Origin of the sequence: Aminobacter sp. SR38, assembly GCF_014843375.1 — a bacterium.
Lineage (GTDB): Bacteria > Pseudomonadota > Alphaproteobacteria > Rhizobiales > Rhizobiaceae > Aminobacter > Aminobacter ciceronei.
The window spans coordinates 395,864-451,826 of record NZ_CP062112.1; the positions used below are offsets into that span (position 1 = coordinate 395,864).

The window sequence follows — 55,963 nt, forward strand, 5'->3', positions numbered from 1 at the left end:
TCCATTCCTCGGAGGCATCCTGGCTGCGGGTCAGCGCGATGCGCAGGCCGGCATCGATCAGCCTCGCCATGTTCTCGGTCCGCTCGATATAGCGGTTCATCCAGTAGAGGCCGTTGGCGGTGCGTCCCAGAAGCATGAAAAATCAACGTCCCCCTAGTCGTCCAGAACCCAGGTATCCTTGGTCCCGCCACCTTGCGATGAATTCACCACCAACGACCCCTCCTTGAGGGCCACACGCGTCAACCCGCCCGGCACAATGCGGATACGGTCGGAGACCAGCACGAACGGCCTGAGGTCGACATGCCTGGGGGCAAGCCCCTTCTCGGTCAGGATCGGGCAGGTCGATAGCGACAGCGTCGGTTGGGCGATGTAGTTCGACGGCCGGGCCGCGAGCTTCTTGGAAAACTCCTCGCGCTCCTTCCTGGTAGCGGCAGGGCCGACCAGCATGCCGTAGCCGCCCGAGCCGTGCACTTCCTTGACCACCAGCTCGGCCAGATGCTCCTGGACATATTTCAGGCTGTCTGCTTCCGAGCAGCGCCACGTCGGGATGTTGCCGAGGATCGGCTTGCGGCCGGTGTAGAACTCGATGATTTCGGGCATGTAGGAATAGATCGCCTTGTCGTCGGCGATACCGGTGCCTGGCGCATTGGCAATCGTGATGTTGCCGGCGCGGTAGACGTCCATGATGCCGGGCACGCCGAGTGCCGAATCCGGCTTGAAGGTCAGCGGGTCGAGATAGGCGTCGTCGACGCGGCGGTAGAGCACGTCGATCTGCTTGTAGCCTTCGGTCGTGCGCATCGCGACATGGCCGTCGACGACGCGCAGATCCTGTCCCTCGACAAGCTGCACGCCCATCTGGTCGGCCAAAAACGCATGCTCGAAATAGGCCGAGTTGAAGCTGCCCGGCGTCAGCACGGCAATTGTCGGCGCACCGTTCACACCGTTCGGCTTCACCGCCGCCAGCGACTGCCTGAGCAGTTGCGGATAGTTCTCGACCGGATGCACCTTGATGCGCTGGAACAGCTCGGGAAAGAGCTGCAGCATCGTCTCGCGGTTCTCCAGCATGTAGGAGACGCCCGAGGGCGTGCGCGCATTGTCCTCGAGCACGTAGAACTCGTTTTCGGCGATGCGTACAATGTCGACGCCGATGATGTGGGTGTAGACGCCCGCCGGCGGCCGAACCCCGATCATCTCCGGCAGGAAGGCCTCATTGGTGGCGATCAGCTCGCGTGGCACGCGCCCTGCCCGGAGGATCTCCTGGCGATGATAGATGTCGTCGAGAAAAGCGTTGAGCGCCTGAACGCGCTGCTCGATGCCCTGCGTCAGCCGGCGCCATTCATTGCCTGAAATGATGCGGGGGACGATGTCGAACGGGATCAGCCGTTCCGATGCTTCCTGCTCGCCATAGACGGCAAAGGTGATGCCGGTCTTGCGAAAAACGCGCTCGGCATCGCGCATCTTTTCAGTAAGTCGGGCGGGGTCCTGGTTTTTCAGCCAGCCGTCATAGGCCTCATAGGGTCTTCTCAAACCGGCTTCTGCCGGCAGCATTTCGTCGAACGCAACCAATGGCAAACTCCCCTCTTGGCCAGTGAAATGACCTCGGGAGAGAAAATCAAGCGCAATCGCCGGTTTTGGCGACAGCCGGCTTATTTATCGGAAAATTGCCCGCATTTTCGGCAGCATGCAGGCGATATGAGCAGATCCCTGCCCTTGTCCCGCTCAGAACGCGCGGAACGTCACTGTGGTGAAGGTATCCTTGATGTTGCCGATGGCATGGACTCGTTCGTTGACGAAGTGGCCGATGTCCTCTTCGTCATCGACGTAGAATTTGACCAGCAGGTCGTAGTTGCCGGCAGTCGAATAGATCTCCGAGGCGATTTCGGCGTCCGCCAATGCGCTCGCCACCTCATAGGCCTTGCCGAGCTCACATTTGATCTGCACGAAAAAGGTCTTCATCGCTTCGTCCATTCCATCGTTGCCCGTCTTGTCGCAGAACGGACCATGCCTTTCAAGCGACAGCTGCGTTGTGACCACGGCAAAGAGATTTGATTACGGATGCAACGACTGTCACGAACCTGCGAACGGAGCTGCAGCCTGTCCTCCCGACAGCACCGGAATGCCTGATGCGCAACCGGCTGATCTGATAAACTCCTTGCCGATGCAACCATTTTGCGCGGTCCAGCGTGTCTGCTGGCATCGCCCATGGTTGGCGACCGGAGAACCTCATGCGCCGCGCCGCCCTTTTTGCCTGCCTGCTCATGTCCGTCCCGGCCTATGCCGGTGAGGCCGAAATCAAGGCAGCACAAGACAGCATTTCGGGCCAGCTCCATGCCTTCCGCTCGGGCAACGACGCCACTGCCTACAGCTACGCCGCCCCCAATGTGAAGCGCATTTTCCCGACCCTCGACACTTTCATGAGCATGGTCACGGGCGCGTACAAGCCAGTGCACAAGCCGCAGAGCTTCTCCTTTGGAAAATTCCAGGAAACGAGCCCGACATCGATCGTCCAGCAGGTGATCATCGTCGGTGCCGACGGAAAGGACTACGAAGCCGTCTACACGCTCGAACTCCAGCCCGACGGCGTCTGGCGCATCACCGGCGTCAGCCTGCGTGCCTCAAACTCGCTCAGCACCTGATCAGAGCCGCGACCGACGATCGCCCGAACGCATCCGGCTCCTGTCAGCCAAGTTCGACCCGCCTGGTGATCCCGATCGCCTCGAGGAATGCCTGGTCGTGGCTGACCACCAGCAGTGCCCCGTCATAGGCACGCAATCCGGCCTCCACTGCCTCGATGGCGTCGATATCAAGATGATTGGTCGGCTCGTCGAGGATCAGCAACGCTGGCGGCGCCTTGCCGCCGAGTACGCAGGCGAGCCCGGCCCGCAGCAACTGGCCGCCGCTCAGGCTGCTCGCGACCTGCAACGCCGCATCGGCACGGAACATGAAGCGGGCCAGCGCCGCACGGCAGGCATTTTCGTCCGCCTCGGGATTGATGCGGCGGAAATTGTCGCGGATCGAAGCCTTGGCGTCGAGCAGGCCGACCTGCTGGTCGAGCATGGCATAGGCGGTCAGTATTGAGACACTGCCCGCCCATGGCTCGAGTTCGCCCGAGATCGCCTTGAGCAGCGTTGTCTTGCCGCTGCCGTTGCCGCCCACCAGCGCGACACGCTCCGGCCCGGTCATATCGAGGGAAAAGTCCGAAATGACCGGCCTTCCCGGCTCGTAGCCAGCCGTCAGCCGATCAACGCGCAGCACCGACTTCGTGGGCGGCAGGCCCGTCGACGGCAATTTCAGCGAGATGGGCTGCAGCACCTCGATCCGCTCGCGGGCGGTGGCGGCATCTGCTTCCGCCTGGGCGCGCCGGCGCTCGGCCAGGCGGATGTTTTCGCCTGATGTGTTCTCGGCGCGGTTCTTCAGCCCGTTCATCAGGATGCGTGGCATGTCACCCTTGGCCGCTTTGCGTTTGCCGACACCGTCCTTGTGTGCCTTGCGCTCGGCCGTCGCCTGGCCTTTCACGGCAACCTCCGACACACGCCGTTCAGCGTCGAGCAGATCGTGCTCGGCCGCGGCCAGTTCGATCGCCTTGCGCTCGCGATAATGGCTCCAGTTGCCGCCATGGCGCGTCGCCCCCAGCGACGTCAGCTCGACTATGGCGTCCATGGTGTCGAGCAGCTCGCGGTCGTGGCTGACGACGATAGCCCCGGTGCGCCAGCCGGCCAGCAGGTCGATCACCGCCTTCCGGCCGTCACGATCGAGATTGTTGGTCGGCTCGTCGAGCAGGATGAAGTCGGGCTCGCCAAAGACCAGCGCGGCGAGCCCCGCACGCGTACGCTGGCCGCCCGACAGGGCATCGAGCGCCGTGGCAGGCTCCGCGCTCAACCCGACGCGGGCGAGTGCAGCCTCGATGCGTGCCTCCAGCGTCCAGTCGGCATTGGCCAATTCCTCGACACTGGCAAGTCCGGCCCCAGCACGCCGCAGCAGGTCGAGCCCCTCAGATGCCCCGAACAGGTCGGCCACGGTTTCGCCTGGCGAGATCTGCGCCGGCTGGCGCAGCAGCCCTAGCGTACCAGCGACGGATACATTGCCGGTCTCCGGTAGCAAGGAGCGCGATATCAGATGCAGAAGCGTCGACTTGCCAACGCCATTGCGTCCGACAAGCCCCGAACGGCCTGCTTCGAAGTTCAGCGATAGATTGGAAAAGAGCGTCCGGCCGTCAGGCGTGGACCAGGCAATATTCGACAGAGAGATTGATGCAGGCATGGAATTCCCCAATGGCAATGCGGTTCGGCGTTGCTGTCGGGCAAAAATCCATTGAGGCACACATCCTGTTGAAATTACTGATGGCTGCTAGATAGTCGAGCTGCCGCCTTGGTTCAAGCCATTGATTTCATTCCGGCCGGCGCGCCTCGACGCTGATCGTCTCGCAGCCAGTGGCCGGCGCCTGGCCGTAACGATAGTCACCAGAGGCGACGACGTCGACGAAACCCGTTTCACGCAGCGCCATGGCAAATTCCTCGACGCCCCACCAACGCAGGCTGAACAGCTCCAGTTCGGAGTCGACGAGCTTGGTGTCCTTCCACAGTTCGTAGCGCAGATGCGTCACGGTGGTCTGCGCGACATAGTCGGTTGAAACGCGCGAGTCGGTCAGCGTCATCAGATCGCCGTCCCAGGTGGTCCAACTCCGCACCCGGCCGCCCTCACCCAGGAAGCCGCCGATGGCGTCCAGGTCGATCATCAGCCGCCCGCCCGGCGCCAGATGATCGAAGAACCGCCGCAGAACGGCCTTCGCCACAGCCATGTCGGTGATCAGCTGGAACGAGCCAAGCGGCACGACGATTGCCGCAAAGCGACGATCGTAGGCAAAGGTCTCGAACGTCCCATGGCTGATCCGCCCCTCGTCGAGCGAGCGCTCCGCACAGGCCCTGCGACAATAGCCAAGCATCTCGTTCGAGGGGTCGAAGCCGCTGATGTCGAAACCGGCTTCCAACATCGGCACGAAAAAGCGACCATTGCCGACAGCAGGCTCCAGGATGCAGCCGGCACAATCCGCAAGACGCCCACGATAATATTCGATGTCTCCGAAAGAGCGCCCAACCGGCTTGTCGAGATTGTAGACCCAGGAGGCGAGCGTTCCGTATCTGTTGTTCATGCGCGCCTGCCCCGTCTGATCTACATCACTTTCCGCTGACCTTCGCGCGGCCAAGCATGTCCGCGCCATACGACGGACTTGCTTGCCACGTCCAGCCACCAAATCTTCGGGAACGAGCGTTGCGTGGTCGCTGTGGCGCGGACACAACGCCTTCAGGCGGAGAGTGCGCGCCACAGGCTCAGGTCAGACGTCAGGCGTCGGCGAAGAACCCACTCAATGCCTTCAGGTCGACATTGCCGCCGCTGAGCACGATACCGACGCGTTTGCCCGCACAGTCGACGACGCCGTTGAGCGCTGCCGCCGCCGCCAGACAGCCGGTCGGTTCGACAATCAGCTTCATGCGTTCGGCAAAGAAGCGCATCGTCGACACCAGTTGCGCATCGCTGACCGTGACGATGCCGTCGACCTTGGCCTGCAGGATCGGAAAATTGTGGTCGCCGACATAGGTGGTCAGCGCCCCATCGGCGATCGACTTCGGCGGCGCTATGCGAACCACCTCACCCTTCTGCAGCGACTGCTGCCCGTCATTGCCGGCCTCCGGCTCAACGCCGATGACGCGACAGCCAGGCGCCAGTGCCTTGGCGCTCAGCGCACAGCCGGCAAGCAGGCCGCCGCCTCCGAGCGGCGCGATGAGGATGTCGAGCTGTCCAACCTCGTCGATCAGTTCAAGTGCCGCCGTGCCCTGGCCGGCAATGATGTCGGGGTGATCAAAGGGCGGGATGACGGTCATGCCGCGTTCCTCGGAAATCCCGCGCGCCATCGCCTCGCGATCATCCTTGTAGCGGTCGAAGAACACCACCTCAGCGCCATAGCTCCGGGTCGCCGCAACTTTGATCTCGGGGGCGTCCTTGGGCATCACGATGACAGACGGCGCGTCGAGCAGTGTCGCCGCATAGGCGAGCGCCTGAGCGTGGTTGCCAGAGGAAAAGGCGACGACGCCCTTCTGCCTGGCTTCCGGCGACAGCGCCGAAACGGCGTTGTAGGCACCGCGGAACTTGAAAGCACCGGCGCGCTGCAAATTCTCGGCCTTGAAGAACAGCTCGCCGCCAATCTTGGCATTGGCAGCGCGCGAGGTCAGCACCGGGGTCCGATGCGCCTCGCCATCGATGCGCGAAGCCGCAACCCTGACGTCTTCAAATGTTGGAACGCGCAGCGAAACAGTCATGGGATTCTCCTTGGATTGCGGCACCATAGTCGACGCCAGCGATTTCCATAAGCCCGCACCGGACGCCACCGCTTGCGCCAGCGCGCTTGACTTTTCGCATGTATGTTCCCCTTATGTTCCGAACACTCTCGACAGATCGCCTCTATGGAAAGCGCAGCCACCATCCTGCATGCCGACCTCGACGCCTTCTATGCGTCGGCCGAACAGTTGCTCGACCCGAGCCTGCGCGGGCAGCCCATCGCCGTCGGCGGCGGGGTGGTGCTCGCCGCGTCCTACGAAGCCAAGGCGTTCGGCGTCCATGGCGGCATGCCGGGCCGGCGCGCCCGCGAACTGTGCCCCGGCCTCATCTTCGTCGGCGGCAATTTCAGGGAGTACCAGCGTCTGGGAGACGCAGCGATCGCGGTGCTCGGCGATTTCACGCCGCTGGTCGAGCGCATCTCCATCGATGAGGCCTTCGCCGACGTCGCCGGCTGCACCCACCTGTTCGGTTCGCCCGAGGAGATCGCGCAGAAGATCAGGAACAGGGTCCGGACCGAACTCGGCCTGCCGATATCAGTCGGCGTCGCCCGCACCAAGCACCTCGCCAAGATCGCCTCGCAGGTCGCCAAGCCCGACGGCATCGTCGTGGTCGATGGCAGTGCGGAAATCGCATTCCTGCACGGCTTGCCTGTCGGCCTGATGTGGGGTGTAGGCCCAGCGACCGAAACGCGCCTGGCGGACGCCGGCATCACCACCATCGGCCAACTGGCCAACGCCAACCGGCATTTGCTCGAACGCCTGCTCGGTCACGCATCAGGCGAAAAGCTGGCGGCACTTGCCTGGAACCGCGATCCACGCCGCCTCCAGCCGCATCGCCGCGCCCATTCCGCCGGCGCACAGTCGGCGCTCGGTATGAAACCGGCGCGGCCCGATATCTACGTGCCTGCCCTGCGCCACCTCGCCGACCGCGTCGCTTCGCGCCTCCGGGCCAAATCACGCCCCGGTCGCACCATCACCGCCCGCGTCCGCTTTGCCGACCTGCGTTCGGTGACGCGGTCAATCACGCTCGACGCGCCGATCTCGGCCACCGCAATGATCACGGAAGTCGCCGAAGAACTGGTGCGCGGCGTGCTCGCCCAGTACCCGAGCGAACGCGCCATATCGCTTCTGGCAATCTCTGTCTCGCATCTCGAGGAACATTCCGGCCTGCAGCTCGAACTGCCGCTTGGGCTCGCCGACGAAAAACACCGACCAGGCACGCGAAAAGGCCAGGCGCGCTGGGGCGCTGACCGTGCCATGGACGCGATCCGCGAACGTTTCGGCTGGGAAGCGGTCGGCTACGCCTCGGTCGCGCTCGGGCACGCGGGGTCCGTGCCCGATGCCTTCCGCGAACTGGCCGAGAAAGAGCTGTGAGCGGCTGACCTCAGCCCTTGTGCAGCGGGATGTCGCCGCGCGCCCATCCTTCGCTGATCTCCGTGGTACGGTCGGCAAAACGCCCGGCCTCGATCGAGGCACGGATCTCGCTCATCAGGTGCTGGTAATAGGACAGGTTGTTCCAGGTCAGCAGCATCGCGCCCAGTGCCTCGCCCGACCGCACCAGATGATGCAGGTAGGCGCGCGAATAGTCGCGCGCCGCCGGGCAATCGCTTTCCTCGTCCAGCGGCCGCGGATCGTCAGCGTGGCGCGCATTGCGCAGGTTCACCTTGCCGCGGCGTGTATAGGCAAGGCCGTGGCGGCCAGCCCGCGTCGGCATCACGCAATCGAACATGTCGATGCCACGCGCCACCGACTTGATGATGTCGTCGGGCGTACCGACGCCCATCAGATAGCGCGGCTTCTCCTGCGGCAGTTCCGGACAGGTGATGTCGAGCATGTCGAGCATCACCTCCTGCGGCTCACCGACGGCGAGGCCGCCGACGGCATAACCCTTGAGCTCCAGCCCCGTCAGCGCCTGCGCCGAGCGCACGCGCATGTCAGGGATATCGCCGCCCTGCACGATGCCGAACATTGCCTTGCCCGGCTGGTCGCCGAAGGCGGTCTTGCAGCGCTCGGCCCAGCGCAGCGACATTTCCATGGCGCGCTGGATTTCCTTCGGCGTCGACGGTAGCGCCGTGCATTCGTCGAGCTGCATCTGTATGTCGGAATCGAGCAGCCCCTGGATCTCGATCGAACGCTCCGGCGACATCTCGTAGGGCGCGCCATCGATATGCGAGCGGAAGGTCACGCCCTTTTCGCTGATCTTGCGCAGCTTCGACAGCGACATCACCTGGAAGCCGCCGGAATCGGTCAGGATCGGATGCGGCCAACGAGCAAAGTCGTGCAGGCCGCCGAGCTTGGCCACCCGTTCCGCGCCGGGACGCAGCATCAGATGATAAGTGTTGCCGAGGATGATGTCGGCGCCGACGCCGCGCACCTGATCCATATACATCGCCTTGACAGTGCCGCCTGTGCCGACAGGCATGAAGGCCGGCGTACGGATGGTGCCGCGTGGCATGGTGATTTCACCGCGCCGCGCCTTGCCGTCGGTCGCGAGCAGCTTGAAGGTGAACTCAGAACTCATCGGTCGTCCCTGAACAGCAGGCTTGAATCGCCGTAGGAATAGAAGCGGTAGCCGCTCGAAATGGCATGCGCATAGACATCGCGCATGCGCTCCAGTCCGGCAAAGGCCGAAACCAGCATGAACAGCGTCGAGCGCGGCAGGTGGAAGTTGGTCATCAGCGCATCGACGAATTTGAAGCGGTAGCCGGGTGTGATGAAGATGTCGGTCGGGCCTGACCAGGCGGCCAAGGTACCGTCTTCGCGCGCGGCACTCTCCATCAGGCGCAGCGACGTGGTGCCGACGGCAACCACCTTGTTGCCCCGCGCCCGCGCCGCATTCAGCACGGTTGCAGTCTCGGCCGAAACGTACCCGACCTCCGAATGCATCTTGTGGTAGGCGGTGTCATCGGCCTTTACGGGCAAAAAAGTGCCGGCGCCGACATGCAGCGTCACGAACTGCTTTTCGATGCCGCGCGCCTCGAGCGCCGCAAACAATTCCGGCGTGAAATGCAGGCCGGCGGTGGGCGCAGCAACAGCCCCCTCTTCGCGGGCATAAACGGTCTGGTAGTCCTTGCGGTCGCGCTCATCATCCGGGCGCTTCGAAGCGATATAGGGCGGCAGCGGAATGTGGCCGACGGCATGCAACGCCTCATCAAGCCCCGGTCCAGAGAGGTCGAAGGCCAGAAGCGCCTCACCACCCTCGCCTTTTTCCAACACCGTGGCGTCGAGCTGGCCGAGCATGCAGGCCTCGGCATCGTGGCCGAACCGGATGCGGTCGCCTATGGCAACCCGCTTGCCTGGCCGCATGAAGGCAAGCCAGCGGTCGGGTGCGGCGCGCATGTGCAATGTCGCATCGACATGCGCCACGGCCTCGCCACGCACCCGAACACCCTTGAGCTGAGCCGGAATGACGCGCGTGTCGTTGAGCACCAGCACATCGCCAGGGTTCAGCAGCGACGGCAGGTCGCGCACCGACAGATCGGCCAGCGCTTCGTCCGGCCGCACGCACAAAAGCCGCGCCATGTCGCGCGGTTCGGCCGGGCGCAGCGCAATGTTCGCCTCCGGCAGCTCGAAATCGAAAAGATCAACGCGCATCAGTAGATACGGATCATCAGCGCGCCGGTGAGCAGAAGCACGGCACCGACGATGCGGCCCATGGAAATCTCACGCACGGCAACACCCAAAATGCCGGCCTTGTCGACCAGCATGCCGGCCAAGAGCTGCCCCGTCACCAGGAAAGCCATCAATGCCGCCGCACCGATGCGTGGGGTCAGCAGCACGGTCGAGGTGACGTAGGCCGCGCCGAGCACACCGCCAGTCACGAACAGCCAGGGTGCCGGCGCTCTCCAGTCGATAGCTGCGCCTGGCATGCGCGTGGTGAGCAAGGTGACCACGCCGAGCACGACAGCACCAGCGAGGAAAGAGATCGCAGCCGCCGCGACGGGCACGCCAAGGCCGCGCGCCAGCTGCGCATTAATCGGTGCCTGAATGGCAATGAAGGCGCCCGCCAAAACGCCGAGAAGCGACCAGAGAGCGCCAGCCATTGTCAGTTATTCCGCGACGTCGGCCGCAACCTTCAGCGACACGATCTTGTCGGGATCCTGCACCGGCTCGCCGCGCTTGATCTTGTCGACATTGTCCATGCCTTCGATGACCTGGCCCCAGACCGTGTACTGGCGGTTCAGGAAGCCGGCATCCTCGAAGCAGATGAAGAACTGCGAGTTGGCCGAGTTCGGGTTCTGGGCACGCGCCATCGAGCAGGTGCCGCGGGCGTGGTTCATGTTGTTGAACTCGGCCTTCAGGTCCGGCTTGTCCGAACCGCCCATGCCGGCACGCGACGGGTTGAAGTCCTTGCCGCCCGACTTGCCGAACTTGACGTCGCCGGTCTGGGCCATGAAGCCGTCGATGACGCGGTGGAACACCACGCCGTCATAGGCGCCTTCGCGCGCCAGTTCCTTGATGCGGCCGACATGGCCGGGCGCCAGGTCCGGGAACAGCTCGATGACCACATTGCCCTTGGTCGTTTCCATGATCAGCGCGTTCTCGCGATCCTTGATCTCGGCCATGATGAAATTCCTTCTCTTCGTTTTCGTTTACTTGGCGTCCGCGGCGATGCGGACCTTGATCATGCGGTCGGGGTCGCTGACCGACCCGTTATTGGCCGCGTCACCCTTCTTGATGGCGTCGACCAGATCCATGCCGCTCTCGACGTCGCCGACGATGGTGTACTGGCCGTCGAGTGAGGACGCGGTGTCGAACATGATGAAGAACTGCGAATTCGCCGAATTCGGGTCCTGCGAGCGTGCCATGCCGACGACGCCGCGCTTGAAGTTTTCCTGCGAGAACTCGGCCTGGATGTCCGGCAGCTTCGAGCCGCCCATGCCGGCGCGGTTGGGATCAAAGCCATCCTTCATGTCGCCGAACTCGACGTCGCCGGTCTGGGCCATGAAGCCGCCGATGACGCGATGGAACGCGACGTTGTCATAGGCGCCTTCGCGCACCAGCGTCTTGATCTGCGCGACATGCTTGGGCGCGAGGTCGGGACGCAGCGCGATGGTCACGTCGCCGCCCTTCAGCGTGATGACCATGGTGTTCTCGGGCTCGGCAGCAATGGCTGCAGCCGATCCGGCCAAAAGGCCGGCGAGGACGACGACGGACGAGGCAAGCTTCCTAAGCTGCATGTTTCGATACTCCGGAAAAATTATTTCGCGAATTTGGCGTTGAGCGCGCCGGCAACCGCCGCCGGCACGAACGGACGTATGTCGCCGCCCATCGAGGCTATCTGACGGACAAGTGTGGCGGTAATGGTGCGAACCGAAGGGCTCGCCGGCAGGAAAACGGTCTGCAATTCCGGTGCCATGGTCTCGTTCATGCCGGCCATCTGCATCTCATAGTCGAGGTCGGTGCCGTCGCGCAGGCCGCGGATCATGATCGAGGCGCCTTCCTTGCGCGCCGCGTCGATCACCAGCCCGTCAAAGGCCACCACCTTGATGCGTCCGCCATCGGCGCCGAATTCCGCCGTCGTCGCTTCCTCGATAAGCGTCACACGCTCTTCGAAGGAAAACAGAGGCTTCTTGCCGGGATGAATGCCGATAGCGGCATAGACGACGTCGGCAACGGCCAGCGACGCCTTGAGCACGTCGAGATGGCCGTTTGTGAGCGGGTCGAACGACCCGGCATAGATGGCGATGCGATCAGTCATGGGCTGCTTCTAGAACATCGGCGCCAAAGGTGGAAGCGCGCTTTGCCGCCAACCTGCTCCGTGTCAGACCGGAAAATTGGTTTACGAGATGAATGCGAGATGAACGGCAATCTCAGGATCAGTTCAAGCGGATGTGAATAGAACCTCATTATAGTGGGTGAAACCAAACAGCGTCTCGTCCGTTGTTTCCAGCAGGAGAACAGCGCCATGATGATCTACATGCTCGCGGCGGCCATGACTCTGGCCATGCTTGTCGCCACCGCCTTCAGCCTCCATCAGGAGGCTCACCGCGTCCGCACCAAGGTGCAGACCGCACGCGTGCAGCTTCCGGGCTGGCGCAATCCGCGCGCCCCGCGCTGAACAGTTTCTGCCCCTCCAGGCAAAAGCGGCGCCACGGCGCCGCTTCTTTCTCTTCCTGATTGTCTGATCTCAAGCTCTTGAACAGACGCCATTTTTAGGCGCCCGCAAAGATCAGCCCTGTTCCCCCTCGGGTGCAGGGTCTGCGCTCGGTGCTTCGCCGGCAACGCCGTCACCATTGACCGCCTCGTCGGCCTCATCCTCGCCCTGCGGCTCGGAAATCCGCTCGACCGACACCACCTTCTCGCCGTCGGCGGTGTTGAAGATCGTCACGCCCTTGGTGGCGCGGCTGGCCGTGCGGATGCCGTCGACAGGCACGCGGATGACCTGGCCGCCGTCGGAGACGAGCATGATCTGGTCGTCATTGCCGACCGGGAAGGTCGCCACCAGCTTGCCGATCTCCGCCACCTTCGACACGTCGGTGGCGCGGATACCCTTGCCGCCGCGGTTTGTCAGGCGGAAATCGTAGGACGACGAACGCTTGCCATAGCCATATTCGGTGACCGTCAACACGAACTGCTCATGCTCGCCAAGGAACTGGTAGCGCTCCTCGGTGATGTCGGCTTCCTCGCCGACATCCTCGTTAGTCAACGCGATATCCTCGTCCTCGCCGGCGGCGACTCCGGCGGCCAGTCGCCGCTCGGCGACCGAGCGCTTGAGATAGGCGGCACGTTCGGCCGGGCTTGCCTCGACATGCTCGATGATCGCCATCGAGATGACGCGGTCGCCGTCGGCCATGCTGATGCCGCGCACGCCGACCGAGTTGCGGCTCTGGAACACGCGCACGTCGTCGACGCGGAAGCGGATGCACTGGCCGGAATCGGCGGTCAGCAGCACGTCGTCATTGTCGGTGCAGGTCTCGACGCCGAGGATCTCGTCGCCTTCCTCCTCCAGCTTCATGGCGATCTTGCCATTACGCTTGACGTCGACGAAGTCGCTCAGCTTGTTGCGGCGCACGGTGCCGCGCGTGGTGGCGAACATCACGTCGAGCTCGCTCCAGCTTGCCTCGTCCTCCGGCAACGGCATGATCGTGGTGATGCGCTCGCCCTGCTGCAGCGGCAACAGGTTGATCAGAGCCTTGCCACGCGACTGAGGATTGCCGATCGGCAGGCGCCAGACCTTTTCCTTGTAGACGATGCCACGCGACGAGAAGAACAGCACCGGCGTGTGCGTGTTGACGACGAACAGGCGGGTGACGAAATCCTCGTCCTTCGTCGACATGCCGGAGCGGCCCTTGCCGCCGCGACGCTGTGCCCGGTAGAGCGACAGCGGCACGCGCTTGATGTAGCCGGAGTGGCTGACGGTGACGACCATGTCCTCGCGCGGGATAAGGTCCTCGTCTTCCATGTCGGAGCCGGCGTCGGTGATCTCGGTGCGGCGCGGCACGCCAAACTCGTCACGCACGGCAACCAGCTCGTCCTTGACGATCTGCTGAATGCGAGCCCGCGACGACAGGATGTCGAGATAGTCAGTGATCTCGGCGCCGATCTTGTTCAGTTCGTCGGCGATTTCGTCGCGGCCAAGTGCCGTCAGGCGCTGCAGGCGCAGTTCGAGAATGGCGCGGGCCTGCTCTTCCGACAGGTTGTAGGTGCCGTCATCGTTGATGCGGTGGCGCGGATCGTCGATCAGGCGGATCAGTGACTCGACGTCGGACGCCGGCCAGCGTCGCGTCATCAACTGGTCACGTGCCGTCTGCGGATCGGGCGCGGTACGGATCAGCTTGATGACCTCGTCGATATTGGCAACCGCGATCGCCAGGCCGACCAAGATGTGGGCTCGGTCGCGCACCTTCTTGAGCAGGTACTTGGTGCGACGGCTGATCACCTCTTCACGGAAAGCGACGAACGCCTTCAGCATGTCGAGCAGCGTCAGCACCTCGGGCTTGCCGCCGTTGAGCGCCACCATGTTGGCACCGAACGACGTCTGCAGCGGCGTGAAACGGTAGAGCTGGTTGAGGATGACCTCGGCATTGGCATCGCGCTTGAGCTCGATGACAACGCGGTAGCCCTGGCGGTCGGATTCGTCGCGGATGTCGGAGATGCCCTCGATGCGCTTGTCGCGCACCAGTTCGGCCATCTTCTCGATCATCGTCGCCTTGTTCACCTGGAAGGGAACTTCGGTGATGATGATCGCCTCGCGGTCGCCGCGGCTCTGCTCGATATTGACCCTGCCGCGCATCATGACCGAGCCACGGCCGGTCGAATAGGCGTTGTAGATGCCCGAACGCCCGAGGATCAGGCCGCCGGTCGGGAAATCCGGGCCGGGAATGATCTCCATCAGGTCAGGCAGGTCGATCGCAGGGTTTTCCATGACGGCGATGGCGCCGTTGCAGACTTCGACGAGATTGTGCGGCGGAATGTTGGTCGCCATGCCGACGGCGATGCCGCCGGCGCCATTGACCAGCAGCGCCGGGAAACGCGCCGGCAGCACACGCGGCTCCTGACCCGACGCGTCGTAGGTATCCTGGAAGTCGACAGTGTCCTTGTCGATATCCTCGAGCAGCTCATGCGCGACCTTGGTCAGGCGCGCTTCGGTGTAGCGCATCGCCGCGGGCGGATCCCCGTCGATCGAACCGAAATTGCCTTGCCCATCGATCAGCGGCACGCTCATCGACCAGTCCTGCGCCATACGCACCAAGGCGTCATAGATCGAGGCGTCGCCGTGCGGGTGATATTTACCCATCACGTCGGCGACCGGACGCGCCGACTTCACATATTTGCGGTTCCAGTGGTAGCCGCTCTCATGCGAGGCGAAGAGAATGCGGCGATGCACCGGCTTCATGCCGTCGCGCACGTCTGGCAGGGCGCGACTCACGATCACGCTCATCGCGTAATCGAGGTAGGAGCGCTGCATCTCCTCGATGATGGAAATCGGCTCGATGCCGGAGGGACCGTCAGGTCCACGCGGTGATTTCTGGTCGGTCAACTCGGATCACGCATGTTGGGAATCATTTACCTTATATATAGGAACGGTCGTCGAATGACCAATTTCGGCCTCGCTTTTCCAATGCTGATTTGGGACGCGATTTCAAAAGGATAGCTTATCCTTCCAACATTGCGGCGAGATGTCCTGCCTGTTCTTGCCGCCCTTGCACCCGACGACCCCACGATCCGGCAGCGGCAACTGCCGGCCATGGCCAAATGACGGCCGCTCGATCTGATTTTGCCACTGGCGCGGCAACTGTCGTCAGGTTAGCCTGCATTCGCCGGGGAGATGCCTGATGCCGCTTTTCGACACTGTTTTCAATGCCTTCGTCACCATCCTCGTAACCATCGACCCGCCGGGCCTGGCGCCGCTGTTCCTTGCGGTGACACGCGGCATGAACCGCGAACAGCGCCTGCAAGTGTCGGTGCGCGCCAGCGTCATAGCCTTTGTCGTGCTGGCGGTCTTCGCCGTTGCCGGTGCGGCCATCCTCACAGTCTTCGGCATCACGCTGCCCGCCTTCCGCGTCGCCGGCGGCTTCCTGCTGTTCTTCATCGCCTTCGAGATGGTTTTCGAGAAGCGCCAGGACCGCAAGGAGAAGATTTCGGATGTCGCGATCACCCGCGACCACATCCACAACATCGCCGCCTTCCCGCTCGCCATTCCACTGATCGCCGGTCCCGGCGCGATCTCGGCGACGGTACTGCTCTCCGGCTCATTTCAGGGCTGGGCCGGCCAGCTGGCGCTGGTCCTGATCATCCTCGCCTGCCTCGCCGCCACCTATCTTGTGTTCGTGCTCGCCGAACGCATCGACCAGTTCCTAGGCCAAACCGGCCGCTCGATCCTGACTCGCCTCCTCGGTGTGATCCTGGCAGCCCTCGCCGTGCAATTCGTCGCCGACGGTATCAAGGCACTGATGGCGGCTTAAGGCGCGACAGCCCACCAGGCCGCTCTGACCCCGTCGATCCAGACCACCGGCCTTCGTCACCTGCGCAACCGGCTGCAGGGGCCTGAAGTCAGCCGTTCGTCGCACGAAGCAGCCTTGACCCGGGCCTCGATATGGCTAAGGCAGCGCAAAAGGACAGCCCCGCATGAAACAGCCCGATGCGCCGGACCATGACGGGTGGTGCGCCTGGCATCCAACCGAGTTGGCACGTCGCCTGACCGGCGTCTCCGTGCCATGGTGCGTCGCCGGCGGATGGGCGCTCGACCTCTGGCACGGCCATCAGACACGCGAGCACGAAGACCTCGAATTCACGGTCCTGCGCAGCGACGTACCCGTCTTCCGCCGCGCACTGGCCGACATGGAATTCCACACTGCCGGAGACGGCATCGTTAGACACCTGCCCGCGCAGAGTGCTCCGCCTGCTGAAATCTCCCAGGTCTGGTGCCTGGACGTTGTGCAACATTGCTGGCGGGTCGACATGATGATCGAGGAGGGTTCGCCGGATCTGTGGGTTTACAAGCGAAACCCCGCCATATCAGTGCCGCGCGCCGACATTGTCGCCACGACACCGGCCGGCATCTCCTATCTCAAGCCGGCAGCCATCCTGCTGTTCAAGGCGAAACACGGGCGCCCCAAGGACGAAGTAGATTTCGCCAACGCCCTGCCGAAGCTGCGGCCGTCGGAACGCAGCTGGCTGAAGGACTGCCTCGACCTATGCCACCAGGGACATCGATGGGCGGAAAGGCTGTAACCTCGTCCATCTCGAATTTTCGTGCCAGCACGCCCGGCCTATTGCTTGAAGCAATGCTCGCGATGCCAGTGCAGGAAGTGTGGATGAGGACGATCGGATAGACGCTGGGGGCCGATTGCTCTGCCGCTGCGATTGACGATGCCCTTAATGCCATCGGGATCGTTTGCCTGGCGGGAAATCAGGATCTCAAGATCATCCGATAGGCTGATAAGGCCGCGATCAAACATCCAGTGGGCTGTTCCGGATAACGCGATGCCGTTGCTGACGACGTCCGGTCCGTCGGCCTCGACAGGGCGAATATGTGCCGCCGCAACTTCCGCCCTTCCGCCATCATTGATGAGCTTCAATCCCGTGATCGCACAGCGCTCGTCATAGGCACGCAGGACGATCTTTCGGAAGACGCGGTCACGCACGATGCGGGATGTCAGGAACTGCGTACGCTCTCGGCTCTCCTCAAACACAAAAGGCGCCTGGTCTTCGAAGAAGCCGCCAGTTGGCGCCACCGGATCGACCCTCGGAAGCGTGGATTCTGCCTGATCCAGCCCCAACGTCACGATGCGACTGAAATCGATTGGAGAAAGCGGCCTTACCGCCGCCTGGGCGCGCCCGGAAATTCGCCCGTCGTCGTTGAGAAGCCCGCGCTCGATCACGCCGTCAGCATCACTGAAGGGAACTGGATTGGCAAAATCGAGATAGCTGCCTGGTTCGATAAGCGCGAGAAACATGCCCTTCGCGCTGGGATCCGGGATGACCTGCTGCACCTTGGCAACTGCGAAGTATCCCTTGGTGTCGGCTACCTTACGTGGCTCGTAGTAGACGATCCAATCGCCGACACAGGCCTGCACCCGGCCGAAATATTGCGGCGGGAACTGATACCGTTCGGCAGGACTGTCGTCGTAGATCGAATCCGATCGGTGAATGAAGACCCCGTGCCCCATTCACCTTAGTAACGCGAAGCAGAAAGATTCGCGAGAACAGTCATTCACGAAATCCAGCAACCAACTCTTGCCTTGTCGCAGGCCGTCAGCGTGCAACTGCAAAGCCAGCCTGCCCATGTAGTCCTGCCGACGCCGCGCATCGCTTTCGCAACGGCGTTGGCACAGCTGTTTTGTAATGGCCTTGACGCAGAAAGGCTTTCACCTCACGGCCCGCGTCGCCCAGGCAGACGATCAACGACCTCGATCGCTCGCCTCCTTGGCTACACTCAGAACGGGATTTCGTCGTCGAGGTCGCGCGAACCGCCGCCGCCCATGCCGCCACCGCCGCCCTGGCCGCCGCGATTGCCACCGCCGCCGCCACCAAAGCCGCCGCGGTTGCCGCCGCCATAGCTGTCGGTCGGGCTCGACTGACCGAAGTCAGAACGGCCGCCGCCGCCATAGCCGCCACCCTGACCGCCGCCGTAACCGACCTGGCCGCCACCGCCGCTATAGCCTGCGTCACCGCCCTGGCCGCGCGCGTCGAGCATCTGCAGTTCGCCGCGGAATTTCTGCAGCACGATTTCGGTGGTGTAACGCTCGATGCCGTCCTTCTCCCATTTGCGGGTCTGGAGCTGGCCCTCGATGTAAACCTTCATACCCTTCTTCAGGTACTGCTCGGCAACCTTGGCGAGGTTGTCATTGAAGATGACGACCTGATGCCACTCGGTCTTTTCCTTGCGTTCGCCCGAATTCTTGTCGCGCCAGCTTTCCGAAGTCGCGATCCTCAGGTTGACGACTGGCTCGCCCGAATTGAGCCGGCGGATCTCAGGGTCAGCGCCCAGATTGCCGACCAGAATGACCTTATTGACGCTACCTGCCATGACACTGCTCCGCGCTCGTCCGAAACCAAATTCCAAGAAAATGTGAGGGCGCACACTAGCCCATTGCACCCTCCGCCCGCGCCCCCTGGCAGCGGAAAAGCTCGTGCCGTCCACAAGTCATTTTTGTTCTTATTTTGTTCTATCGCCAACAATTGAAAATGGCAAGAGGCATCGTGCCGAATGCGAGCAGGCCGCCCTTCCGGACGGCTCGCCAGCTTATCGGTGTCAGGAGCAGGATTACGCTTCGCCCTGCATCCGTTCCTTGAAGAAGTCGAGATGCTTGCGCTGCGCCTCGATCATCTTTTCGCGGTAGAGGCCGTAGATCACGTCGGTATCGTGCAACGTCACGCCTTCGATTGTCGGCGAGGCAAAGGTCGGCAGCTCGATGCCGCGGTCGGCAAGCTTTTGCGCCGTGCGCGCGATCAGTTCATGCGTCATGATCATTGCGAGCACCGTCGACGAGCCGGCCACAGGGCGGCTCCAGCCCTTCACCGGCACGATGGCGTCCTCGATCGGTGAAGTCGTGTCGATGACGACGTCGGCGGCATCGGCCAGGCGCTTGCCGGAGGAATGGCTCGCCGGCTTGTCCAAATTGTTCTTGCTGGTGATGGCGACGACGAACAGCCCGCGCTTCTTGGCGTAGAGCGCGGTGTCGATGCCCGACGCGTTGCGGCCGCTATGGCCATAGATGATGATGGCATCTCCAGGGTTGAGCGGCTGGTGGTCGAGGAATTTTTCCGCGTAGTTCTCGGTGCGTTCGAGCCATAGAAGTTCGCGCACGCCGCCCGAACCCAGCACATTGTGCCACATCACACGCGGGTCGGTCAGCGGATTGAAGCCGACATAGGAGCCGTAGCGCGGAAACGCCTCCTGGCACGGCAGCACCGAATGGCCCGAGCCGTAGAGATGCACCAGCCCCTTGTTGGCAAGCGTCTCGGCCAGCCGTGCCGAAACGGTCTCGAACGCGGCCTCGTTGGCGCTTGCGGCCCCGTCGATGAGCTTGGCCAGCCGGCTGATGTAGGAAGTCGTCATGGGAAAGAACCTTTCAGATGGTCAGAGATGGAGAACGGAACGGATTTCGTAGCGGTCGCCGCGCATGGTCGAGACCGTGAATTCAAACGGGCCGGAGCGGTCGAAGGCGATGCGTTCGACCATGAAGGCGGAGCTGCCGGCCTTCAGCTGGATCAGCTCGGCATCCTCCGGCTTGACATCGCCGATGCGGTATATTTCGCGCGCCTCCTGGGGCACGATACCGTAGCTCGCCTTCAGCGTCTCATAGAGCGAGGAGACGCTTGCCGCCGTTTCCAGCAGGCCCGGCACGCGCGCCGCCGGCAGATGCGCGGTCTGGATACCGATCGGCTGGTCGTTGCCAAGCCGAAGGCGGCGCAACTGGAGTACCGGCGTGCCTTCCTCGATCTCCAGCGCGCCGGCCACCTGAGCGTCCGCGGCAATGATCCGGGCGTCGAGCAGCCTGGTTCCCAGATTGAGCCCGAGATTGGCCATCTCCTGGGTGAAGCTGGTCAGGCCGCGCACGCCGGCAATGACGGTCGGGCTGCGCACGAAGGTGCCGCGCCCATGTTCGCGGCTGAGCAGGCCGGAATCCTCGAGGTTGCGCAGGGCATGGCGCACGGTGATGCGGCTCACTCCCAATAGGTCGCACAGGCGCTCCTCATTGGGGATCTGCGCGCCCGTCGCCCACTCGCCGGACGAAATCAGCGTCCGCATCGCCTGCTCGGCCTGGTGCCACAGCGGCTCCGGCCGGTTGCGATTGGGTTTTGCAAAGATTCCGCTCATCGGATTTCGTCCCATTGTTGGCCGCGCGCGCCGGCGAATGCTGCCCCCACAAGGCTGGCGTCCTTGCCGAAGCTGCCGGCCTCGATGCGCACGCGTCTCAGATGCGGCGGCAATTGCTTCTCCATCGCGGCTCGCACCATCGGCACCAGCACGTCGGCCGCCTCGGCCACGCCGCCGGCCAGGATGACTGTTTGCGGGTCGAGCAGCGCCACGGCGGTTGCCAGGCTCACGCCCAGCGCCTTCGCCGGCCGCGCCAATGCATCAATCGCAGTCGCATTGCCCGCACGCGCCGCCGCCACCAGCCCGCGACCGTCACTGAAGCCGGCCTGCCGCCCGATAGCATCGAACGCCCGACCCGATGCCTGCCGCTCCAACCAGCCGTCGCGGTCGTCGCCTTCATCGTCCAGATCGGCGCAGGCCCAGCCGAAGGAACAGGCAGCTCCCTGCCCGCCACGCATGATACGCGAACCCGACAGCACGGCGGAACCGATGCCGGTACCGATCGCCACCAGCATCGCGTCCGACAGCCCCTTGGCCGCACCAGCTGACACCTCAGCCAGCAGCGCCAGCTGCGCATCCTGGCCGAGTCCGATCGAGAGATTGGGGAACAGCCCGGCGAGATCGACGCCGTCGAGCCAGGGCAGATTGGGGATCCACAGGCAGCGCGTTCCGCGTGCCGTGCCTGGCACCGACACACCGAACCGCTCGGCACCATGGTCGTGCGCCATCCGGGCGATCGCCTCCTCGAAACCGGCCAGGCGCCAATGGCTGCCCTGACGGCCGCCAGGCGACGGCCAAACCTTGCTCATCCGGCCAGAACGATGGAGTCGACGACGATCGCACCCGCCATGACCAGGTTGGTGTTCATCGCACCCCTGTTGTAGCTCAACAGCCGGCTGAGGCTGATGACGATCGGGTACTGGTCGGCGTTGCCCTGCAGCACCGTCAGCGGCCAAAGATAGCTGTTCCAGTGATAGACGAAGGCAAACAGCGCGAGAGCTGCCACCGCCGGCGTCACCAGCGGAGCCACGATGACGAACAGGATGCGCATCTCCGAAGCGCCGTCCATGCGCGCCGCATCGATCAAGTCGTCGGGCACGCCGGCAATGAACTGCCGCATCAGGAAGATGCCGAAGGCATTGGCCAGGTTGGGCAGGACCACGCCTGCCAGGCTGCCGTCGAGCCCGATGGTGCCGATCATCCGGTAGAGCGGGATCAACGTCACGATCGGCGGCAGGAACATGGTCGCGATCAGCAGCGCAAACAGTGCATTGCGACCATGGAAGCGGTGCTTGGCAAAGGCGTAACCTGCCATCAGGCTGGTGACGATGATGCCGGCCGTGGTGATGGCGGCGATGACGGCCGAATTCAGCATCGAGCGGCCGACATTGATGACGCCAGACACCTTGCCGAAGGCCTCCAGGCTCGGGCTCTCGGGTAGCCACACCGGCGGCACCTGCATGGTTTCGGCCGGCGTCTTCAGGCTCGACAGTACCATCCACACCAGCGGAAAGGCCGAGGCCACGGCGACCACAAGCATCAGCGTTGCCACGAAATAGTCGCCGCTGGTTGGGCGTGACCTGAAGAAAAACAAGCCGCGGCGCGGCCGCCATTCGCCAGCCGCGCTCATTCGTCGTCCACCTTCCGAGCGAAAGCGAACAAAGCGAAGATCACGACGATCAGCGACAACATCAGCGTCACCGCCATGGCGGAGCCCAGGCCACCCTGGGCGCGTTCGATGCCGACACGCCTTATGTGATAGGTCAACACGTTGGTCGAGCCCACCGGCCCGCCCTGCGTAATCAGCGCCACCGGCTCGAACACCTGCACGGCATTGATGATGGCAATGACGGCGCTGAACAGCAGCGTCCGCTTGAGCAGCGGCAGGGTGATCGCCGTGAACTGCTGGCGCGCGTCCGCACCGTCGATGGTCGCGGCCTCGTAGAGGCTGGTCGGGATCTGGGTCAGCCCGGCCACGACAAGCACGGTGAAATAGCCGACCTGCTGCCAGACATTGAGAACAACGATTGATACCAGCGCGGTGCTGGGCGACGACAGCCAAGGCTGCGGGCCGATACCCAGCCAGCCGAGCATCTGGTTGATCGGTCCCTCACTCGGCGAATAGAGTTTCGACCACACCAGCGCCACTGCGATCATCGGCACCATGTAGGTCGAAAACAGGATGGTCCTGAGCGCGTTGCCGCCGGCGACATTACGCTGGTAGACGAGCAGCCCGAGGCCAACCGAAACAGGCAAGATAAGCGCCACCGACATCAGCGTGTAGAGCGCCGTATTGACCAATGCGCCCTTGAAGTCGCGCCCCACCGAGGTTGCGCCAAAAATCTCGCGGAAATTGTCGAGCCCGACGAATTCGGCCGTCTGGAAACCGGTCTGCGTCGACCAGTCCTGCAGCGACAGCCACACCGTCAGCACCATCGGCACGACGATGAAGGCGCCGATCAGCGAGACGGCCGGCGCCAGCATCATCCAGACGGAATGTTGGTGGGTTCTGGTCATGAGATGGATCAGTTGCAGTCGAGGGGTGCGCGAGACGGTGACACTGCGTGCTTCTCCCCGTTCACGGGGAGAAGATGCCGGCAGGCAGATGAGGGGCAGAGCTTACCTCTCCGAACATGGAGCCGCCCCTCATCCGGCCCTTCGGACCACCTTCTCCCCGTGAACGGGGAGAAGGAAGTGAGCGCCTACTTCGCAGCTTTCTCCAGGATCGCAGCCGCGTCGGCCTGCGCATTGGTCTGCGCCTCGGTGGCTGAAACCTTGCCATATTGCAGCGCCTCGATGGTCTGCTGCAGCGACTCCGAAAACTCCTGGCCGCCGAGAACGACCGGGAATGGTTTTGCATCGCCCAGCACGCTGACATAACCAGACAGGAATTCCGAACCAAGCTTGTCCTTGAAGGCATCGACGTCGGAACTGCGCGACGGCAGGATGCCCATCGACATCAGGATGTTGGCCATGGCCGAAGCGCCGTTCGGGCCCGACTTCGGGCTGTTCAGCCAGGCGAGGAAATCCCACGCCGCCTTCTGCTCGGCCTCCGCCGCGCCCGCATTCACCACGGTCATCCACGAATAGGAGATCGAGCGCGGCTTGTCGCCTGAGGGCCCGACAGGGATCGGCGCCGTGGCGATATCGGCGAACTTGTCGCCCATGCCTGTCTTAAGCGCACTCTCCCACCAGTTGGCCATGATGATCATGCCGGTCTTGCCGGAGACGAAATTGTCGAGGAACGGCCCTGTCGTGTTGGCGTCGGCCGTGCCCATGGCCGGGTCGCTGGAGCCCGACTTGATCAGCTCCTCATAGAGCTGGAAGGTCTCGCCGGCGTTCTTGCTGTCCAACACCGGCTTGCCGCCGGTCACCAGTTCGCCGCCATTGGACACCAGCAGCGACGAAAACGGATGCACCACGCCCGCCGCCCAGCTGTTGATCATGCCAAACCCCTGCTGTCCCGCATCCTTCTTGGTCAGCTTGGCGGCGGCGTCCTTCAGCTCGTCCCAGGTTTTGGGCGCCGCTTCGATGCCCGCCTCCTTGAACAGCGCCTTGTTGTAGTTCAGCGCATAAACATCGATCTCGTTGGGCACGCCGTAGAGCACCCCACCGACGCTCGCCGCCGTCACCACGCCTGCCGGCCAGGCACCCTTGACCTCGCCGGCAACCGTCTCGGGTGCAGGGGCAACGAGCTTGTCGCGCGCCAGTTCCGGCAGCCACAGATCGTAGATGCCGGCGATGGTGGCAGCCTGCCCGCCACCCTGCGAGCGCAGCGTCGTCAAAAGGTCGCCGAACGGCACGGCGCGCACTGTTACCGCCACGTCGGGATGGTCCTTGGCAAAATCCTTGGCCGCCTGTTCCAGCAGCGCCACCGTCTCCGGCGACCAGTGGGTCAGGTAGGAAATATTGATTGACTGCGCCCATACGGCGCTCGGCAACAGGGCGATGCCGGCGGCCAGCGCGCCCTTGATCCACGCGAGTTTCATAAAATCGTCCTCCACATGCGGGGCCACGTTCCCAGCTTGACCCGCGCCAGGAGGTTATAACGTCATACTGACCTGTCAAGGCAGCAGGTTTCGATTTCCGGCGCGTTTCGCACAACCGCAATTTCCGGTGCGCACTTTGTCAGGAGACCGACCGCCCTTGTCTTGCAGTGCCAGACACGGTCCACGACAACTGAACTCGGCAACGACTCACGCTTCGGGGAGGATCCGTTGATTGCCGCCTATATCGACGAGTTCATCATGCTCTGCGCCGGCGCCTGGATGACGGCCGTCGGCTTCGGTTATATCGATCTGACGACGTCTCCCAACCAGCCCTGGCTCGCCAACCTCGTACGCCAGTTCAAGTGGATGGGCCCGCTCCTGATGCTGATCGCCGTCATCCTCGGTATCGCTGCTCCGTCCTGACGAGCGCGCGATGCGCATTACTGAAATCGGGGAGGCCACAATCCCCATTTCGCGCTAAGCCGACCCGGCGATTGCGTCCGGCGGCCTGACAACAAGCATCGTCGCAGTCGTCACCGATGTTCTGCGCGCCGGCAGGCCGGTTATCGACTGGGGTTACGCTCAGTTGGACGCTTCTCCCAAGGCGGACTGATCCGCGAACAGGCATCGGCTTGAGGCCAACGCAGCAACCCGCGCTGTTCAAGGCAAAGCTCGGCGTGCCGTGATCGCGCACCTCCGGCTTGCCGCCGCCGCGCCCGCCTGCTCTTATTTGCAGCGGAAAACGGAGAGAGGCAGGGCATGGGTTTCATCAAGGTCACGGCGATTTCGCCCTCGGGGGCAACATCCTACATCCGCATCGCCGACATCGTCGGCGTGGCCGCCGGCACGAGCAGTCCGAACACCGGCAAGGCAGTGGTGCAGGTCCGCTCCGGCGGCGACAGGCCCTACCCCTGGCAGGTCATGGAGACGCCCGACGAGGTGATGGCCCTTATCGCGGCCGGATCGTAACAGCAGCGGCGGTACAGTCGGAACTCCACGCCCTGCCCAGCAGGCATGGCGGTGCGCTGCGGCGCTCGCCTAATACTCCTGCTGCCCGCCAGGAATGCCTCCCACAGCACATTGCCGTACCACGCCTGGCAGATCGCCTCCGACCACTCCTCGCTGTCGGTTGCCAAGCGCCCAGACGCTCCCTCACCCCGCCAGTGCCAGCTCCACCGCCGCCTCGGCATGCAGCTTGACCACGTCGAATGCCGGCATCGGATAGGCATCCATACCGAGCAGCAGCGGCAGTTCGGTGCAGGCGACGACGGCGGCTTCTGCCCCGCGCGCGCCGAGATCGCCGGCCAGTTGCTGCAGCACCGCGGCCGACACCGGCTTCACCAAGCCGAGCGTCAGTTCGTCGATGATGATGCGATGCAGTGCCGTGCGCTGTTCCTCCGATGGCACGATCACCTCGATGCCAAAACGCTGCTGCAGCCGCTCGGCGAAGAACCCGAGTTCCATCGTGTAGCGCGTTCCGAGCAGCCCGACGCGCTTGATGCCGGCGGCACGGATCGCTTCGCCGGTTGGGTCGGCGATGTGCAGCAGCGGAATGCCGATCGCGCCGGCCACCTGATCGGCAACCGTGTGCGGCGTCACCGCTGTCAGCATGGCGAAGGCGGCTCCCGCCTTTTCAAGGCTGCGCGCCGCCTCCGAGATCACCGCTGCAACCCGCATCCAGTCGCCTTCGGCTGCCAGCCGATTGAGTTCGTCGAAATCGAGCGTGAACATCAGCGAGCGCGCATTGTGATGCCCGCCCATCCTGGCATGTGCCGCCTGATTTATCAGCCGGTAATAGAGCGCGCTGGACTCCCAGCTCATCCCGCCCAAAAGTCCGATCAGCCTGGTCCGGTCAACAGTCACGATTGTTCCCCCGCTCGGCCGTGCTGGCGGCCTCAATGCTAGGTCGGAACGATCAGGCGATTGTGCAAGGGTTGTACAAGCGGAGTTTCAGCACCTCGCATGCTTTGGAAAATCGAGCCCGGAATCGGCAGCGACAAACAGACCAGGGACAGGCGCAGCCCAGGGACAGGCGGGCCCAAAAAAGTTGGCCCCGCCGCTACCAGGAGCGCACGGGGCCTGTTGTCGGGTTATACCCTTGCCTGCCGGGAATGGTTTACCGGCTTTGCTCTCTCGGATGCTTCGTGGCTCACAGCCAACGATCCGACCATGGTTTCAAATTGTCTGGGGGAACAACAGGTCGGGGTTTGCGTGAGGCTTTTCGCTAGGGAAAGCCAGGCACCTGCGCCTGCTGTGGTTCCGTCCTGTTAGCGGAACCCTTTGGGACTGTCCGGTGGAGTCATGCTCTGCTCCTACGTCAGTTGCGCCATGTGTTCGCCCGCTGCTCAACTCGCGTGTCTGCGGCGTCTCGCAGACCGACCGTAGCATGGTGAGGAGCCCTCAAGGAGGCTCGGCCTCAGGCGACACAGGCACTCTGCATCCCTGATTCCCTCACGTCAACCACAACATTGTTAGTCGGGAAAAATGTGATCGAAGGCCGGTTTCGCAGCCCCGGATTCGCGTAACGCTCCTGCCATAACGTTGTCAGGAGCGCGTTCGGCCTTTGTTCTTTCCACTTGCCCCTGCGCGCCAAAGGCGCTTAAACGCATTTGGTTGCCGCACCTCTCGACCGGGCGGCGAAATTACCTACATGAGGGGATGGTTGGGCTCGCCCGCCACTCCAAGCAATTCCAGATTTGAGGCGGCGGCGCGGCAATGGCCGATCACAAGTACATTTCCATTCGCGGTGCGCGCGAACACAATCTCAAGAACGTCGATCTCGACCTGCCGCGCGACAAGCTGATTGTCATGACCGGCCTGTCCGGCTCGGGCAAATCCTCGCTCGCCTTCGACACCATCTATGCCGAGGGCCAGCGCCGTTATGTCGAGAGCCTGTCGGCCTATGCCCGCCAGTTCCTCGAGATGATGCAGAAGCCTGACGTCGACCAGATCGACGGCCTGTCGCCGGCGATCTCGATCGAGCAGAAGACGACCTCGAAGAACCCGCGCTCGACGGTCGGTACCGTCACCGAGATCTATGACTACATGCGCCTGCTGTTCGCGCGCGTCGGCGTGCCCTATTCGCCGGCGACCGGCCTGCCAATCGAGAGCCAGACGGTCAGCCAGATGGTCGACCGCGTGCTGGCGGTCGACGAAGGCACCCGCCTGTTCATCCTGGCGCCCATCGTCCGCGGCCGCAAGGGTGAGTACAAGAAGGAGCTCGCCGAGCTCCAGAAGAAGGGTTTCCAGCGCGTCAAGATCGACGGCGCCTTCTACGAGATCGCCGAAGCGCCCGTTCTCGACAAGAAGTACAAGCACGACATCGATGTCGTCGTCGACCGCATCGTCGTCCGCCCCGACCTCGCCACGCGTCTGGCCGACTCGATCGAAACCGCGCTCAAGCTGGCCGAGGGCCTCGCCGTGGCCGAGTTCGCCGACAAGCCGCTCGATGCCAGCCAGACCGGCGCGGACGCTATCAACAAGTCCGCCAACGAAACCCACGAACGCATTCTGTTCTCGGAGAAATTCGCCTGTCCGGTCTCGGGCTTCACCATCCCGGAGATCGAGCCGCGCCTGTTCTCCTTCAACAACCCGTTCGGCGCCTGCCCGGCCTGCGACGGCCTCGGCAACCAGCGCGCTATCGACCCGGCACTCGTCGTGCCGGAAGAGCATGTTTCACTGCGCGAGGGTGCGGTTGCGCCCTGGGCCAAGTCGACCTCGCCCTACTACACCCAGACACTGGAAGCGCTCGGCAAGGTCTATGGCTTCAAGATCGGCGACCGTTGGCGCGACCTTTCGACTGAGGCACAGGAGGCCATCCTGCGCGGCACGGGCTCGAAGGAAATCACCTTCAATTATGACGACGGCCTGCGCTCCTACAAGACGACCAAGACCTTCGAGGGCGTGATCCCCAATCTCGAGCGCCGCTGGAAGGAAACCGAATCCGCCTGGATGCGCGAGGAGATCGAGCGCTTCATGTCGGCCACGCCCTGCCCGACCTGCGCCGGCTACCGCCTCAAGCCGGAAGCATTGGCGGTCAAGGTCGGCGGCAAGCACATCGGCGAAGTCACCGAGCAGTCGATCCGCAAGGCCAATGCCTGGTTCGAGGAATTGCCGGCCCTGCTCAACGACAAGCAGAACGAGATCGCCGTCCGCGTGCTCAAGGAAATCCGTGAACGCCTGCGCTTCCTCAACGACGTCGGCCTCGAATATCTGACGCTGTCGCGCAATTCCGGCACGCTGTCGGGCGGCGAAAGCCAGCGCATCAGGCTGGCCTCGCAGATCGGCTCGGGGCTGACCGGCGTGCTCTACGTGCTCGACGAGCCGTCCATCGGCCTGCACCAGCGCGACAATGCCCGCCTGCTCGACACGCTGCGTCACCTCAGGGACATCGGCAACACCGTCATCGTCGTCGAGCATGACGAGGACGCGGTGCTGACCGCCGACTATGTCGTCGACATGGGCCCGGCCGCCGGCATCCATGGTGGCCAGATCATCGCCGAAGGCACGCCGCAGCAGGTCATGGCCAACCCCAACTCGATCACCGGCAAGTATCTGTCGGGCGAACTCGAGATCGCGGTTCCGGCCCAGCGCCGCGAATTGAAGAAAAACAAACGCATCAAGGTCGTCGGCGCGCGTGGCAACAATCTCAAGAATGTCAGCGCCGAGATCCCGCTGGGCACCTTCACCGCCGTGACCGGCGTGTCGGGCGGCGGCAAGTCGACCTTCCTGATCGAGACCCTGTTCAAGGCAGCGTCGCGCCGCATCATGGGCTCGCGCGAGCACCCAGCCGAGCACGACCGCATCGAGGGCCTCGAATTCCTCGACAAGGTCATCGACATCGACCAGTCGCCCATCGGCCGCACGCCACGCTCCAACCCGGCCACCTACACCGGAGCCTTCACGCCGATCCGCGACTGGTTCGCCGGCCTGCCGGAAGCCAAGGCGCGCGGATACCAGCCCGGCCGCTTTTCGTTCAACGTCAAGGGTGGCCGCTGCGAAGCCTGCCAGGGCGACGGCGTCATCAAGATCGAGATGCACTTCCTGCCCGACGTCTATGTCACCTGCGACGTCTGCCACGGCAAGCGCTACAATCGCGAAACGCTCGACGTGTTGTTCAAGGGCAAGTCGATCGCCGACGTGCTCGACATGACGGTCGAGGAAGGTGTCGAATTCTTCGCTGCCGTTCCCGTGGTGCGTGACAAGCTGATGACGCTCAACCAGGTCGGCCTCGGCTACATCCACATCGGCCAGCAGGCCAACACGCTGTCCGGCGGCGAAGCCCAGCGCATCAAACTGGCCAAGGAGCTGTCGCGCAAGGCAACCGGCAAAACGCTCTACATCCTGGACGAACCGACCACCGGCCTGCACTTCCACGATGTCGCCAAGCTGCTCGAGGTGCTGCACGAGCTCGTCGACCAGGGCAACACGGTGATCGTCATCGAGCACAACCTCGAGGTGATCAAGACCGCCGACTGGGTGCTCGATCTCGGCCCCGAAGGCGGCGACGGCGGCGGCGAACTCGTCGCCTCCGGCCGGCCCGAAGACATCGTCGCCGAACCGCGCAGCTACACCGGCCAGTTCCTAAAGGAACTGCTGGAACGCCGCCCGCGCGGCAAGCAGGAGGCGGCGGAGTAGCGATTGGCAGGCGCCAGGGAGGCGCTTGCTCAGTCAAGTTGACGCAGCCCGGCAGCAGGATGCCGGAGGGTCTATGCGATGCGTGGGCGCCACGGCTCGTGTTCGTGCGTGAGCCAAACCAGTTCGGGATCGAGCGCGAGCACCCGCAACTGACCTTCGCTGTACGGCTCATCCAGCTCGCCGAACCAGACCGCTACGTCGCCGCCAACGACGATCGGGCGCCCACCAGTCTCAATGACGACGACCTGCATGCCGGCTGTGTGGCCCGGCGCCGGGACGAGCCGGAGCCCGGCAAGCAGCTCGAATTCGCCGTCGATCTGTACATACTGCACGCCGGGCGCGTCGACCCACTCGCGCATTGGGTATTCGTTCTCGTCGCTACGCGCGTCGTCGAGCTCGCGACGCTGGACATAGATCGGCTTGCCGGCGAAGAGGTGGTTTCCGCCGCAATGGTCGGCGTGCAGGTGTGTATTGACGACGATATCGATGCCGGCGGTGTCGAAGTCCTGCTTGTCCAACGGATGGAGACGGGGATTGAAGGCCGCCACCAAGGTCGGGTGCAGGTCCGTCATGCCGGTGTCGACCAGAATGCGCGCTTCGGGATGGTCGATGACATGTACATAGACTGGCATCCACTCGCCCTCGACGCTCAACTCGGCAACGAGGATTGGCGTGATGGTGATCGAGGCGTGGGCGGTCATCCTTCTTCTCCTTCGACATGTTCCAGGCAGCCGTTCAGGTCGTGCATGCCCCCCAATGATGTCGCGCGCGGACGCATGGCTTGGCTGAAACGCCGCGTGGTCGACGCGGCCCTCCTCATCGCGAACGCGGCCATGCCACTCCCACCCCATCATTCCGATTGCATTATGCAACCGGTTCGAAGATAAATTGACCGATCTTGTTTTGCAATCGGTTTTTGCTGTGTTCTAAGGCCAGGGCTCAGCCATCTACCATACGCCTGTTGGTCGCCATCTTTTCGACCTAGGAGGGAGCGATGACTCAAGAACGACCGCAGCTTCGATGCCGTCCTGGCCGAGGCCGAGAAGGCGGCCTGGGCGTGGAAAAGGTCATGCGCCCCAGCACCCTGGCGCGGTTGCGGCGGTCGCGCCAGGCTGCGGCCCCGAGCGCAACCAATGCGCCGATGAAAACCACCTCGGTCAGGATGCTCAGCACCTGCCCTTCCCGCACCGTCTCGTTGAGAACCGTCGGCACCGCGGCAACCGCAATCGCCGCTGCCAGCAGTGCACCGGCCATCAGGTAGGATGCACCGAGCAGCAGCGGCGCCTGGCCGTCATCCAAAGGCGATCGCGCATGATCAGGCTGATACAGCGCCGCGACCAGCAGGCAGGCAGAGATCAGGGCGACGAATGGCCTGATCAGCCCGAACATCGTCCAGTCGACACGGTCCTTGGCCAGCAGGTCACGGTCGTTGACCGCGAAATCGTAGGCTATCAGCGACACGATGGTTGCCCCGGCCAGGGCGATCATGCCCATCCGCACCACCCCGTAGGGCGAAGCCGCCCGCGTCCCTGGAATCGTCGACATGAAGGCTCAGACATGTTTGTGTTTGTATGAGCTTCGCTAGCCGGCTACCCTCCAACAGACAGTAAATCTCACACCGGCTCCGCGCGATATATTGCCTGCCGGCCTCGGCCTTCGCGCAAGTTGCTGTCAGGATGCTTGCCCAAGACATCGTTCGCGGCTTTGACGCTCCTCTGCCTTCCGCTAGAAGAGACCGCAGCGACTGAGAAGGGATAGATCGATGACTGGAAACATCCGGGCAGGCATGGGCGGCTGGACGTTTGAGCCCTGGGAGGGCACGTTCTACCCGGAAAAGTTGTCCAAAGCCAAGCAGCTGCAATTCGCCAGCAGCCACGTGCCGACGATCGAGGTCAACGGTACCTATTATTCATCCTTCAAGGAACCGACCTTCCTGAAATGGGCCAGCGAGGCCCCTGATGGTTTCGTCTACGCGCTCAAGGGCAACCGCTTCGTCACCAACCGCCGCGTACTTGGTGAGGCTGGCGAATCGATGACGCGGTTTCTCGGCTCCGGCGTTGCCGCACTTGGCGACAAGCTCGGCCCGATCCTGTGGCAGTTTGCGCCGACCAAGAAATTCGACGAAGCCGACTTCGGCGCCTTCCTCAAGCTTTTGCCTGAAAAGCAGGATGGCGTGAAACTGCGCCATGCGGTCGAGGTGCGCCATGATTCCTTCATCGTGCCCGAGTTCGCCGCGCTGGCCCGGAAGCATGACGTCGCCATCGTGTATGCCGACCACGCCAAATATCCGGCAATTGCCGACATCACCGGCGATTTTGTCTATGCGCGGCTGCAGACCGGCAGCGACGACAATCACGATTGCTACACGTCGGAGGCACTTGATGTATGGGCCGAACGCGCCAAGGTCTGGGCTGACGGCGGCACACCTGCCGACTTGCCCCGCGCAGATCCCGGCACTGAGGCGCCGGTCAAGCCGCGCGACGTGTTCGTCTACTTCATCACCGAGGGCAAGGTCCGCGCGCCCTTCGGCGCCATGGCGTTCATGAACAGGATCAACGGCTAGCGCACTCCAGGAGAGCCGCCGCAGTTTTCCAGAAAGGCTTTGATCAAGCTCCGGCGTTGCGTCCGGAACCGGCCGTCAGCGCATCCCAGGCGGCCATCGCCCCATCGGCAATGGCCAGCAGCGCCGCACGTGAGGCGCCATCGCGGGCCTGCACCGACATGCCTTGCTGCACGGCAAGGTAAAACGCCGAAATCGCGTCACAATCGGCGGACTCGGGCAGTTCGCCCGCAGCCACGGCCTGTTTCAGGCGGCCGGCCAAGTCGCGCGCGCTCGACATGCGGCGTTCGCTGAGATCGCGGAACACCTCGGCATTGGTTTCGCTGACATTGAGTGCGCCCAGCACGATAAGGCACCCCCTGGGATCGCCAGGTTCGCTGAACGCCCGCGCCGACGCACGCAGAAAATCGCTGATCGCCTCCCTGGCACTGCCGGGGCGTTCGAAGGCGCCCCAGATATCGACACCTTCGGTAGCCCCATAGAGATCGACAGCCTCGCGAAACAACGCTTCCTTGCTGCCGAAAGCCGCGTAAAGGCTGGGCGAATTGATGCCCATTGCCGTCGTCAGCTCCGCCAGCGACGCCCCGTCATAGCCCTTTTTCCAGAACACGCGCATTGCCTGCCGCAACGCTGCATCGCGGTCGAAGCTGCGTGGACGACCCTTCTGAGACATCTCAAACCTTTCTGTTATGAACGATACATAATGTTCTTGACGCCCTTGCGCAAGGCTGCCATCTATTTTGTATCGTTCAATACAGAAAGATAAATCATGTCCTCCCTCAGCGATACGAAACAACACTCCGGGCTCAAACTGTCCGGTCTGGAACTGGCCGGCAAGGTCGCCCTGGTGACCGGCGGCAGCCGTGGCATCGGTGCTGCCATTGCCGTCCAGCTCGCCACATCAGGCGCCGACGTCGCCCTGACTTATGTCCGCTCTGCGGAAAAGGCCGAGGCCGTCGTCGGGCAGGTCGAAGCCCTTGGGCGGCGTGGCCTGGCGATCCAGGCCGACAATGCCGATGCCGCAGCCGTCGAAGCGGCGGTGACTGCCACCATCGCGGCGTTCGGCCGTCTCGACATCCTGGTCAACAGCGCCGGCATCTGGCACCACGGCCCCATCGACACGGTTTCGCTGGAACAGCTCGACGAAGTGATGTCGGTCAATTTCCGCGCCCCCTTCATCGCCTCGAAGGCAGCGGCCGGCGTCATGCATGACGGCGGCCGGATCATCTCGATCGGCAGCAACCTGGCTGACCGTGTTCCCTTCGAGGGCATCGCGCTCTATTCGGCCAGCAAGGCAGCGCTTGTCGGCCTGACCAAGGGCCTCGCGCGCGACCTCGGCCCGCGCGGCATCACCGTCAATGTCGTCCATCCCGGCTCGACCGAAACCGACATGAACCCCGCCGAGGGCGACGTCGCCGACTACCAGCGCAGCCTGATGGCAATCCCGCAATTCGGCTTGCCCGACGACATCGCCGGCCTTGTAACCTGGCTGGCCGGCCCGCAATCCCGCTTCGTCACGGGTGCAGCGCTGACGATCGACGGCGGCACCAACGCCTGATCACGTCCTCTCCACCACCCTGCCTACGGAGCGTTGAGCGCATTTCACCTTTGTCGCGATCCTTCCCACCCCCTCTGGCCTGCCGGCCATCTCCCACGCAAAAGGGGATATCAGGCCGTCATTGACCTCGCAGTCAATCGCCATGGTTGCACATTGGGACATCACAGCATGGGCGCCGCCGGCGACGCGACTGATCTCCACCCTTGCAGGGGAGATGGCCGGCAGGCCAGAGGTGGGAAGGAACGCGAAGCAAAGGATTGCTTCGCACGACACCTGCCAAACTGACCAAGTCCGTTGTCACCATCCGTCACCCAATCCGCGTGGATGGTCCGGCCCGATTGCCCACGCCCGACGCGGAGAAAGCGCGCGCCCTCACCCGCTCAACGCCGCCACCACCTCCCGCAATGCCAGCGGCAGGTCCTCAGCGATCAGGCCGGGCCCGAAACGCCGTGCCGCCTCGGCGTGAATCCAGACGGCGGCGCAGGCCGCCTCGAAAGCCGGCACCCGTTGCGCCAGAAGGGCGGCAACGATGCCGGACAGCACGTCACCCGACCCTGCGGTCGCCAGCAGCGGCGTGCCATTGGCATTGATCGCAGCACGCCCGTCGGGCACAGCTATCACCGTGTCGGGGCCCTTGTATATGATGATGGCATTGGCCTTGGCCGCCGCCGCCCGCGCCCGCTCGAGCTTGGACAGCGACGCATCGGCGGCGATCCCGGGAAACAGTCGGCCGAACTCGCCATGATGCGGTGTCAACACAAGCGCTGGCGCATTCGGGCGTTTTCGTGCCTCGAAGAACGCGGCGCGGCGATGCGAAAGCGAGGTGATGCCGTCGGCATCGAGCACAAGTGCTGCGAAGCGGCCCTCGGCGACAGACATCAGCTCCAGCGCAAAACGCCCGATTTCAGGCTCGGAGCCAAGGCCTGGGCCATAAACCAGCACCTCAGGCTTGCGTGCGCCGAGGAAGGCCAGCGCATCTTGGAGCGTATCGGAACGCCTCAGGATGATTGAGGTCAGGTGCGCCGCATTGGCAGCCAGTGCCGCTCCAGGTGACAACACCGTCACCGCACCCGCCCCTGCCCGTGCTGCCGCCATCGCCGACAGTCGCGCAGCACCCGTGGCCGACGGACCACCGGAAAAAACGCCGACATGGCCGCGGCTATACTTGTGGGCGTCGTTCGCCGGCGACGGAAAATGCCGCCGCCACCATGCCGGATCGTTTTCGAAGCAGCGCACGGACGTAGCGCCAACTATGGCCGCGGCAATACCGATATCGGCAACCACCACCTCGCCGCACTGCGCACGCCCGGGATAGAGCAAATGCCCCGGCTTCTTGCGGGCAAAGGTCACTGTCACCGTCGCCCGGAAGGCGCTGCCCAGAATCTCGCCGGAAGCACCCGACACGCCGGAGGGCAGATCGACTGCAACCACCGGAACTCCGGCCGCCGCCGTTCGCTCGATCGCCTGACCAATCTCGCCGTCGAGCGGCCTGGACAACCCGGCGCCATAGAGCGCATCGACGACGACGGCATCTGCCTGGGGAGCAAAAACGGCCAACGGCTCCACCTTGACCGAACATTCGGCAGCAGCCAGCGCCGCATCGCCGCCGCCGCTGCGCGGCGCAGCGGTCGCGAAGAGCCTGACGGCAACGCCGCTTTCGGCAAGCAGGCGCGCCGCGACATAACCGTCGCCGCCATTATTGCCCGGCCCACACAGCACATGGACGGCCTTCGCACCGGGAAACCGCTGCAGCACCACATCGGCAACGCTGCAGCCCGCCCGCCGCATCAGGCCGATGCCGTCGACGGGCCCGGCGGCGATCGTCAGCCTGTCGGCCTCAGCCATCTCGCTGGGGGTCAGCAGTTCAAATGCCATGGCAGTCATCCCGGATGAATCCTGCTACCGAGTTAGCACGCCGCAGCCACTCGGCCCAAACGGCCATGCCTCAACTCAACCACGCACAAATCGAAGGCATGTTGCCGCATTTTTGTGCACCACCAGCGTTGCGAAAACGATGAATTTTTGTGCGCATCTCGACCCGACGCTGGAAATCGGCTCCAATCGCCCACGTCTTCGGCTGCCTCCTGGGCAAACCGAACAAAGTTGCCGCACCCACTCGACTTGGCACGCTTCGTGCTTGAAGTTGCGCGAGTGGGTGCATCACCCCTGAGTTACGGCAGTGGAGGCCATATCCGCATGAAAAAAATCGAAGCGATCATCAAGCCGTTCAAGCTCGACGAAGTGAAGGAAGCGCTCCAGGAAGCCGGGCTGCAGGGCATCACGGTCACCGAAGCCAAGGGTTTCGGCCGCCAGAAGGGTCACACCGAACTCTATCGCGGCGCCGAATATGTCGTCGACTTCCTGCCCAAGGTGAAGATCGAAGTCGTTCTCGGCGACGAGTCGGTCGAGGCGGCCATCGAGGCGATCCGCAAGGCGGCCCAGACCGGCCGCATCGGCGACGGCAAGATCTTTGTCTCCAACATCGAGGAAGTCGTTCGCATCCGCACCGGCGAGACCGGCGTCGACGCCATCTGACCTCGCATAGAATTCTCGTTTCAACGTCATCAAGACAGGAAAACCCCACATGACGACAGCCAAAGACGTAATGAAGCAGATCAAGGACAACGACGTTAAGTTCGTTGACCTGCGCTTCACCGACCCAAAGGGCAAGCTCCAGCACGTCACCATGGACATCGCCGAGGTCGAGGAAGAGATGTTCGCCGACGGCGTCATGTTCGACGGCTCGTCGATCGCCGGCTGGAAGGCCATCAACGAGTCCGACATGGTGCTGATGCCCGACCTGGATACGGTCCATATGGACCCGTTCTTCGCCCAGTCGACCATGGTCATCCTGTGCGACATTCTCGATCCGGTTTCGGGCGAAGCCTACAACCGCGACCCGCGCGGCATCGCCAAGAAGGCTGAGGCCTACCTCAAGGCCGAAGGCATCGGCGACACCGTCTATGTCGGCCCGGAAGCCGAATTCTTCGTCTTCGACGACGTCAAGTACAAGGCCGATCCCTACAACACCGGCTTCAAGCTCGACTCGACCGAACTGCCGTCCAACGACGACACCGACTACGAGACCGGCAACCTCGGTCACCGTCCGCGCGTCAAGGGCGGCTACTTCCCGGTCCCGCCGATCGACAGCTGCCAGGACATGCGTTCGGAAATGCTGACGGTGCTGACAGAGATGGGCGTGCGCGTCGAAAAGCACCACCACGAAGTCGCTGCCGCCCAGCACGAACTCGGCGTCAAGTTCGACACGCTGGTCCGCAACGCCGACAAGATGCTGATCTACAAGTATGTCGTGCACCAGGTCGCCAACGCCTATGGCAAGACGGCAACCTTCATGCCGAAGCCGATCTTCGGCGACAACGGCTCGGGCATGCACGTCCACCTGTCGATCTGGAAGAATGGCAAGCCGACCTTCGCCGGCAACGAATATGCCGGCCTGTCGGAAAGCTGCCTCTATTTCATCGGCGGCGTCATCAAGCACGCCAAGGCGATCAATGCCTTCACCAACCCGCTGACCAACTCCTACAAGCGTCTGGTCCCCGGCTATGAAGCCCCCGTCCTGCTCGCCTATTCCGCGCGTAACCGTTCGGCCTCCTGCCGCATTCCGTTCGGCAATTCGCCGAAGTCCAAGCGCGTCGAAGTCCGCTTCCCAGACCCGGGCGCGAACCCCTACCTCGCTTTCGCTGCCCTCTTGATGGCCGGCCTCGACGGCATCAAGAACAAGATCCATCCCGGCCAGCCGATGGACAAGGATCTTTACGACCTGCCGGCCAAGGAGCTGAAGAAGATCCCGACCGTCTGCGGCTCGCTGCGCGAAGCTCTCCAGAGCCTCGACAAGGACCGCGGCTTCCTGAAGGCCGGCGGCGTCTTCGACGACGACCAGATCGACTCGTTCATCGAGCTCAAGATGGCCGAGGTCATGCGCTTCGAAATGACCCCGCACCCGGTCGAATACGACATGTACTATTCGGTGTAATCATCGGAAAATAATGAGAAAAAGCCCCGGATCGATGAACTGACCCCGTAAAGTTGGACGGTTCATTGAGCTGGTAGATTTAAGGGCTGGGTCCTGTATTGCACAGGGGCCAGCCCTTTCAGTTTCAGTTTGATGCGGCGGTGGTTGTAATAGTCGATGTAGCGCTCGATGGCCTTATCGAGGCTTTGGACAGTTTCGAACCTTTCCGGGTGGAAGAGCTCGGACTTGAGCGTGGCGAAGAAGCTCTCCATCGGTGCGTTTTCGAGGCAATTGCCTTTGCGTGACATGCTTTGTGCAAGGCCTCTGGTTTCCAGCCTGCGCTGGAATGCCGACATCTGGTACTGCCATCCCTGATCGGAATGCAGGGTCGGCCGTTCGTCCTCATTGAGCCGGGCGAAGGCTTTTGTCAGCATATTGTCCACCAGTTTGAAGCGCGAGCGGCGCGCCGTCTCGAAGGCGACGATCTCGCCATTGTAGAGGTCCATGATGGGAGACAGGTAGAGCTTGTCGCCGGCCACGCTGAACTCCGTCACGTCGGTCACCCATTTGCAGTTGGCGCGGTCGGCGCTGAACTTGCGCTGCAACAGATCGGGAGTGGTCCGCCCAACCTCGCCCCTGTAGGAACGATACTTCTTCGGCCTGACCAGCGACTTCAATCCCATCTCGGCCATCAGGCTCTGGACGGTCTTGTGGTTGACGCCTTGACCCAACTGGCGCAGTTGCGCAGTCACCCGGCGATAGCCGTAGCGGCCCTTGTGGCTGTCGAAGATGGCCTTGATCGCCTCCTTCAGCGCCACATGGCGGTCCGGGCGCGAGGCCGCCTTTTGCCTGTAATAGAACGTGCTGCGCGGCAGCTTCGCCAGATCGAGCAGGCCCTCAAGCGGATGCAACGGCCTTAACGCCTGGACGGCTTGTGCTTTTTGGGCGCGTGTCCCTGCGTTAAGGCCTCCAGTTTTTTTAGGTAGGCGTTCTCCATCCGCAGTTGCTTCAGTTCGGCCAGCAGTTCTTCCCGGCTTTTGGTTTCGTCACTGGGTGCAACAGGCACTGCGGGGGCCGGCGGCTTCGACATGGGGCGTCCTCCGGGACGTGGGCCGAGTGCCTCTATCCCACCCGCATGATAGCGCTTCTCCCAGCCCGCCAGGCAACTGGCATTGCGGATATTGAACAACGCCGCCGTCTGGCGATACGACAGACCTTCTCGCCACATCCGCTCGAGCACTGACAGCTTGAACGTCGCGTCGTAATGATCGTATTTGCCCGACAGTCCCGCCCAGCCATGCGCCTGGTACAAAGCCACCCACTTGCGGACAGTCGCCGCGTCAACTCCACGCTTCGACGCCGCACTCGCGTAGCTTTCATCCCCGCACAAATAGCTATCGACAACCGAGCGCTTGAAACGCGCACTGTGTTTGGACATGCAAAACCCCCGAAGGTTGTGTCCAACTTTCGGGGGTCAGTTCACGAGCGGGGCTTTTTTGTTTGGCGAGGCAGTCACCGGCAAGGTTCGGCGACTGCGGAGGATGCGCCGCCAGACGATCAGATACTCTTGGCGCCCATCTGCTCGGCGATGTAGTCGGCCTGGCGGATCGCCAAGGTCACGATGGTCAGCGTCGGGTTTTCGGCGGCACCCGTGGTGAACTGGCTACCGTCGGAGACGAACAGGTTCTTGATGTCGTGCGTCTGGCCCCATTTGTTGACCACGCCGTCGGACGCCTTCTCGCTCATCCGGTTGGTGCCGAGATTGTGGGTCGAGGGATAAGGCGGCGTCGGGAAGGTTCTGGTTGCGCCGACCGCGTCATACATCGCCATGCCCTGCTTGTAGGCATGGTTGCGCATGGCAACGTCGTTGGGATGGTCGGTGAACCAGACGTCGGGGATCGGCATGCCGTATTTGTCCTTGAGCTCGCCATGCAACTTCACCGCATTTTGCTCCTGCGGCATGTCCTCGCCGACGATCCACATGCCGGCCATCTTGTCGTAGTGGTCGAGTGCGGTGGTGAACGAACGGCCCCAGCCGCCGGGATCGAGGAATGCCGCCATGAACGGCAGGCCCAGCGCCAGCGTCTCGAGCTCGTAGCCACCGACGAAACCGCGTGACGGATCGTGCTTCGCCTCGTCCCTGACGATGCCGGCCATGGTCGTGCCCCGCCAAAAATGCACCGGCTTGTCGAACACCGCATAGACCGAGCCGGTGGTGTGGCGCATGTAGTTCTTGCCCACCTGCCCTGACGAGTTGGCCAAGCCGTCAGGGAATTTCGACGATGCCGAGTTGAGCAGGATCCGTGGGCTTTCGATGGAATTGCCGGCGACGCAGACGATGCGCGCCTTCTGGCTCTGCAGCTTGCCGTCCTTGTCGGCATAGACGACCGAAGTCACCTTGCCGCTGTCGTCGTGCTCGATCTTGAGCACGTGGCTGTTGGGCCTGACCTCCAGCTTGCCGGTCGCCTCGCCCCTGGGGATTTCGGTATAGAGCGTCGACCACTTGGCGCCCCATTTGCAGCCCTGGAAACAGAAGCCGGTCTGCTGGCATCCCATGCGGCCATCGCGGTCGGCGGAGTTGATTGCCATGCGACCGGTGTGGCACTCCTTGTAGCCGAGCTTGTCGGCGCCGGCCTTGAACACCTTGAAGTTGTTGTTGCCGGGCAGTCCTTCGATGCCGTTGGTGCGGGTGACGCCCATCTTGTCCTCGGCTTTGGCATAATAGGGGTCCAGGTCGGCGAGCGCGATCGGCCAGTCGAGCAGGTTTGCGCCTTCGACCTTGCCGTAGTTGGTCAGCGTCTTGAACTCATGCTCCTGGAAGCGCAGCGAGGCGCCGGCCCAGTGCGTGGTGGTGCCGCCGACCGCCTTGACGATCCAGGCCGGAAGGTTGGGAAAATCCTTGTGCACGCGCCAGCCACCGCCTGTCGTGCGGTTGTCGAGCCAGGCGAGCTGGCTGAAAGAATCCCATTCGTCGTTGATGAAGTCCTCATATTCGATGCGCGGGCCGGCTTCGAGAATGACGACGTCGATACCCTTCTGGGCGAGTTCGTTGCCGAGCGTGCCGCCACCGGCGCCGGAGCCGATGATGACGACGACGCTATCGTCGTTAAGACCATATGGTGCAGGCATGTTTTCCTCCCGGGAATGCTGAAAAGGCTGGGTTCGCGACTGGGGCCGATCAGAGCCACTCGATGTCGTCGAAGCCGCGCGCGATGTATCCGCCCTTGGAGTAGGACTCGCCTTCATAGCCAAAGATCGGCCACAGCTCCTTCTGGTTGTAGAGGCCGACGACGAGCCCGCCGCGGATTGCCTGGAAGAACGGGGTGCTTTCGATCTGCCGGAGTACGGCGACACGCTGGTCTTCCCATCCAAGGCCGGTGTAACCGCCGGCGCCGGCCTTCTGGTCGAGATCGGCGATGCCCTTCTCGATCAGCTCCTTGTGGGCCGGATCCTTGCCCGCGAGCTCGTCATGGCTCTTGATGGCAATGGCGTAGAACTTGTCCGGCACCTGGTCGTGCGGATAGACATCGCGCGCCATCTGGATCAGCGTCGCCACGGTTTCGGGTTTCAGCGCCGTGCTTTCGAGCCCCCAGGCCTCGCCGGTGCTGAGTACGGCAGAGCCACTGATGATGAGTAGCGCGCCGGCGGCTGTGCCGCGCTTGAGCAGCTCACGCCGCGAAAGGCCGGACCTGCCTTGATAGATCGTCACCATGATTTCCTCCCTTGCTTGCTATGCGCGCTCGGCGCTTGGCTGGCACGGCGCTCCTCCGCCGCGACATGTCACTTGAAGCGGCCGCCCCTCTGCAAAACCTCGATCTTGTAGCCGTCGGGATCCTCGATAAAGAAGAAGCGGGCCAATGGCGTACCGCCCGGCGCAAACTCGACGATGTCCCTGGGGCTGAGCCCGGCGGCAAGCATGCGGGCGCGCTCGTCGTCGAGATCGGCCACCGACACTGCGAGATGGCCGTAGCCGTCGCCGAGAGCATAGGGCTCGGCCCTGCCCTTGTTGACCGTCAGCTCGACTTCGAACTCGGTCTCGGGATTGCTGAGATAGATCAGCGTGAAGGTCTCGAAGTCGAGCCTGTCGGCGATTTCGAGGCCGAAAGCCGTGTGATAGAATGACAGCGAGCGCGCTTCGTCGAGCACACGCACCATGGAATGGATTGCCTTGGCCATTCGCCCTCCTGGCAGTTGGAACGGGAGGATTATGAATCGCTGCAAAGCCAAGTGGTGGCAGCCCGTTACCACGCTTTCAGGAGCATAGTTTGCTAGTCAGCAACGAAAGCATGGTTGCGATGGCGTGCCGTTGGGTCGATGATGGCGCTCAAGAGCCAGCACCGGCGCTGTCAGCCCGGGCAAGCCAGCGGGAGAAATGACATGTGCAAGGTATTTGCCGGACAGGATCCGAAGGGCTATCGCCAGATCAACCGGTCGATCCGGATCGCCGGACATTCGACCAGCATTCAGCTGGAAGCGACCTTCTGGGACCTGCTCGACGAGATCGCCGCCTCCCAGGAGCTGACGACGCCGAAATTCATTTCGAAGCTTTATGACGAGGCGATCGAGATCAACGGCGAGATTCCGAACTTTGCCTCGATGCTGCGCACCACCTGCGCGCTCTACCTGCGCGGCCACAAGCCGGCCGCTGACGAAGTCGACGCGCTGAAGCGCTACGCAGCGTGACCTTCAGCTTCCATCGATAACGCTTAGAAAACACGAACAAAAAACCCGGGGTCGCCCCGGGTTTTTGATTTGCGACCCATATGTTGCCTAGAAATTAGGCAGCAGCCCTGGTCTCGACGCTGGTCGGCACCGAGTTGATGGTCTTCAGAATCTGCGAGGCGATCTGGTAGGGGTCGCCCTGCGAGTTCGGGCGGCGATCTTCGAGATAACCACGATAATCGTTGCGCACGAAGCTGTGCGGCACGCGCACCGAAGCGCCACGGTCGGCAACGCCCCAGGTGAAGACGTCGATGGAAGCCGTCTCGTGCTTACCGGTCAGGCGCAGGTGGTTGTCGGGACCGTAGACGGCAATGTGCTCTTCGCGGGCATCGCCGAAGGCCTCCATGAGCGCTTCGAAGTACGCCTTGCCGCCGACGTCGCGCAAGTAGTCGGTCGAGAAGTTGGCGTGCATGCCCGAGCCGTTCCAGTCGGTGTCACCAAGCGGCTTGCAGTGATACTCGATGTCGATCTCGTACTTCTCGGTCAGGCGCTGCAGCAGGTAACGGGCAAGCCACATCTCGTCGGCAGCCTTCTTCGAGCCCTTGCCGAAAATCTGGAATTCCCACTGGCCCTTGGCCACTTCGGCATTGATGCCTTCATGGTTGATGCCGGCCTCGAGGCAGAGGTCGAGATGCTCTTCGACGATCTGGCGGGCAATGCTGCCGACGTTCTTGTAACCGACGCCAGTGTAGTACTCACCCTGCGGCGCCGGGAAACCGTTTTCCGGGAAGCCGAGCGGGCGGCCGTCCTTGTAGAAGAAATATTCCTGCTCGAAGCCAAACCAGGCGCCCTCGTCGTCGAGGACGGTGGCGCGGGTATTGGACGGATGCGGGGTGACGCCATCGGGCATCATCACTTCGCACATCACCAGCACGCCGTTCTTGCGGGCGGGATCGGGATACACAGCGACGGGCTTCAGCACGCAATCCGAGCTCTTGCCTTCGGCCTGGCGGGTCGAGCTGCCGTCAAAACCCCAGAGCGGAAGCTGCTCGAGCTTCGGGAACTCCGCGAATTCCTTGATCTGGGTCTTGCCGCGGAGATTGGCTGCCGGGGCGTAACCGTCCAGCCAGATGTACTCGAGCTTGTACTTCGTCATGCTATCCTCTCAGTGTCGTGCCTGCCGGCCCTGGGATGGCCGGCGTGTCACAAGAGAGAAAGCAAGCCCCGTGCCAACTCGAAAATCCCAGATTCTTAGCAGGGAAGGCAGTTGCACGGAAAAGCAACTGCTCAAGAAATAGGCAGACTACGGCAGCATGGCTGACATTTTGCCCAAGACTCGGGCTGATCTGCCTTGCCGGCTGGCTAAGCTGCCTTGAGCGCCTCAAGCAGGGCGACAGCAGCGAGCATGTCGCGCTTGCGGGTGGCACGGCGCGCGACAGCCTCCGAGTCCTGGCCCCAATGCTCGATCTGCCAGTCTTCGTCGACATGGGCCGCTGCCCAGGCTTCCTCGACCGTCAATTCGCCGGTCTCGACGGCAAGGGCGAGAAGCGCCGAACCGGTCAGGGTGGTCATGACATGCAGGGCCGCGAGCTTCATCGGCTCGGTGCGCTGCGACAGGTGCACGCCAAGCGCTGCGATGGCCTCGCGCGGCTGCTCGACATGCATGACGCCCTCGGCCATTACAAAGCGTGCGCCGAGCGACGCACGCGCCCAGTCCAGGACCGGATCCCAGGCCTCTGCCTGGCGCTCGACGAGCTTTTCCGGGCTGTCGGCGCGGTAGCACAACAGGTCGCTTGACGAGAAGCGCAGGATATCCTCGAGCACCGCCTGCGGATCGGTGGCGACGCCGTCGATCGCCGTGTTGACCAGGCGCAGCACCGGCATGGTGAAAGGATCGATGACCTCGACCTGGGCGACGAACTCGTCGGCAACCAGCTGTGCCGCAGCCGCCGTCGGCAGCGCGAGCAGCGCCCTGCCCGGCGTCCGCACCGACTTGCCGTCGAGCAGGACGGCATAGCCTTCTTCAAACGCAGCGACGCTGGCTGCTTCGTAGAAGCGCTTGGGCAGCTGCTTGCGCAACGTGCTCTGGGCGCGGCGGATGGGATCGGGATCGGACAGGCCGTCGCTGGTTTCGAGGTCGCTCAGGATTTCTCGCATCTTTACTCCGCTCCGGCCGCACGTCTGCGCGATGGCCGGTTTACAATGATCAGCCCGGTCGCGATGAGACCGAGCGCCAGAAAAATGTTCCAGGTCAGGACTTCGCCAAGCACCAGCCAGCCGCATATCACGCTGAATGCCGGCGACAGGAAGGCAAAGCTGGAGAGGCCCGCCGCAGGATAGCGCCGCATCAGCCAGAACCACAGAATATAGGTGAAGGCGACGACATATACAGCCTGAAACAGCAACGCTCCGGTGGCGACCGTCGATGCGTCGCGGAATGCCGGACCGGCGAGCGAGACGAGCGGGATCGCCATGAGCGCTGAGACGACAAGCTGGTAGAGCAGCACCTTCTCGGCCCCGGCGCTGGCAAGCTTGGTGCCCTTGATTGCCAACGTGGTCAGCGCCCAGAGCAGCCCGGCGACGAGTGCGAGAAGATCGCCGAACAGCGTCGGACCGCCGGCATCGCCGAGCTTGTCGGCAAAGACCACCGCAACGCCGCCGAAAGCCAGGATCAGGCCGAACAGCTTTTGCAGCGACATACGCTCGCCAAGCCAGAAATGCGCGCCGATCAGAACCCAGAACGGCATCGTGTTGACCAGGAGCGAGTTGCGCGCAACCGTCGTGTGTTCAAGGCTGAGGAAAACCAGAATGAACTCGGTGCCGAACAGCAGCCCGGCCAGGATGCCGGCCCACAAGGTGCCGTCGCGGGCAAACAGCGGAACACGGCGGTAGAGGCACCAGAGATAGACCAGCACGCAGGCAATGCCCGAACGCGCAACATTGAGGAAGATCGGGTTGTAGCCCGACGTCGCCAGCTTGGCCGCCACACCGTTCATGCCCCAGGACATGGTCAGCATGAGCATGAACACGACGGCTGCCGTATCGATCGCGTCGCGACGTTCCAATGGCTGTGTGACGACTGTCATGAATTCCTCCACGCTCACCGAGCGCGATGCTGATGGACAAGGGCTGGCCGGGCCGCATTGCGAGGCAGGCTGGCGGCAGCGGACTCGGGTCCAACTGCGCGGCGGGCCGCACCTTAACGCACGGCAGCTGCCGCAAATTGGTCCAGCTAGCCGATAAGGGGTAGCAGTTCCCCAGGTCTGTCGATGACGGCGTGCGCGCCAGTGGCAAACAGGCCTTCACGGTTGTGGTAACCCCAGGCAACGCCGATGGCGCGGGCACCGGCATTGCGGGCCATCTGCATGTCGTAGACAGCGTCACCAATGACCAAGGTCGACGCCGGATCGACACCCATCTCGGCGCAGCATTCCAGCACCATCGCCGGATGCGGCTTGGACGGGCAGTCGTCGGCGGTCCGGATGGTCGCGAAATGGCGGCCGAAGCCATGCGTTTCCATGACCCGCTCGACGCCGCGGCGCGACTTGCCGGTGACCATGCCGATCAGCACATCATCACGGCGTGCGAGCGCTTCGATCAGTTCGCCAATGCCGTCATAGAGCGGCTCCTTGAAACTCGGCAGGTGGCGCGAGGCGATGAAGTGTTCCTTGTAACGCGCTGCAAGCCTTGTGCTTTCAGCATCCGGTGCGCGCTTAAGCAAGGTCGCGATCGCAATGTCGAGGGTGAGCCCGATGATGCCCTTGGTCGCGGCCATGTCGGGTTCCGGAAGTCCGGCCTCGCGGAACGTGGCCAGCATCGAGGCATGGATGATGTCGGCGCTGTCGACCAGCGTGCCGTCGCAATCGAACAGGACGAGCTTCAAGACGCCTGCGTCGCGCTCCGGCGATGTAACAGACGTCACGCCGGCTCCCCGCTCTCGTCGTCGAAGCCGATCAGGTTCCAGCTCTGGCGCATGTGCGGCGGCATCGGCGCTGTGACGTCGATCACGCCCTGGTCGGGATGCGGAATGACGATGCGGCGGGCATGAAGATGCAGACGGTTCTGGATGCCACCAGGGAATTCCCAATTGGTGTCGTGCTCGAAATATTTGGGATCGCCGATGATCGGGCAGCCGATATGGGCGGCATGCACGCGCAACTGGTGCGTGCGGCCGGTATAGGGCTCCATTTCGAGCCAGGTAAGCGCCTGCGCCGCCTGTTCGAGCACCCGGTAATAGGAAACGGCATGGTCGGCGCCCTTTTCGCCGTGCTTGGCGATGCGCATGCGGTCGCCGTCCGGTGTCATTTCCTTGATCAGCCAGGTCGAGATCTTGTCTTCGCGCTTGGGCGGCACACCCTTGACCAGCGCCCAGTAGGTCTTCTGTGTTTCGCGGGCGCGGAAGGACTCTGCAAGCTTCATCGCGGCAAGACGCGTGCGGGCGACGACCAGCACGCCTGACGTGTCGCGGTCGAGGCGGTGGACCAGGCGCGGCTTCTCGCCCTTCTTGTTGCGCCAGGCCTCGAGCATGTCGTCGACGTGGCGGGCGACGCCCGATCCGCCCTGCACGGCAAGGCCGGCCGGCTTGTTGAAGACGAAGACCTTGGGATCTTCGTAAAGCAGCATCTGCGCCAGCACGTCGCCATCGTCCTGATTGCGCATGGTGCGCGCCGTCAGCGGGCCGTCGCTCTTCTTGTCGACTTCCAGCGGCGGAATGCGGATGACCTGGCCTGGCTCGACGCGCGTGTCAGCCTTGGCGCGGCCGCCATCGACGCGGATCTGGCCCGAACGCAGCAGCTTCTGCAGGTGGCCGAAGCCGAGCCCCGGATAATGGGACTTGAACCAGCGGTCGAGCCTCATGCCCGTTTCGCCGGCTTCCACCGTGATCTGTTCAACGCCTGCCATAATTCAATCGTCCTTTTCGAAGCGGCCCAATAGCATCAGCCGATGCTTCTTGCGAGCCACATTCCCAGGAACAGTGCCAGAATGGCTGTTATGACGCTGGCAAAGGCATAACCGAAGGCCGAAAACGTCGCTCCACGCTCCCACAGCGTGGCAAAATCGAGCGAAAAGGCCGAAAAGGTGGTGAAGCCGCCGAGAATACCTGTGGCGACGAACAGCCTGAGTTCGGTCGAGCCGCCGAAGCGGCGTGCCAATAGCCCGACGAACAGCCCCATCGCCAGTGAGCCGACAACGTTGATCGCAAGCGTGCCCCAGGGAAAGTTCGGCCCGACCAGCCTGAGCGCCAGAAGGTTGGCGAGATGGCGCAGTGCGGCCCCGATGGCGCCGCCGAGTGCGACGAGAGATAGGTTTAGCATGAGCCTGTCCTGCCTGCGCGCTGGTGTCAGGTCAATAGCACGGAACGGCTCGCAGGCAGCGCGGCGGTCTGCCCCTGCCGCCGAATTGCTTGTGGACAAGGGCTGCGGGCAACAGGGCGTTGTTGGGAGGGCGACAACCGGGCTATAGCATCGCCCCATGCAACCTTCCAAAGACGTCACCCGCCTGATCGAGATCATGGCCGCCCTGCGCGAGCCGGAAACCGGCTGCCCCTGGGACATCGAGCAGAATTTCGCGACGATCGCACCCTATACGATCGAAGAGGCCTATGAGGTCGCCGACGCGATTGCGCGCAACGACATCGACCATCTCAAGGAAGAGCTCGGCGACCTGTTGCTGCAGGTCGTCTACCACGCCCAAATGGCGGAAGAAGCCGGCGAGTTCACCTTCGGCGATGTGGTGCAAGGCATCACAACCAAGATGATCCGCCGGCATCCGCATGTCTTCGGCGACGCCAAGGCGCGGGAAGCCCGTTCGGCCAAGGGCATGTGGGAAAAGATCAAGGCTGAGGAAAAGGCGGAAAAACGCGCCGCGCGCATCGCCCGCGGCCTCGACCCCGAAGATCATGGCAAGGGTTTTCTCGACAGTGTACCGGTGGCGCTGCCGGCGCTGACACGGGCATTGAAGCTGCAGGAAAAAGCGGCACGCGTCGGCTTCGACTGGGGCGAGGCAGCACCGATCCTCGATAAGATCGAGGAAGAGATCGGCGAGCTGCGCGAGGCCATGGCCAAGGGCGATCAATCAGCGGTCAAGGACGAGTTCGGCGACATGCTGTTTGCTTTGGTCAATCTCGGTCGCCACCTGGAACTGGACTCGGAGGCGGCGCTGGGCGGCACCAATGACAAGTTCCGCACACGTTTCCACTATGTCGAAAAGGCGCTCGACGACGCGGGGCACAGCCTGGAAGCGGCGACGCTCGATGAGATGGAAGCGCTCTGGCAGCAGGCCAAGACGGCGAAGTAGCCGGCTTAGACAGGATTACGGCCAAGCTCAGCGTGGCGCCCGAGGAACCCCGAGCACGCCAGGCTTAGCGCTTGTTCCTGAGAATCTTGGCCGCGATCTCGTCGCGCGCCGAGGCGGTCGCTTTGAGCGTCATCGACACGCTGCCGTCGTCATTGTCCTTGCGCTTCACCACATCGCCATTGCGATAGAGCCAGTCGATCTGGCCGAGCTGGCTCGGTTCCAGCGTGACGTCGATGGATTCGAGCTCACCCGAAACCCGCTGCTCGATCAGGCCGGTGAGCGCGGAAAGGCCCTCGCCCGTAGCAGCTGAAATGGCAATCGGCGGCGTCTTGCGACCGTCACTGCTGTCGGCAAGCAGGCGCTCTCGATTGCCTTCGTCGAGCTGGTCGATCTTGTTCCAGACCTCGACGACCCGGTCGGTGTCGGCCGCATCGACGCCGAGATCGGACAGGATACGCTCGACGTCGTCGGCCTGAGCCGCGGTATCGGGATCGGAAATGTCGCGCAGATGGATGACGAGATCGGCTTCGACCACCTCTTCCAGCGTCGCCCGGAAGGCAGCGATCAGGTGTGTCGGCAGGTCGGAGATGAAGCCGACGGTGTCGGACAGGATGATCGGCGTGCCATGCGGTAACCGTACCCGGCGCAAGGTCGGATCCAGCGTCGCAAACAGCATGTTCTCGGCCAGCACGCTGGCACCGGTCAGCCGGTTGAACAGCGTCGACTTGCCGGCATTGGTATAACCGACGATGGCAACCACCGGGAACGGCACCTTGCGCCGCTTGGAGCGGTGCAGGTCGCGAGTGCGGACGACGGTTTCGAGCTCGCGCTTGAGCTTGATGATCTTTTCCTGCAGCGCGCGCCGGTCGGATTCGATCTGGGTTTCGCCGGGGCCGCCGAGGAACCCGGCACCGCCACGCTGGCGCTCGAGGTGGGTCCAGCTGCGAACCAGCCGGCCCTTCTGGTAGTTGAGGTGGGCAAGCTCGACCTGCAGCGTGCCTTCCTTCGTACGGGCGCGCCGGCCGAAGATTTCGAGGATCAGCCCTGTGCGGTCGAGCACCTTGGCGTGCATCTCTTTTTCGAGGTTGCGCTGCTGCACCGGCGTCAGCGGATGGTCGACGATCACCAGTTCCGCCCCGCGCTCCTTCACGATCGCCGCGAACTCCTCAACCTTGCCGCTGCCCAGCAACGTCGCCGGACGCGGATCGTTCAGGGTCACGATCGCGGTGTGAACGGGTTCGAGATCGATGGCGCGGGTAAGCCCGACCGCCTCGTCGTGGCGCGCCTCGGCCGAACGCTGCAACCGCGGGCGCGCGCTGTCGTCGTCATTCTTAGGCTGGCGCGTCAGCACCGGCACGATGACGACCGCACGCGTGGGGGCCTTATCGCCCCCTACCGATTCGGGTCCATTGCTGTCGCCGGCCTTGGCGCCGGCAGTCCTGTCGCGTGCCAATCAGCCGCCCTGGCTTTCCTCGCCATCGAACATCTGAACCGGCTGGCTCGGCATGATCGTGGAGATGGCATGCTTGTAGACGAGCTGGGAGTGCCCGTCACGGCGCAACAAAACACAGAAATTGTCGAAGGAGGTCACTACTCCGGTCAATTTCACGCCGTTAATCAGGAAAATGGTGAGTGGGTTTTTGCTCTTGCGAACTGAATTCAGGAAAAGGTCCTGAAGATTCTGCGATCGTTCCGCCATTGTTTTTTTCTTTCGCCGATCCCTGTCTGCTGCCAATGCGCCAAATTACCGGGCCCATGTCAAGCCAGCAAACACCCCCTTGCCACAACGCGTGGCAAGCTGAACGAGATGAATTTAACCATTTACGCCCAAGCGGTTATCAGGCTTGGATTTTTTCCGCAACGTCAAAAAATGCCTCACGCAGCGAAAGCGCGACCGATCCCGGATGCCCGTTGGCGACCGGCTGGCCGTCAATGGCGACGATCGGCATGATCACCGTGGTCGCAGCCGTCATGAACGCTTCGCGCGCCGACTTGGCTTCCTCGACGGTAAAACCACGCTCCTCGACCTTCAGGCCGAGCTTCTTGGCGACATCCATCAGCGTCGTGCGGGTGATGCCGCGCAGGATGCCGCTGTCGGCGGGCCTGGTGACGAGATGGCCGTCCTTGGTGACGATCCAGGCGTTTGTCGCCGCCCCTTCTTTGACGGTTCCGTCCGGGTCGACGAACCAGGCTTCCTGGGCGCCGGCCTCCTTGGCCTGCTGACGCGCCAGCACGTTGGGCAGCAAACCGACAGACTTGATGTCGACACGCTCCCAGCGATTCTCCGGCACAGTGATCACCTTGATGCCAGCCGCCGCGCGTTTGGCCGATGCCACCGGGTCGGTGCGCTTGGCTGTCACGACAAGCGAAGAAAGTGTTGTGCCAGCCGGGAAGACGTGGTCGCGCGGCGCAACACCACGCGTCACCTGGAGATAGACCATGCCGTTGTGGACACGATTGCGGGCGATAACTTCGCGCATGATGTGGACCAGCGCGGCGCGATTGACCGGCCAGGCGATCCTGAGTTCCGAAAGCGAGCGATCGAGGCGGTTGAGGTGGCCGACGCTGTCGACGATGAAGCTGCGCGCCACTTCGCAGACCTCATAGACGCCGTCAGCGAACTGATAGCCCCGGTCCTCGATATGCACACCTGCCTGGGCATGAGGGAGATAGCGGCCATTGACGTAGGCTATGCGCGGCATGGTTTTCGTGTCCCCGAAAATTCAAACGGAGTTCTAGTCGATTTGTGCCACGCGGCAATCCGCAAAAGGCTGGTCCAGGTCAGAAGAATTCGAGGCTGACACGGAACATCTGCTCGACCTGTTTGACCGCCTTATCAAGCGCGAAGATGACGACACGATCCCGAGGCTTGATCTTCACCGATCCGCTTGGCTTGACGACATGGCCATCCCTGTAGATGGCGCCGATGCGCATGCCATCGGGAAGTTCCAGGTCGCGCAGCAGCGTGCCGACCAGCGGCGAGGTTTCGAGCGCCTCCGCCTCGATGATCTCGGCGGCACCCCGCTGGATCGAGTGCACCTGCCGGATGCGGCCGCGCCGGACGTGCTGCAATACGCGCGAAATGGTCACTGCACTCGGATTGACGTGCGCATCGATGCCGAGCGGCTTGGTCAGGTCGTGATAGGCCGGGTTGTTGATCAGCGCCAGGTTGCCCTTGCAGCCCAGGCGCTTGGCCATGACCGAGGACAGTATGTTGACCTGGTCGTTGTTGGTCAGCGCCACCATCAGGTCAGCATCCTGGATGTCGGCTTCCATCAAAAGCTTCTGGTCGAGCGCGCTGCCGTTGAGAACGACCGTGCGGCGGAGCACGTCGGCGACCTTGACCGCCCGCTCCTTGTTGGCCTCGATGATCTTGATCTTGGTGCGGCTCTGGCGCTGTTCGAGCGTGCGGGCAACAAACAGGCCGATATTGCCGCCGCCAGCGATGACGATGCGTGTCGCCTCCTGTTCGTCATGGCCGAACAGGCCGAGCGTGCGCCGGACCTGCTCCTTGGTGGTCACCACATAAGCAAGGTCGCCCGCCACAAGCTGGTCGGCCGAATGGGGGATGAACAGGCGGCCGTTGCGGGTCACGCCGACAACGGTTGAAGGCAGATCGGGGAACAGCTCGCTCAACTGCGCCAGCGGCGTGTTGATGACGGGGCAATCCTCCAGGCACTCGATCGCCACCATGATGATGTGGTTTTCGGCGAAACGGACGACATCGACGGCGCCGGGCAGCGTGATGCGCCTGAGCACCATTTCGCCGACTTCCAGCTCCGGCGAGATGATAACGTCTATCGGCAGGTGTTCGCGCGAGAACAGGTCCTGGTAGTGCGGCTGCAGATAGGATTGCGAGCGGATGCGCGCGACCTTCATCGGCACGTTGAACAGCGCGTGCGCGACCTCACAGGCGACGATATTGACCTCGTCGAACAGCGTCACCGCGATGATCATGTCGGCGTTCTGCGCACCGGCGGCTTCGAGCACCTCGGGATGCGAGCCGTGGCCGACGAAGCCGCGCACGTCGAGCTGGTCACGCACCGCCTGGATCAGCTCCGGCGCGGTGTCGATGATCGAGACATCGTTCTTTTCAGCCGCCAGCCGCTCCGCAATGCCGTAACCGACCTGCCCCGCCCCACAGATGATTACGCGCATGTCATCGACCGATCCTGCCTGTCCACCGTCTCAGCTGAAACCGCATCGAGCATGCTAGACGCCAAGCGATTTGAGCTTGCGATGAAGTGCGGAGCGCTCCATGCCGATGAATTCGGCCGTCTTCGAGATGTTGCCGCCGAAGCGGTTGATCTGGGCGATCAGATACTCCTTCTCAAACATCTCGCGCGCCTCGCGCAGTGGCAGCGCCATGATGTGCTGGTCCGACTGGTTGGGCGCGCGTGGCATGACGTCGCCGATTTCAGACGGCAGCAAGTCGGCCGTGATCGGCGCTTCGGGGTTGTCGCTGCGGGCAAGGATCAGCAGGCGCTCGACATTGTTGCGCAGCTGGCGGACGTTGCCGGGCCAGTTGTGGGCTTGGAGCACGGCGAGCGCGTCGTCGCCGATGCGGCGCGGCTTGATGCCGGCCTGCTTGGCCATCTGCTTCATGAAGTTGTCGACGAGGTAAGGAATGTCCTCGCGGCGCTCGGCAAGCCCCGGAACCATGACCGGCACGACCGCCAGGCGGTGATAGAGATCCTCGCGGAAACGCCCCTCGGCGATCATCGCCTCGAGATTCTGCGCCGTCGACGAGATGATGCGGACGTCGACCTTGACCCGCTTGGTGCCGCCGACGCGCTCGAACTGCTGCTCGACGAGCACGCGCAGGATCTTGTTTTGCGTCTCACGCGGCATGTCGGCGATTTCATCGAGGTAGAGGATACCCTGATGCGCCTCTTCGAGTGCTCCCACCTTGCGTTCGCCGCCGTTCGATTCGGTGCCGAACAGCTCGATCTCCATGCGCTCCGGCGTGATCGTCGCGGCATTGAGCGCGACGAACGGGCCGTTCTTGCGTGACGACAGCGCATGGATGGCGCGCGCGGCCATTTCCTTGCCCGAACCCGACGGGCCGATGATCATGATGCGGCTATTGGTCGGCGCAACACGGTCGATGGTCTGGCGCAACTGGCTCATCGCCGACGACATGCCGATCAGGTCGTGGGTTTCGCCACTACGCATCTTGAGGTCGGAAACCTCGCGCCTAAGCTTCGAGGTTTCGAGCGCGCGCTCGGCGATCAGGATCAGCCGGTCGGCCTTGAACGGCTTCTCGATGAAGTCGTAGGCGCCGCGGCGTATCGCCGAAACGGCCGTTTCGATGTTGCCGTGGCCGGAGATCATCACGACAGGCAGATTGGGGTGCAGCGTCTTGATTTCGTCGAGCAGCGCCAGGCCGTCGAGCCGCGACCCCTGCAACCAGATGTCGAGAAAGACAAGACGCGGCGCACGATCCGCTATCGCGGCAAGCGCGCTGTCGGCGTCGAACGCCGTACGGGTTTCGTGGCCTTCGTCGCTCAGGATGCCCGCGACCAGTTCGCGGATGTCTTCCTCGTCGTCAACGATAAGAATATCAGACGCCATTTCCGACCTTTTCGGTTTCTCTGCCCTGTACTGCGTCGTCGGCACCCTTGGGTGCCGCGGCCTCTTCGGCCGCCGCAGGCAGGATCATGCTGATCATCGCGCCGCGCCCGCCATGGAAATCGGCTGGTGCGTCGTGAAGTTCCAATCTTCCGCCGTGGTCCTCGACAATCTTCTTGACGATAGCGAGGCCGAGCCCCGTGCCTTTCTCGCGTGTCGTCATATAGGGCTCGAGCAGCCGCTGGCGATTCTCGCGTGGCAATCCCTTGCCATTGTCGATCACATCGATGCGGATCGAGTTGCCGTCCCGCCGCGCCCGGATTTTGATGAACCCGGCCTCACCGGTCTGGCGTTCCGCCGCCTCGATCGCCTCGGCGGCATTCTTGATGACATTGCCGAAAGCCTGGGCCATCAGGCGGCTATCAAACGTTCCCTTGAGCGGTCCCGGCGTGATCTCGCGCTCGAAGGCGATGTCGGCGCGGCTGACTTCGACGAGGAACGACGCCTCGCGCAGCGGTTCGCGGATGTCGATCACCTTCATCTCGGGCTTCGGCATACGCGCAAAGGCCGAGAATTCATCGACCATACGGCCTATGTCGCCGACCTGGCGGATGATCGTTTCTGTGCACTGGTCGAAGACCTCGCGGTCCTCGGTGATGACCTTGCCGTAGCGCCGACGGATGCGTTCCGCCGACAGCTGGATCGGCGTCAGCGGGTTCTTGATCTCGTGGGCGATGCGGCGCGCAACGTCGGCCCAGGCGGAGGTGCGCTGCGCGGTCACTAGGTCGGTGATATCGTCGATCGTGACGACATAGGACTTGTCGCCGACCTCGCTCTCGCCCTCCTCGACCGTCACCTGCACGTTGAAGGTGCGCTCGGCGCCGGCGCGGTAGAAGGTGACCTGCTCGCGGTAGACGGCGCGGCCTGACTTGCGGCCGATCTCGAAGACGCGACCGACATGCGGCAACAGGATCGACAGGTTCTGGCCAAGCGACTCGGAAGCCGAGATTGCCAGCATCGCCTCCGCCGACGGATTGACGATGGTGATGCTGCCATAAGGGTCGACGCCGATGACGCCGGCGGTAACGCCCGACAGCACTGCTTCCGAGAAACGA

General features: G+C 63.2%; 56 protein-coding genes (2 of these 56 cut by a window edge). 14 read left to right on the forward strand and 42 right to left on the reverse strand.

Annotated features, from left to right (window positions below; translation table 11 throughout):
• The 3 genes from IG197_RS01975 to IG197_RS01985 form a co-directional block, all read right to left on the reverse strand.
• Positions 1–136, reverse strand: the 5' portion of a protein-coding gene (locus IG197_RS01975; protein WP_067962227.1) for an alpha-E domain-containing protein. It extends 806 nt beyond the left edge of the window; the window shows 136 of its 942 coding nt (coding positions 1–136); it begins with the start codon at positions 134–136; its stop codon lies beyond the left edge, outside the window.
• A gap of 17 nt (positions 137–153) precedes the next feature.
• Entirely contained in the window at positions 154–1,566 is a 1,413-nt protein-coding gene (locus IG197_RS01980; RefSeq protein ID WP_192316656.1) for a circularly permuted type 2 ATP-grasp protein, read from the reverse strand.
• Between the two features lie 153 nt (positions 1,567–1,719).
• On the reverse strand, positions 1,720–1,956 hold the full coding sequence (locus tag IG197_RS01985; RefSeq protein ID WP_067966581.1) for an Lrp/AsnC family transcriptional regulator: 237 nt from the start codon (positions 1,954–1,956) through the stop codon (positions 1,720–1,722).
• Between the two features lie 269 nt (positions 1,957–2,225).
• Here IG197_RS01985 and IG197_RS01990 point away from each other — a divergent pair, with 269 nt between their 5' ends.
• On the forward strand, positions 2,226–2,636 hold the full coding sequence (locus IG197_RS01990) for a DUF4864 domain-containing protein (protein ID WP_192316658.1): 411 nt from the start codon (positions 2,226–2,228) through the stop codon (positions 2,634–2,636).
• A gap of 43 nt (positions 2,637–2,679) precedes the next feature.
• Here the strand turns inward: IG197_RS01990 and IG197_RS01995 are convergent, their stop codons facing one another.
• The 3 genes from IG197_RS01995 to IG197_RS02005 all read right to left on the reverse strand — a co-directional run bounded on the left by IG197_RS01995 (position 2,680) and on the right by IG197_RS02005 (position 6,314).
• Complete coding sequence (locus tag IG197_RS01995) at positions 2,680–4,260, reverse strand: ABC-F family ATP-binding cassette domain-containing protein (protein ID WP_192316660.1); 1,581 nt, start codon at positions 4,258–4,260, stop codon at positions 2,680–2,682.
• A 127-nt stretch (positions 4,261–4,387) separates the two neighbouring features.
• Positions 4,388–5,149, reverse strand: a complete 762-nt coding sequence (locus tag IG197_RS02000; RefSeq protein ID WP_192316662.1) for a bifunctional 2-polyprenyl-6-hydroxyphenol methylase/3-demethylubiquinol 3-O-methyltransferase UbiG — start codon at positions 5,147–5,149, stop codon at positions 4,388–4,390.
• 190 nt (positions 5,150–5,339) lie between these two features.
• A complete protein-coding gene (locus tag IG197_RS02005; protein WP_192316663.1) occupies positions 5,340–6,314 on the reverse strand; it encodes a threo-3-hydroxy-L-aspartate ammonia-lyase in 975 nt (324 codons plus the stop codon).
• 144 nt (positions 6,315–6,458) lie between these two features.
• Between IG197_RS02005 and dinB the strand changes: the two genes are divergently transcribed.
• On the forward strand, positions 6,459–7,706 hold the full coding sequence (gene dinB, locus IG197_RS02010; RefSeq protein WP_192316665.1) for a DNA polymerase IV: 1,248 nt from the start codon (positions 6,459–6,461) through the stop codon (positions 7,704–7,706).
• Between the two features lie 10 nt (positions 7,707–7,716).
• Here the strand turns inward: dinB and tgt are convergent, their stop codons facing one another.
• The 6 genes from tgt to coaD form a co-directional block, all read right to left on the reverse strand.
• The gene (gene tgt / locus IG197_RS02015) at positions 7,717–8,853 is read right to left on the reverse strand and encodes a tRNA guanosine(34) transglycosylase Tgt (RefSeq protein ID WP_192316667.1); all 1,137 of its coding nucleotides are present in this window, start codon (positions 8,851–8,853) and stop codon (positions 7,717–7,719) included.
• Positions 8,850–9,926: a tRNA preQ1(34) S-adenosylmethionine ribosyltransferase-isomerase QueA gene (gene queA, locus IG197_RS02020; RefSeq protein WP_192316669.1), complete on the reverse strand. Its 1,077-nt coding sequence runs from the start codon at positions 9,924–9,926 to the stop codon at positions 8,850–8,852. Before queA ends, tgt begins: the two co-directional genes overlap by 4 nt.
• Entirely contained in the window at positions 9,926–10,375 is a 450-nt protein-coding gene (locus tag IG197_RS02025; RefSeq protein WP_067962240.1) for a DMT family transporter, read from the reverse strand. Before IG197_RS02025 ends, queA begins: the two co-directional genes overlap by 1 nt.
• A gap of 6 nt (positions 10,376–10,381) precedes the next feature.
• Entirely contained in the window at positions 10,382–10,897 is a 516-nt protein-coding gene (locus IG197_RS02030) for a peptidylprolyl isomerase (RefSeq protein ID WP_067962242.1), read from the reverse strand.
• 27 nt (positions 10,898–10,924) lie between these two features.
• The gene (locus IG197_RS02035; RefSeq protein ID WP_246341036.1) at positions 10,925–11,419 is read right to left on the reverse strand and encodes a peptidylprolyl isomerase; all 495 of its coding nucleotides are present in this window, start codon (positions 11,417–11,419) and stop codon (positions 10,925–10,927) included.
• Between the two features lie 113 nt (positions 11,420–11,532).
• A complete protein-coding gene (gene coaD / locus IG197_RS02040) occupies positions 11,533–12,033 on the reverse strand; it encodes a pantetheine-phosphate adenylyltransferase (RefSeq protein WP_067962246.1) in 501 nt (166 codons plus the stop codon).
• Positions 12,034–12,240: 207 nt separating this feature from the next.
• On the opposite strand from coaD, the gene IG197_RS02045 reads away from it, so the two are divergent.
• Entirely contained in the window at positions 12,241–12,393 is a 153-nt protein-coding gene (locus IG197_RS02045; protein WP_165915867.1) for a hypothetical protein, read from the forward strand.
• A 111-nt stretch (positions 12,394–12,504) separates the two neighbouring features.
• Here the strand turns inward: IG197_RS02045 and gyrA are convergent, their stop codons facing one another.
• Positions 12,505–15,315 carry a DNA gyrase subunit A gene (gyrA, locus tag IG197_RS02050; protein ID WP_192316671.1) on the reverse strand — a complete coding sequence of 937 codons (2,811 nt, stop codon included), beginning with the start codon at positions 15,313–15,315 and terminating at the stop codon, positions 12,505–12,507.
• 295 nt (positions 15,316–15,610) lie between these two features.
• Here gyrA and IG197_RS02055 point away from each other — a divergent pair, with 295 nt between their 5' ends.
• The gene (locus IG197_RS02055) at positions 15,611–16,240 is read left to right on the forward strand and encodes a MarC family protein (protein ID WP_154387050.1); all 630 of its coding nucleotides are present in this window, start codon (positions 15,611–15,613) and stop codon (positions 16,238–16,240) included.
• Between the two features lie 163 nt (positions 16,241–16,403).
• Positions 16,404–17,009 carry a nucleotidyltransferase domain-containing protein gene (locus IG197_RS02060; protein ID WP_192316673.1) on the forward strand — a complete coding sequence of 202 codons (606 nt, stop codon included), beginning with the start codon at positions 16,404–16,406 and terminating at the stop codon, positions 17,007–17,009.
• A 38-nt stretch (positions 17,010–17,047) separates the two neighbouring features.
• Here the strand turns inward: IG197_RS02060 and IG197_RS02065 are convergent, their stop codons facing one another.
• From IG197_RS02065 to IG197_RS02100, 8 genes are all read right to left on the reverse strand, one after another.
• Positions 17,048–17,947, reverse strand: coding sequence for an HNH endonuclease (locus IG197_RS02065; RefSeq protein WP_192316675.1), 900 nt, complete (start codon positions 17,945–17,947; stop codon positions 17,048–17,050).
• 266 nt (positions 17,948–18,213) lie between these two features.
• Positions 18,214–18,807, reverse strand: coding sequence for a single-stranded DNA-binding protein (ssb, locus tag IG197_RS02070; protein WP_192316677.1), 594 nt, complete (start codon positions 18,805–18,807; stop codon positions 18,214–18,216).
• A gap of 237 nt (positions 18,808–19,044) precedes the next feature.
• Positions 19,045–19,839 (reverse strand): sugar isomerase domain-containing protein, encoded by a 795-nt coding sequence (locus IG197_RS02075; protein WP_192316679.1) that lies wholly within the window; start codon positions 19,837–19,839, stop codon positions 19,045–19,047.
• A 21-nt stretch (positions 19,840–19,860) separates the two neighbouring features.
• Positions 19,861–20,601, reverse strand: a complete 741-nt coding sequence (locus IG197_RS02080) for a GntR family transcriptional regulator (protein WP_192316681.1) — start codon at positions 20,599–20,601, stop codon at positions 19,861–19,863.
• Entirely contained in the window at positions 20,598–21,410 is an 813-nt protein-coding gene (locus IG197_RS02085; RefSeq protein ID WP_192316682.1) for an ROK family protein, read from the reverse strand. The genes IG197_RS02080 and IG197_RS02085 overlap by 4 nt, the downstream gene beginning before the upstream one ends.
• On the reverse strand, positions 21,407–22,231 hold the full coding sequence (locus IG197_RS02090) for a carbohydrate ABC transporter permease (RefSeq protein WP_192316684.1): 825 nt from the start codon (positions 22,229–22,231) through the stop codon (positions 21,407–21,409). The genes IG197_RS02085 and IG197_RS02090 overlap by 4 nt, the downstream gene beginning before the upstream one ends.
• Entirely contained in the window at positions 22,228–23,118 is an 891-nt protein-coding gene (locus IG197_RS02095; RefSeq protein WP_192316686.1) for a carbohydrate ABC transporter permease, read from the reverse strand. Before IG197_RS02095 ends, IG197_RS02090 begins: the two co-directional genes overlap by 4 nt.
• 185 nt (positions 23,119–23,303) lie before the next feature.
• On the reverse strand, positions 23,304–24,590 hold the full coding sequence (locus IG197_RS02100) for an extracellular solute-binding protein (RefSeq protein ID WP_192316688.1): 1,287 nt from the start codon (positions 24,588–24,590) through the stop codon (positions 23,304–23,306).
• Between the two features lie 228 nt (positions 24,591–24,818).
• Here IG197_RS02100 and IG197_RS02105 point away from each other — a divergent pair, with 228 nt between their 5' ends.
• Positions 24,819–25,013: a hypothetical protein gene (locus IG197_RS02105; protein WP_192316690.1), complete on the forward strand. Its 195-nt coding sequence runs from the start codon at positions 24,819–24,821 to the stop codon at positions 25,011–25,013.
• Between the two features lie 336 nt (positions 25,014–25,349).
• On the forward strand, positions 25,350–25,559 hold the full coding sequence (locus IG197_RS02110) for a hypothetical protein (RefSeq protein ID WP_192316692.1): 210 nt from the start codon (positions 25,350–25,352) through the stop codon (positions 25,557–25,559).
• A 183-nt stretch (positions 25,560–25,742) separates the two neighbouring features.
• On the opposite strand, the gene IG197_RS02115 is transcribed toward IG197_RS02110, so the two are convergent.
• Entirely contained in the window at positions 25,743–26,453 is a 711-nt protein-coding gene (locus tag IG197_RS02115; protein ID WP_246765287.1) for an aspartate/glutamate racemase family protein, read from the reverse strand.
• 852 nt (positions 26,454–27,305) lie between these two features.
• Between IG197_RS02115 and uvrA the strand changes: the two genes are divergently transcribed.
• Positions 27,306–30,227, forward strand: a complete 2,922-nt coding sequence (uvrA, locus tag IG197_RS02120; protein ID WP_192316694.1) for an excinuclease ABC subunit UvrA — start codon at positions 27,306–27,308, stop codon at positions 30,225–30,227.
• A gap of 71 nt (positions 30,228–30,298) precedes the next feature.
• Here the strand turns inward: uvrA and IG197_RS02125 are convergent, their stop codons facing one another.
• Positions 30,299–30,928 (reverse strand): MBL fold metallo-hydrolase, encoded by a 630-nt coding sequence (locus IG197_RS02125; RefSeq protein ID WP_154387061.1) that lies wholly within the window; start codon positions 30,926–30,928, stop codon positions 30,299–30,301.
• 298 nt (positions 30,929–31,226) lie between these two features.
• Complete coding sequence (locus IG197_RS02130) at positions 31,227–31,721, reverse strand: hypothetical protein (RefSeq protein ID WP_192316696.1); 495 nt, start codon at positions 31,719–31,721, stop codon at positions 31,227–31,229.
• Positions 31,722–31,989: 268 nt separating this feature from the next.
• On the opposite strand from IG197_RS02130, the gene IG197_RS02135 reads away from it, so the two are divergent.
• A complete protein-coding gene (locus IG197_RS02135; RefSeq protein WP_246341035.1) occupies positions 31,990–32,790 on the forward strand; it encodes a DUF72 domain-containing protein in 801 nt (266 codons plus the stop codon).
• Positions 32,791–32,833: 43 nt separating this feature from the next.
• On the opposite strand, the gene IG197_RS02140 is transcribed toward IG197_RS02135, so the two are convergent.
• Positions 32,834–33,460, reverse strand: a complete 627-nt coding sequence (locus IG197_RS02140) for a TetR/AcrR family transcriptional regulator (RefSeq protein WP_192319537.1) — start codon at positions 33,458–33,460, stop codon at positions 32,834–32,836.
• 138 nt (positions 33,461–33,598) lie between these two features.
• On the opposite strand from IG197_RS02140, the gene IG197_RS02145 reads away from it, so the two are divergent.
• On the forward strand, positions 33,599–34,345 hold the full coding sequence (locus IG197_RS02145; RefSeq protein ID WP_067966585.1) for an SDR family NAD(P)-dependent oxidoreductase: 747 nt from the start codon (positions 33,599–33,601) through the stop codon (positions 34,343–34,345).
• A gap of 372 nt (positions 34,346–34,717) precedes the next feature.
• Here IG197_RS02145 and IG197_RS02150 read toward each other — a convergent pair whose 3' ends face one another.
• Positions 34,718–36,220, reverse strand: a complete 1,503-nt coding sequence (locus IG197_RS02150) for an NAD(P)H-hydrate dehydratase (protein WP_192316698.1) — start codon at positions 36,218–36,220, stop codon at positions 34,718–34,720.
• A 321-nt stretch (positions 36,221–36,541) separates the two neighbouring features.
• Between IG197_RS02150 and IG197_RS02155 the strand changes: the two genes are divergently transcribed.
• Positions 36,542–36,880 carry a P-II family nitrogen regulator gene (locus IG197_RS02155; protein WP_055976860.1) on the forward strand — a complete coding sequence of 113 codons (339 nt, stop codon included), beginning with the start codon at positions 36,542–36,544 and terminating at the stop codon, positions 36,878–36,880.
• 49 nt (positions 36,881–36,929) lie between these two features.
• Entirely contained in the window at positions 36,930–38,339 is a 1,410-nt protein-coding gene (gene glnA / locus IG197_RS02160) for a type I glutamate--ammonia ligase (protein WP_067962285.1), read from the forward strand.
• Between the two features lie 62 nt (positions 38,340–38,401).
• On the opposite strand, the gene IG197_RS02165 is transcribed toward glnA, so the two are convergent.
• The 4 genes from IG197_RS02165 to IG197_RS02180 all read right to left on the reverse strand — a co-directional run bounded on the left by IG197_RS02165 (position 38,402) and on the right by IG197_RS02180 (position 42,494).
• Positions 38,402–39,756, reverse strand: a protein-coding gene (locus IG197_RS02165; protein WP_371746502.1) for an IS3 family transposase whose coding sequence is annotated in 2 segments (ribosomal slippage) — positions 38,402–39,277 and positions 39,280–39,756 — 1,353 coding nt in all. Because the reading frame shifts where the segments join, the coding sequence is not laid out codon by codon here.
• Between the two features lie 119 nt (positions 39,757–39,875).
• Positions 39,876–41,447 carry a GMC family oxidoreductase gene (locus IG197_RS02170; RefSeq protein WP_192316700.1) on the reverse strand — a complete coding sequence of 524 codons (1,572 nt, stop codon included), beginning with the start codon at positions 41,445–41,447 and terminating at the stop codon, positions 39,876–39,878.
• Between the two features lie 49 nt (positions 41,448–41,496).
• The gene (locus tag IG197_RS02175; RefSeq protein ID WP_192316701.1) at positions 41,497–42,030 is read right to left on the reverse strand and encodes a twin-arginine translocation signal domain-containing protein; all 534 of its coding nucleotides are present in this window, start codon (positions 42,028–42,030) and stop codon (positions 41,497–41,499) included.
• Between the two features lie 68 nt (positions 42,031–42,098).
• Positions 42,099–42,494 (reverse strand): VOC family protein, encoded by a 396-nt coding sequence (locus tag IG197_RS02180; RefSeq protein WP_192316703.1) that lies wholly within the window; start codon positions 42,492–42,494, stop codon positions 42,099–42,101.
• A gap of 201 nt (positions 42,495–42,695) precedes the next feature.
• Between IG197_RS02180 and IG197_RS02185 the strand changes: the two genes are divergently transcribed.
• Positions 42,696–43,001 carry a ribbon-helix-helix domain-containing protein gene (locus IG197_RS02185; protein ID WP_067962295.1) on the forward strand — a complete coding sequence of 102 codons (306 nt, stop codon included), beginning with the start codon at positions 42,696–42,698 and terminating at the stop codon, positions 42,999–43,001.
• Between the two features lie 94 nt (positions 43,002–43,095).
• Here the strand turns inward: IG197_RS02185 and IG197_RS02190 are convergent, their stop codons facing one another.
• The 6 genes from IG197_RS02190 to crcB all read right to left on the reverse strand — a co-directional run bounded on the left by IG197_RS02190 (position 43,096) and on the right by crcB (position 48,295).
• On the reverse strand, positions 43,096–44,136 hold the full coding sequence (locus IG197_RS02190; protein ID WP_067962299.1) for a glutamine synthetase beta-grasp domain-containing protein: 1,041 nt from the start codon (positions 44,134–44,136) through the stop codon (positions 43,096–43,098).
• A gap of 206 nt (positions 44,137–44,342) precedes the next feature.
• Positions 44,343–45,137, reverse strand: a complete 795-nt coding sequence (locus IG197_RS02195) for an ATP12 family chaperone protein (protein WP_192316705.1) — start codon at positions 45,135–45,137, stop codon at positions 44,343–44,345.
• Positions 45,138–45,139: 2 nt separating this feature from the next.
• Entirely contained in the window at positions 45,140–46,066 is a 927-nt protein-coding gene (locus IG197_RS02200) for a DMT family transporter (protein WP_192316707.1), read from the reverse strand.
• Positions 46,067–46,212: 146 nt separating this feature from the next.
• On the reverse strand, positions 46,213–46,863 hold the full coding sequence (locus IG197_RS02205; protein WP_192319539.1) for an HAD family hydrolase: 651 nt from the start codon (positions 46,861–46,863) through the stop codon (positions 46,213–46,215).
• A gap of 35 nt (positions 46,864–46,898) precedes the next feature.
• Positions 46,899–47,882 carry an RluA family pseudouridine synthase gene (locus tag IG197_RS02210; RefSeq protein ID WP_192316709.1) on the reverse strand — a complete coding sequence of 328 codons (984 nt, stop codon included), beginning with the start codon at positions 47,880–47,882 and terminating at the stop codon, positions 46,899–46,901.
• Between the two features lie 35 nt (positions 47,883–47,917).
• Complete coding sequence (gene crcB / locus IG197_RS02215; protein WP_067962305.1) at positions 47,918–48,295, reverse strand: fluoride efflux transporter CrcB; 378 nt, start codon at positions 48,293–48,295, stop codon at positions 47,918–47,920.
• A 157-nt stretch (positions 48,296–48,452) separates the two neighbouring features.
• Here crcB and mazG point away from each other — a divergent pair, with 157 nt between their 5' ends.
• Positions 48,453–49,277, forward strand: a complete 825-nt coding sequence (mazG, locus tag IG197_RS02220) for a nucleoside triphosphate pyrophosphohydrolase (RefSeq protein WP_192316711.1) — start codon at positions 48,453–48,455, stop codon at positions 49,275–49,277.
• A 64-nt stretch (positions 49,278–49,341) separates the two neighbouring features.
• Here mazG and hflX read toward each other — a convergent pair whose 3' ends face one another.
• The 6 genes from hflX to IG197_RS02250 all read right to left on the reverse strand — a co-directional run.
• Positions 49,342–50,730 (reverse strand): GTPase HflX, encoded by a 1,389-nt coding sequence (hflX, locus tag IG197_RS02225; protein ID WP_067962308.1) that lies wholly within the window; start codon positions 50,728–50,730, stop codon positions 49,342–49,344.
• Positions 50,731–50,976 (reverse strand): RNA chaperone Hfq, encoded by a 246-nt coding sequence (gene hfq / locus IG197_RS02230; RefSeq protein ID WP_018428055.1) that lies wholly within the window; start codon positions 50,974–50,976, stop codon positions 50,731–50,733.
• A gap of 139 nt (positions 50,977–51,115) precedes the next feature.
• Complete coding sequence (locus tag IG197_RS02235; protein WP_067962309.1) at positions 51,116–51,979, reverse strand: D-amino-acid transaminase; 864 nt, start codon at positions 51,977–51,979, stop codon at positions 51,116–51,118.
• Positions 51,980–52,058: 79 nt separating this feature from the next.
• Positions 52,059–53,435: a Trk system potassium transporter TrkA gene (gene trkA / locus IG197_RS02240; RefSeq protein ID WP_067962310.1), complete on the reverse strand. Its 1,377-nt coding sequence runs from the start codon at positions 53,433–53,435 to the stop codon at positions 52,059–52,061.
• Positions 53,436–53,489: 54 nt separating this feature from the next.
• Positions 53,490–54,851, reverse strand: coding sequence for a sigma-54 dependent transcriptional regulator (locus IG197_RS02245; RefSeq protein ID WP_067962312.1), 1,362 nt, complete (start codon positions 54,849–54,851; stop codon positions 53,490–53,492).
• Positions 54,841–55,963: the final stretch of a PAS domain-containing sensor histidine kinase gene (locus IG197_RS02250; protein ID WP_192316713.1), read on the reverse strand. 1,166 nt of this gene lie beyond the right edge of the window; the window shows 1,123 of its 2,289 coding nt (coding positions 1,167–2,289); the start codon falls outside the window, past its right edge; its stop codon occupies positions 54,841–54,843. Before IG197_RS02250 ends, IG197_RS02245 begins: the two co-directional genes overlap by 11 nt.

What these genes read in the sequence shown, in the direction of transcription:
- IG197_RS01985 (WP_067966581.1), bottom strand. Translation starts at nt 1,956, where the DNA reads ATGAAGACCTTTTTCGTGCAGATCAAATGTGAGCTCGGCAAGGCCTAT.
- IG197_RS01990 (WP_192316658.1), top strand. Translation starts at nt 2,226, where the DNA reads ATGCGCCGCGCCGCCCTTTTTGCCTGCCTGCTCATGTCCGTCCCGGCC.
- IG197_RS01995 (WP_192316660.1), bottom strand. Translation starts at nt 4,260, where the DNA reads ATGCCTGCATCAATCTCTCTGTCGAATATTGCCTGGTCCACGCCTGAC.
- IG197_RS02000 (WP_192316662.1), bottom strand. Translation starts at nt 5,149, where the DNA reads ATGAACAACAGATACGGAACGCTCGCCTCCTGGGTCTACAATCTCGAC.
- IG197_RS02005 (WP_192316663.1), bottom strand. Translation starts at nt 6,314, where the DNA reads ATGACTGTTTCGCTGCGCGTTCCAACATTTGAAGACGTCAGGGTTGCG.
- dinB (WP_192316665.1), top strand. Translation starts at nt 6,459, where the DNA reads ATGGAAAGCGCAGCCACCATCCTGCATGCCGACCTCGACGCCTTCTAT.
- tgt (WP_192316667.1), bottom strand. Translation starts at nt 8,853, where the DNA reads ATGAGTTCTGAGTTCACCTTCAAGCTGCTCGCGACCGACGGCAAGGCG.
- queA (WP_192316669.1), bottom strand. Translation starts at nt 9,926, where the DNA reads ATGCGCGTTGATCTTTTCGATTTCGAGCTGCCGGAGGCGAACATTGCG.
- IG197_RS02025 (WP_067962240.1), bottom strand. Translation starts at nt 10,375, where the DNA reads ATGGCTGGCGCTCTCTGGTCGCTTCTCGGCGTTTTGGCGGGCGCCTTC.
- IG197_RS02030 (WP_067962242.1), bottom strand. Translation starts at nt 10,897, where the DNA reads ATGGCCGAGATCAAGGATCGCGAGAACGCGCTGATCATGGAAACGACC.
- IG197_RS02035 (WP_246341036.1), bottom strand. Translation starts at nt 11,419, where the DNA reads ATGGTCATCACGCTGAAGGGCGGCGACGTGACCATCGCGCTGCGTCCC.
- coaD (WP_067962246.1), bottom strand. Translation starts at nt 12,033, where the DNA reads ATGACTGATCGCATCGCCATCTATGCCGGGTCGTTCGACCCGCTCACA.
- IG197_RS02045 (WP_165915867.1), top strand. Translation starts at nt 12,241, where the DNA reads ATGATGATCTACATGCTCGCGGCGGCCATGACTCTGGCCATGCTTGTC.
- IG197_RS02055 (WP_154387050.1), top strand. Translation starts at nt 15,611, where the DNA reads ATGCCGCTTTTCGACACTGTTTTCAATGCCTTCGTCACCATCCTCGTA.
- IG197_RS02060 (WP_192316673.1), top strand. Translation starts at nt 16,404, where the DNA reads ATGAAACAGCCCGATGCGCCGGACCATGACGGGTGGTGCGCCTGGCAT.
- IG197_RS02065 (WP_192316675.1), bottom strand. Translation starts at nt 17,947, where the DNA reads ATGGGGCACGGGGTCTTCATTCACCGATCGGATTCGATCTACGACGAC.
- ssb (WP_192316677.1), bottom strand. Translation starts at nt 18,807, where the DNA reads ATGGCAGGTAGCGTCAATAAGGTCATTCTGGTCGGCAATCTGGGCGCT.
- IG197_RS02075 (WP_192316679.1), bottom strand. Translation starts at nt 19,839, where the DNA reads ATGACGACTTCCTACATCAGCCGGCTGGCCAAGCTCATCGACGGGGCC.
- IG197_RS02080 (WP_192316681.1), bottom strand. Translation starts at nt 20,601, where the DNA reads ATGAGCGGAATCTTTGCAAAACCCAATCGCAACCGGCCGGAGCCGCTG.
- IG197_RS02085 (WP_192316682.1), bottom strand. Translation starts at nt 21,410, where the DNA reads ATGAGCAAGGTTTGGCCGTCGCCTGGCGGCCGTCAGGGCAGCCATTGG.
- IG197_RS02090 (WP_192316684.1), bottom strand. Translation starts at nt 22,231, where the DNA reads ATGAGCGCGGCTGGCGAATGGCGGCCGCGCCGCGGCTTGTTTTTCTTC.
- IG197_RS02095 (WP_192316686.1), bottom strand. Translation starts at nt 23,118, where the DNA reads ATGACCAGAACCCACCAACATTCCGTCTGGATGATGCTGGCGCCGGCC.
- IG197_RS02100 (WP_192316688.1), bottom strand. Translation starts at nt 24,590, where the DNA reads ATGAAACTCGCGTGGATCAAGGGCGCGCTGGCCGCCGGCATCGCCCTG.
- IG197_RS02110 (WP_192316692.1), top strand. Translation starts at nt 25,350, where the DNA reads ATGGGTTTCATCAAGGTCACGGCGATTTCGCCCTCGGGGGCAACATCC.
- uvrA (WP_192316694.1), top strand. Translation starts at nt 27,306, where the DNA reads ATGGCCGATCACAAGTACATTTCCATTCGCGGTGCGCGCGAACACAAT.
- IG197_RS02125 (WP_154387061.1), bottom strand. Translation starts at nt 30,928, where the DNA reads ATGACCGCCCACGCCTCGATCACCATCACGCCAATCCTCGTTGCCGAG.
- IG197_RS02130 (WP_192316696.1), bottom strand. Translation starts at nt 31,721, where the DNA reads ATGGGCATGATCGCCCTGGCCGGGGCAACCATCGTGTCGCTGATAGCC.
- IG197_RS02135 (WP_246341035.1), top strand. Translation starts at nt 31,990, where the DNA reads ATGACTGGAAACATCCGGGCAGGCATGGGCGGCTGGACGTTTGAGCCC.
- IG197_RS02140 (WP_192319537.1), bottom strand. Translation starts at nt 33,460, where the DNA reads ATGTCTCAGAAGGGTCGTCCACGCAGCTTCGACCGCGATGCAGCGTTG.
- IG197_RS02150 (WP_192316698.1), bottom strand. Translation starts at nt 36,220, where the DNA reads ATGGCATTTGAACTGCTGACCCCCAGCGAGATGGCTGAGGCCGACAGG.
- IG197_RS02155 (WP_055976860.1), top strand. Translation starts at nt 36,542, where the DNA reads ATGAAAAAAATCGAAGCGATCATCAAGCCGTTCAAGCTCGACGAAGTG.
- glnA (WP_067962285.1), top strand. Translation starts at nt 36,930, where the DNA reads ATGACGACAGCCAAAGACGTAATGAAGCAGATCAAGGACAACGACGTT.
- IG197_RS02170 (WP_192316700.1), bottom strand. Translation starts at nt 41,447, where the DNA reads ATGCCTGCACCATATGGTCTTAACGACGATAGCGTCGTCGTCATCATC.
- IG197_RS02175 (WP_192316701.1), bottom strand. Translation starts at nt 42,030, where the DNA reads ATGGTGACGATCTATCAAGGCAGGTCCGGCCTTTCGCGGCGTGAGCTG.
- IG197_RS02180 (WP_192316703.1), bottom strand. Translation starts at nt 42,494, where the DNA reads ATGGCCAAGGCAATCCATTCCATGGTGCGTGTGCTCGACGAAGCGCGC.
- IG197_RS02185 (WP_067962295.1), top strand. Translation starts at nt 42,696, where the DNA reads ATGTGCAAGGTATTTGCCGGACAGGATCCGAAGGGCTATCGCCAGATC.
- IG197_RS02190 (WP_067962299.1), bottom strand. Translation starts at nt 44,136, where the DNA reads ATGACGAAGTACAAGCTCGAGTACATCTGGCTGGACGGTTACGCCCCG.
- IG197_RS02195 (WP_192316705.1), bottom strand. Translation starts at nt 45,137, where the DNA reads ATGCGAGAAATCCTGAGCGACCTCGAAACCAGCGACGGCCTGTCCGAT.
- IG197_RS02200 (WP_192316707.1), bottom strand. Translation starts at nt 46,066, where the DNA reads ATGACAGTCGTCACACAGCCATTGGAACGTCGCGACGCGATCGATACG.
- IG197_RS02210 (WP_192316709.1), bottom strand. Translation starts at nt 47,882, where the DNA reads ATGGCAGGCGTTGAACAGATCACGGTGGAAGCCGGCGAAACGGGCATG.
- crcB (WP_067962305.1), bottom strand. Translation starts at nt 48,295, where the DNA reads ATGCTAAACCTATCTCTCGTCGCACTCGGCGGCGCCATCGGGGCCGCA.
- mazG (WP_192316711.1), top strand. Translation starts at nt 48,453, where the DNA reads ATGCAACCTTCCAAAGACGTCACCCGCCTGATCGAGATCATGGCCGCC.
- hfq (WP_018428055.1), bottom strand. Translation starts at nt 50,976, where the DNA reads ATGGCGGAACGATCGCAGAATCTTCAGGACCTTTTCCTGAATTCAGTT.
- IG197_RS02235 (WP_067962309.1), bottom strand. Translation starts at nt 51,979, where the DNA reads ATGCCGCGCATAGCCTACGTCAATGGCCGCTATCTCCCTCATGCCCAG.
- trkA (WP_067962310.1), bottom strand. Translation starts at nt 53,435, where the DNA reads ATGCGCGTAATCATCTGTGGGGCGGGGCAGGTCGGTTACGGCATTGCG.
- IG197_RS02245 (WP_067962312.1), bottom strand. Translation starts at nt 54,851, where the DNA reads ATGGCGTCTGATATTCTTATCGTTGACGACGAGGAAGACATCCGCGAA.